This is a genomic window from Nocardia sp. GCM10030253 (assembly GCF_042675075.1).
In the GTDB taxonomy this organism is placed as follows: Bacteria; Actinomycetota; Actinomycetes; order Mycobacteriales; family Mycobacteriaceae; genus Nocardia.
The window spans coordinates 1-57,140 of the sequence record NZ_JBHTDL010000004.1; the positions used below are offsets into that span (position 1 = coordinate 1).

The 57,140-nt window shown below is 65.5% G+C and carries 53 protein-coding genes and 1 pseudogene; 23 read left to right on the plus strand and 31 right to left on the minus strand.

Features of this window, described 5'->3' with window-relative positions:
• Positions 1-1,224: 1,224 nt before the first annotated feature.
• Both ACFQZZ_RS04030 and ACFQZZ_RS04035 read right to left on the minus strand, forming a co-directional pair.
• Complete coding sequence (locus ACFQZZ_RS04030; RefSeq protein ID WP_378674102.1) at positions 1,225-1,608, minus strand: PPOX class F420-dependent oxidoreductase; 384 nt, start codon at positions 1,606-1,608, stop codon at positions 1,225-1,227.
• Positions 1,609-1,641: 33 nt separating this feature from the next.
• On the minus strand, positions 1,642-2,235 hold the full coding sequence (locus ACFQZZ_RS04035; RefSeq protein ID WP_378674105.1) for a DUF2867 domain-containing protein: 594 nt from the start codon (positions 2,233-2,235) through the stop codon (positions 1,642-1,644).
• A gap of 68 nt (positions 2,236-2,303) precedes the next feature.
• Here ACFQZZ_RS04035 and ACFQZZ_RS04040 point away from each other — a divergent pair, with 68 nt between their 5' ends.
• A complete protein-coding gene (locus ACFQZZ_RS04040; protein WP_378674108.1) occupies positions 2,304-3,044 on the plus strand; it encodes a helix-turn-helix domain-containing protein in 741 nt (246 codons plus the stop codon).
• Positions 3,045-3,109: 65 nt separating this feature from the next.
• Here the strand turns inward: ACFQZZ_RS04040 and ACFQZZ_RS04045 are convergent, their stop codons facing one another.
• The gene (locus ACFQZZ_RS04045; RefSeq protein ID WP_378674112.1) at positions 3,110-4,537 is read right to left on the minus strand and encodes an acyl-CoA synthetase; all 1,428 of its coding nucleotides are present in this window, start codon (positions 4,535-4,537) and stop codon (positions 3,110-3,112) included.
• Positions 4,538-4,680: 143 nt separating this feature from the next.
• Between ACFQZZ_RS04045 and ACFQZZ_RS04050 the strand changes: the two genes are divergently transcribed.
• A complete protein-coding gene (locus ACFQZZ_RS04050; RefSeq protein WP_378674115.1) occupies positions 4,681-5,538 on the plus strand; it encodes an oxygenase MpaB family protein in 858 nt (285 codons plus the stop codon).
• Between the two features lie 3 nt (positions 5,539-5,541).
• Here ACFQZZ_RS04050 and ACFQZZ_RS04055 read toward each other — a convergent pair whose 3' ends face one another.
• On the minus strand, positions 5,542-6,174 hold the full coding sequence (locus tag ACFQZZ_RS04055; protein ID WP_378674118.1) for a TetR/AcrR family transcriptional regulator: 633 nt from the start codon (positions 6,172-6,174) through the stop codon (positions 5,542-5,544).
• A 204-nt stretch (positions 6,175-6,378) separates the two neighbouring features.
• Between ACFQZZ_RS04055 and ACFQZZ_RS04060 the strand changes: the two genes are divergently transcribed.
• A complete protein-coding gene (locus tag ACFQZZ_RS04060) occupies positions 6,379-7,260 on the plus strand; it encodes an oxygenase MpaB family protein (protein WP_378674120.1) in 882 nt (293 codons plus the stop codon).
• Positions 7,261-7,322: 62 nt separating this feature from the next.
• The gene (locus ACFQZZ_RS04065; protein WP_378674123.1) at positions 7,323-8,192 is read left to right on the plus strand and encodes an oxygenase MpaB family protein; all 870 of its coding nucleotides are present in this window, start codon (positions 7,323-7,325) and stop codon (positions 8,190-8,192) included.
• Between the two features lie 21 nt (positions 8,193-8,213).
• Here the strand turns inward: ACFQZZ_RS04065 and ACFQZZ_RS04070 are convergent, their stop codons facing one another.
• The 6 genes from ACFQZZ_RS04070 to ACFQZZ_RS04095 all read right to left on the minus strand — a co-directional run bounded on the left by ACFQZZ_RS04070 (position 8,214) and on the right by ACFQZZ_RS04095 (position 16,871).
• Positions 8,214-9,167, minus strand: a complete 954-nt coding sequence (locus ACFQZZ_RS04070) for a proline dehydrogenase family protein (RefSeq protein ID WP_378674126.1) — start codon at positions 9,165-9,167, stop codon at positions 8,214-8,216.
• Positions 9,168-9,171: 4 nt separating this feature from the next.
• On the minus strand, positions 9,172-10,809 hold the full coding sequence (gene pruA / locus ACFQZZ_RS04075; protein ID WP_378674129.1) for an L-glutamate gamma-semialdehyde dehydrogenase: 1,638 nt from the start codon (positions 10,807-10,809) through the stop codon (positions 9,172-9,174).
• Between the two features lie 70 nt (positions 10,810-10,879).
• Positions 10,880-12,547 (minus strand): protein kinase, encoded by a 1,668-nt coding sequence (locus tag ACFQZZ_RS04080; protein WP_378674132.1) that lies wholly within the window; start codon positions 12,545-12,547, stop codon positions 10,880-10,882.
• 116 nt (positions 12,548-12,663) lie between these two features.
• Positions 12,664-13,773, minus strand: coding sequence for a succinyldiaminopimelate transaminase (dapC, locus tag ACFQZZ_RS04085; RefSeq protein ID WP_378676339.1), 1,110 nt, complete (start codon positions 13,771-13,773; stop codon positions 12,664-12,666).
• 8 nt (positions 13,774-13,781) lie between these two features.
• Positions 13,782-14,105: a ferredoxin gene (gene fdxA / locus ACFQZZ_RS04090; RefSeq protein ID WP_378674135.1), complete on the minus strand. Its 324-nt coding sequence runs from the start codon at positions 14,103-14,105 to the stop codon at positions 13,782-13,784.
• 165 nt (positions 14,106-14,270) lie between these two features.
• Positions 14,271-16,871: a bifunctional FO biosynthesis protein CofGH gene (locus tag ACFQZZ_RS04095; protein ID WP_378674138.1), complete on the minus strand. Its 2,601-nt coding sequence runs from the start codon at positions 16,869-16,871 to the stop codon at positions 14,271-14,273.
• Between the two features lie 146 nt (positions 16,872-17,017).
• Here ACFQZZ_RS04095 and ACFQZZ_RS04100 point away from each other — a divergent pair, with 146 nt between their 5' ends.
• The 3 genes from ACFQZZ_RS04100 (at position 17,018) to ACFQZZ_RS04110 (ending at position 21,029) form a co-directional block, all read left to right on the plus strand.
• Complete coding sequence (locus tag ACFQZZ_RS04100; RefSeq protein ID WP_378674141.1) at positions 17,018-17,515, plus strand: PH domain-containing protein; 498 nt, start codon at positions 17,018-17,020, stop codon at positions 17,513-17,515.
• Positions 17,512-19,119 carry a PH domain-containing protein gene (locus tag ACFQZZ_RS04105; RefSeq protein WP_378674144.1) on the plus strand — a complete coding sequence of 536 codons (1,608 nt, stop codon included), beginning with the start codon at positions 17,512-17,514 and terminating at the stop codon, positions 19,117-19,119. Before ACFQZZ_RS04100 ends, ACFQZZ_RS04105 begins: the two co-directional genes overlap by 4 nt.
• 71 nt (positions 19,120-19,190) lie before the next feature.
• A complete protein-coding gene (locus ACFQZZ_RS04110) occupies positions 19,191-21,029 on the plus strand; it encodes an APC family permease (protein WP_378674147.1) in 1,839 nt (612 codons plus the stop codon).
• Positions 21,030-21,091: 62 nt separating this feature from the next.
• Here the strand turns inward: ACFQZZ_RS04110 and ACFQZZ_RS04115 are convergent, their stop codons facing one another.
• The 6 genes from ACFQZZ_RS04115 to typA form a co-directional block, all read right to left on the minus strand.
• Positions 21,092-21,523: a hypothetical protein gene (locus ACFQZZ_RS04115; RefSeq protein ID WP_378674150.1), complete on the minus strand. Its 432-nt coding sequence runs from the start codon at positions 21,521-21,523 to the stop codon at positions 21,092-21,094.
• Positions 21,520-21,678, minus strand: coding sequence for a hypothetical protein (locus ACFQZZ_RS04120; RefSeq protein ID WP_378674153.1), 159 nt, complete (start codon positions 21,676-21,678; stop codon positions 21,520-21,522). The genes ACFQZZ_RS04115 and ACFQZZ_RS04120 overlap by 4 nt, the downstream gene beginning before the upstream one ends.
• A gap of 30 nt (positions 21,679-21,708) precedes the next feature.
• Entirely contained in the window at positions 21,709-23,175 is a 1,467-nt protein-coding gene (locus tag ACFQZZ_RS04125) for an amino acid permease (RefSeq protein ID WP_378674156.1), read from the minus strand.
• Between the two features lie 78 nt (positions 23,176-23,253).
• Complete coding sequence (gene mshB, locus ACFQZZ_RS04130) at positions 23,254-24,129, minus strand: N-acetyl-1-D-myo-inositol-2-amino-2-deoxy-alpha-D-glucopyranoside deacetylase (protein ID WP_378674159.1); 876 nt, start codon at positions 24,127-24,129, stop codon at positions 23,254-23,256.
• A complete protein-coding gene (locus ACFQZZ_RS04135; protein WP_378676342.1) occupies positions 24,126-25,859 on the minus strand; it encodes an ABC transporter family substrate-binding protein in 1,734 nt (577 codons plus the stop codon). Before ACFQZZ_RS04135 ends, mshB begins: the two co-directional genes overlap by 4 nt.
• Before the next feature lie 283 nt (positions 25,860-26,142).
• Positions 26,143-28,041, minus strand: coding sequence for a translational GTPase TypA (gene typA / locus ACFQZZ_RS04140; protein ID WP_378674162.1), 1,899 nt, complete (start codon positions 28,039-28,041; stop codon positions 26,143-26,145).
• 151 nt (positions 28,042-28,192) lie between these two features.
• Between typA and ACFQZZ_RS04145 the strand changes: the two genes are divergently transcribed.
• A complete protein-coding gene (locus ACFQZZ_RS04145; protein ID WP_085998628.1) occupies positions 28,193-28,369 on the plus strand; it encodes a hypothetical protein in 177 nt (58 codons plus the stop codon).
• A 20-nt stretch (positions 28,370-28,389) separates the two neighbouring features.
• The gene (locus ACFQZZ_RS04150; RefSeq protein WP_378674165.1) at positions 28,390-28,680 is read left to right on the plus strand and encodes a 4a-hydroxytetrahydrobiopterin dehydratase; all 291 of its coding nucleotides are present in this window, start codon (positions 28,390-28,392) and stop codon (positions 28,678-28,680) included.
• A 9-nt stretch (positions 28,681-28,689) separates the two neighbouring features.
• Here ACFQZZ_RS04150 and ACFQZZ_RS04155 read toward each other — a convergent pair whose 3' ends face one another.
• The gene (locus ACFQZZ_RS04155; RefSeq protein ID WP_378674168.1) at positions 28,690-29,970 is read right to left on the minus strand and encodes a mannosyltransferase; all 1,281 of its coding nucleotides are present in this window, start codon (positions 29,968-29,970) and stop codon (positions 28,690-28,692) included.
• 325 nt (positions 29,971-30,295) lie between these two features.
• On the opposite strand from ACFQZZ_RS04155, the gene ACFQZZ_RS04160 reads away from it, so the two are divergent.
• Entirely contained in the window at positions 30,296-31,099 is an 804-nt protein-coding gene (locus ACFQZZ_RS04160; protein WP_378674171.1) for a hypothetical protein, read from the plus strand.
• Positions 31,100-31,240: 141 nt separating this feature from the next.
• Entirely contained in the window at positions 31,241-31,636 is a 396-nt protein-coding gene (locus tag ACFQZZ_RS04165) for a hypothetical protein (protein ID WP_378674175.1), read from the plus strand.
• Positions 31,637-31,697: 61 nt separating this feature from the next.
• Here the strand turns inward: ACFQZZ_RS04165 and ACFQZZ_RS04170 are convergent, their stop codons facing one another.
• From ACFQZZ_RS04170 to ACFQZZ_RS04180, 3 genes are all read right to left on the minus strand, one after another.
• Positions 31,698-32,411, minus strand: a complete 714-nt coding sequence (locus ACFQZZ_RS04170; protein WP_378674177.1) for a DUF1906 domain-containing protein — start codon at positions 32,409-32,411, stop codon at positions 31,698-31,700.
• A 198-nt stretch (positions 32,412-32,609) separates the two neighbouring features.
• Entirely contained in the window at positions 32,610-33,737 is a 1,128-nt protein-coding gene (locus tag ACFQZZ_RS04175; RefSeq protein WP_378674179.1) for a hypothetical protein, read from the minus strand.
• Between the two features lie 204 nt (positions 33,738-33,941).
• Entirely contained in the window at positions 33,942-34,553 is a 612-nt protein-coding gene (locus tag ACFQZZ_RS04180) for a CHAP domain-containing protein (protein ID WP_378674182.1), read from the minus strand.
• Positions 34,554-34,792: 239 nt separating this feature from the next.
• Between ACFQZZ_RS04180 and ACFQZZ_RS04185 the strand changes: the two genes are divergently transcribed.
• Genes ACFQZZ_RS04185 through ACFQZZ_RS04200 form a run of 4 tightly spaced genes read left to right on the plus strand, consistent with a single transcriptional unit; the run spans position 34,793 to position 38,436 of the window.
• A complete protein-coding gene (locus ACFQZZ_RS04185) occupies positions 34,793-35,458 on the plus strand; it encodes an ABC transporter permease (protein ID WP_378674185.1) in 666 nt (221 codons plus the stop codon).
• Complete coding sequence (locus ACFQZZ_RS04190; RefSeq protein WP_378674188.1) at positions 35,451-36,644, plus strand: ABC transporter ATP-binding protein; 1,194 nt, start codon at positions 35,451-35,453, stop codon at positions 36,642-36,644. Before ACFQZZ_RS04185 ends, ACFQZZ_RS04190 begins: the two co-directional genes overlap by 8 nt.
• On the plus strand, positions 36,641-37,444 hold the full coding sequence (locus ACFQZZ_RS04195; RefSeq protein ID WP_378674191.1) for an ABC transporter permease: 804 nt from the start codon (positions 36,641-36,643) through the stop codon (positions 37,442-37,444). The genes ACFQZZ_RS04190 and ACFQZZ_RS04195 overlap by 4 nt, the downstream gene beginning before the upstream one ends.
• Complete coding sequence (locus ACFQZZ_RS04200; protein WP_378674194.1) at positions 37,441-38,436, plus strand: glycine betaine ABC transporter substrate-binding protein; 996 nt, start codon at positions 37,441-37,443, stop codon at positions 38,434-38,436. The genes ACFQZZ_RS04195 and ACFQZZ_RS04200 overlap by 4 nt, the downstream gene beginning before the upstream one ends.
• Before the next feature lie 118 nt (positions 38,437-38,554).
• Here the strand turns inward: ACFQZZ_RS04200 and ACFQZZ_RS04205 are convergent, their stop codons facing one another.
• Positions 38,555-39,208 carry a TIGR03086 family metal-binding protein gene (locus tag ACFQZZ_RS04205; protein ID WP_378674197.1) on the minus strand — a complete coding sequence of 218 codons (654 nt, stop codon included), beginning with the start codon at positions 39,206-39,208 and terminating at the stop codon, positions 38,555-38,557.
• Between the two features lie 88 nt (positions 39,209-39,296).
• On the opposite strand from ACFQZZ_RS04205, the gene ACFQZZ_RS04210 reads away from it, so the two are divergent.
• Positions 39,297-40,265 (plus strand): helix-turn-helix transcriptional regulator, encoded by a 969-nt coding sequence (locus ACFQZZ_RS04210; protein WP_378676345.1) that lies wholly within the window; start codon positions 39,297-39,299, stop codon positions 40,263-40,265.
• Between the two features lie 136 nt (positions 40,266-40,401).
• Here the strand turns inward: ACFQZZ_RS04210 and ACFQZZ_RS04215 are convergent, their stop codons facing one another.
• Positions 40,402-41,859 carry an MFS transporter gene (locus tag ACFQZZ_RS04215; protein ID WP_378674200.1) on the minus strand — a complete coding sequence of 486 codons (1,458 nt, stop codon included), beginning with the start codon at positions 41,857-41,859 and terminating at the stop codon, positions 40,402-40,404.
• Positions 41,860-41,935: 76 nt separating this feature from the next.
• Between ACFQZZ_RS04215 and ACFQZZ_RS04220 the strand changes: the two genes are divergently transcribed.
• The gene (locus ACFQZZ_RS04220; RefSeq protein WP_378674203.1) at positions 41,936-42,418 is read left to right on the plus strand and encodes a MarR family winged helix-turn-helix transcriptional regulator; all 483 of its coding nucleotides are present in this window, start codon (positions 41,936-41,938) and stop codon (positions 42,416-42,418) included.
• Between the two features lie 165 nt (positions 42,419-42,583).
• Here ACFQZZ_RS04220 and ACFQZZ_RS04225 read toward each other — a convergent pair whose 3' ends face one another.
• Complete coding sequence (locus ACFQZZ_RS04225; RefSeq protein ID WP_378674206.1) at positions 42,584-43,396, minus strand: AraC family ligand binding domain-containing protein; 813 nt, start codon at positions 43,394-43,396, stop codon at positions 42,584-42,586.
• Positions 43,397-43,422: 26 nt separating this feature from the next.
• On the opposite strand from ACFQZZ_RS04225, the pseudogene ACFQZZ_RS04230 reads away from it, so the two are divergent.
• Positions 43,423-44,316: pseudogene (locus ACFQZZ_RS04230) on the plus strand (DMT family transporter); the annotation flags it as partial.
• A 192-nt stretch (positions 44,317-44,508) separates the two neighbouring features.
• Here the strand turns inward: ACFQZZ_RS04230 and ACFQZZ_RS04235 are convergent.
• Positions 44,509-45,132, minus strand: coding sequence for a YdcF family protein (locus tag ACFQZZ_RS04235; protein WP_378676348.1), 624 nt, complete (start codon positions 45,130-45,132; stop codon positions 44,509-44,511).
• Positions 45,133-45,206: 74 nt separating this feature from the next.
• Here ACFQZZ_RS04235 and ACFQZZ_RS04240 point away from each other — a divergent pair, with 74 nt between their 5' ends.
• Positions 45,207-45,575: a hypothetical protein gene (locus ACFQZZ_RS04240; RefSeq protein ID WP_378674209.1), complete on the plus strand. Its 369-nt coding sequence runs from the start codon at positions 45,207-45,209 to the stop codon at positions 45,573-45,575.
• Positions 45,576-45,754: 179 nt separating this feature from the next.
• Here ACFQZZ_RS04240 and ACFQZZ_RS04245 read toward each other — a convergent pair whose 3' ends face one another.
• On the minus strand, positions 45,755-46,402 hold the full coding sequence (locus ACFQZZ_RS04245; protein WP_378674212.1) for a YdcF family protein: 648 nt from the start codon (positions 46,400-46,402) through the stop codon (positions 45,755-45,757).
• Between the two features lie 727 nt (positions 46,403-47,129).
• On the opposite strand from ACFQZZ_RS04245, the gene ACFQZZ_RS04250 reads away from it, so the two are divergent.
• Both ACFQZZ_RS04250 and ACFQZZ_RS04255 read left to right on the plus strand, forming a co-directional pair.
• Positions 47,130-48,767, plus strand: a complete 1,638-nt coding sequence (locus ACFQZZ_RS04250; RefSeq protein ID WP_378674215.1) for a serine/threonine-protein kinase — start codon at positions 47,130-47,132, stop codon at positions 48,765-48,767.
• Positions 48,768-48,818: 51 nt separating this feature from the next.
• On the plus strand, positions 48,819-49,661 hold the full coding sequence (locus ACFQZZ_RS04255) for a VOC family protein (RefSeq protein ID WP_378674218.1): 843 nt from the start codon (positions 48,819-48,821) through the stop codon (positions 49,659-49,661).
• 116 nt (positions 49,662-49,777) lie between these two features.
• On the opposite strand, the gene ACFQZZ_RS04260 is transcribed toward ACFQZZ_RS04255, so the two are convergent.
• The 3 genes from ACFQZZ_RS04260 to ACFQZZ_RS04270 all read right to left on the minus strand — a co-directional run bounded on the left by ACFQZZ_RS04260 (position 49,778) and on the right by ACFQZZ_RS04270 (position 51,679).
• Entirely contained in the window at positions 49,778-50,026 is a 249-nt protein-coding gene (locus ACFQZZ_RS04260) for a hypothetical protein (RefSeq protein ID WP_378674221.1), read from the minus strand.
• Between the two features lie 114 nt (positions 50,027-50,140).
• Positions 50,141-50,611 carry a hypothetical protein gene (locus ACFQZZ_RS04265; protein WP_378674224.1) on the minus strand — a complete coding sequence of 157 codons (471 nt, stop codon included), beginning with the start codon at positions 50,609-50,611 and terminating at the stop codon, positions 50,141-50,143.
• Positions 50,612-50,890: 279 nt separating this feature from the next.
• On the minus strand, positions 50,891-51,679 hold the full coding sequence (locus tag ACFQZZ_RS04270) for a hypothetical protein (protein WP_378674226.1): 789 nt from the start codon (positions 51,677-51,679) through the stop codon (positions 50,891-50,893).
• Positions 51,680-52,194: 515 nt separating this feature from the next.
• Here ACFQZZ_RS04270 and ACFQZZ_RS04275 point away from each other — a divergent pair.
• On the plus strand, positions 52,195-52,884 hold the full coding sequence (locus ACFQZZ_RS04275; protein WP_378676350.1) for an HAD family hydrolase: 690 nt from the start codon (positions 52,195-52,197) through the stop codon (positions 52,882-52,884).
• Here ACFQZZ_RS04275 and ACFQZZ_RS04280 read toward each other — a convergent pair.
• Entirely contained in the window at positions 52,881-53,765 is an 885-nt protein-coding gene (locus ACFQZZ_RS04280) for an aminoglycoside phosphotransferase family protein (protein ID WP_378674229.1), read from the minus strand. The two genes, ACFQZZ_RS04275 and ACFQZZ_RS04280, sit on opposite strands and share 4 nt — an antisense overlap.
• Positions 53,766-53,863: 98 nt before the next feature.
• A complete protein-coding gene (locus ACFQZZ_RS04285; protein WP_378674232.1) occupies positions 53,864-54,253 on the minus strand; it encodes a hypothetical protein in 390 nt (129 codons plus the stop codon).
• Positions 54,254-54,865: 612 nt separating this feature from the next.
• On the opposite strand from ACFQZZ_RS04285, the gene ACFQZZ_RS04290 reads away from it, so the two are divergent.
• A complete protein-coding gene (locus ACFQZZ_RS04290; protein WP_378674235.1) occupies positions 54,866-55,897 on the plus strand; it encodes a serine hydrolase domain-containing protein in 1,032 nt (343 codons plus the stop codon).
• A gap of 158 nt (positions 55,898-56,055) precedes the next feature.
• Here the strand turns inward: ACFQZZ_RS04290 and ACFQZZ_RS04295 are convergent, their stop codons facing one another.
• On the minus strand, positions 56,056-56,493 hold the full coding sequence (locus tag ACFQZZ_RS04295) for a GtrA family protein (protein ID WP_378676353.1): 438 nt from the start codon (positions 56,491-56,493) through the stop codon (positions 56,056-56,058).
• Positions 56,494-57,140: the final 647 nt, after the last annotated feature.

Genomic DNA, 57,140 nt, shown 5'->3' on the forward strand with positions numbered 1-57,140 from the left:
ACAGCCAGTCCGCACGCTGGAAGCCGTGTGCGTGCCTCCAAGAGCTGTGAAAGGCCAAACTGTCGTCCGAACACCCCGCGTCACAGCCGAACACCCCGTATACGGGGTGTGTAGTCACAACACGGGGTGTCAGGACGCTGTACGGGGATGTGTGCAGCTACGACACGGGGTGTGAGGACGCTGTACGGGGGGTGTGCAGCTACGACACGGGGTGTGAGGACGGGTTTCTTTACCGCTCGAGGACGCAACCACAGCCAGTCCTCACGCTGGAAGCTGTGTGCCTGCCTCGAAATGCTGCGGAAGACCAGGTCGGGTACGGCATCCGACGTGCCCAGCACTGCCCCCGGTAAAACCACGGGGTGCAGCCAAAACTGGGGAGCGCGCCCGGGGTTCAGTAAACCGAGCTGACCGCCCTGACGTGCCCCGCTGGAACTCACCGGGGTAAGCCGGAGCGTTTGGGAGCGTGCCCTGGATTGGTGGACCGAGCTCGCCTGCCTGAGGTGGCCTTGCTGGAACTCACCGGAGTAAGCCAGAGCTGTGGGTAGCGTGCCCCGGTTTGGTAGACCGAGCTCACCTTCCAGCGGTGTTCCGGGCAGTGCTGGGCACGTCGTGTGCCGTACCCGACTTGGTCTTCCGCAGCTTTGGGTAGGCAGGCACACAGCTTCCAGCGTGAGGACTGGCTGTGGTTGCGTTTCACGCGCTTTAGGTGGTGAGGGCAGCCGGTGTTGGGGAGTGTGTCCTGGGGTGTGGGCCGAGCTCACTTCCCTGAGGTGCCCCGTTGGAACTCACCGGAGTAGGCCAGAGCTGTGGGGAGCGTGCCCGGTTTGGTAGACCGAGGTCACGTCCCAGCGGTGTTCCGGGCAGTGCTGGGCACGTCGTGTGCCGTACCCGACCTGGTCTTCCGCAACCTGGGTAAACAGGCTACGGCTTCCAGCGTGAAGACTGGTTGTGGTTGCGTTTCAGGCGTTTTAGGTGGTGAGGGCAGCCGGTGTTGGGGAGCGTGTCCTGGGTTGGGCCGGTCGAGCTCACTTCCCGGTGGTGTTCGGGGCGTGCTGGGTGCGTCGTGTGCGGTACACGGCTTCCAGCGTGAGAACTGGCTGTGGTTGCGTTTCGGGCGCTTTCGGCGACGACGGTCGTGGAAACGTGGTTTCGAAGTGCCTTGGCGGGCCGTCGTTTCACTGCCGTCGATCACGATTTCACTGCCCTCGGGTCGCCACTTCTTGTTCAGGATTCCGATTCGGCCAGTCCGAAGGCGATGATGCGGTCCGGGTGGATACGGATCAGTTCGCCGATCTCACCGGTGATATAGGACTTCACACCGGTCAATTGTTCCGCGGTGCCGCGGATTTCGAGGCAGCGCACCCGCCATGGCTGGACCGAGGCGATATCGTCGACCACGAACGCCACCCGATCGTTGTCGGCGAGGTTGCGAAACTTCTTCGAGGCGCCCATATTCCAGCCCGCGATGTCGATCGTGCCGAGTTCGGCGTTGTAGCGGAACCCGACGGGGCTGTTCTGTGGCGAGCCGTCCGGACGGACGGTCGCCAGACGACCGAGCCGCTGCGTGTGCAGGTATTCGAGATGTTCGGGCGTCAAGGTTGCGGTCATACCCCGACAGTAAGACCTCAACCTAGGTAGAGGTCAATGCCGAAGTGGCCGCATTTCCGCCTGCCATCTCCGCCCGATGTCCCGGAGCAGCGGTGGGTATACGAGCAGATGCCGCAGCGGCGAGATGCCCAGCATGTAGACCTTTCCGAGCAGTCCATTCGGCTTGACGAGCGCCGTCATCTGAGCGTAGTAGCCACCGGTGCCATCAGGGACCCAGCCAAGGTGCATCAGCACGTGGACAGTCTTGTTGGCGCTCTCCGCCACCCACTCGTCGTGGGTCTGATACACGGATTTGAATGGCACCGCGCGCATATCCTGTCCACGAACCGCGCGCAGATCCTCCGGTAACCGGTCGCGCAGCGACACCACCCGCGTGCCGACACCCGCATCGGGTTTGTCCCAGCCGAGCAGCGCCCCAAGCTTCCAGCGGACGGCAAACAGAAAGCCGATCACGTCTTTGCCGTTCACCGCCGATCCATCACCGTCGGTCATTTGCCGAACCAGCCGCTCGAGATCATCCGGCCCGCCCGGTGTAGGCAATGCCCACACATCCTCGATCTCGAAATCCTTCGTGAAATCGTGCACCCGCCAGGGCCTGGACGTGTATTCGGAATTCTGCAGCAGCATGGGATCGACCTCTCTCGCTATGTCAGCCCGGATGGCTCGACATCCGGTGGTACCCGGATACTGAAAACATGATCGAGCAGGGGCGTTCGTGGCGTCTTGAACGGAACGGCAACGTCGTGTTCGCCGCCGTCAGCGCCGAGTTCGCCTGCTACGCCGAGTCCTCGGGGCCGGTGGGCGGCGGGCATCGCCATCCGGCCTGGCAGCTCATGCTGTCATGGGATGGCGAGGTGACGGCCACCGACGAAACAGGTCGGATCACCACCGGGCCAGGAGTACTCGTACCGCCCGGGATGCGTTGCGCGGTAACACATCCAGATGGATTCACCGGGCTATGGATAGATCCGTACGGTCTCGCGATTGCCGGTCGGCCCGGAATTCAGGCGCTCGACCGCGCCCAGGTCCGGCGACTGCTCGCCTGCACCGGCGGCGACCTCGATCCGATACAGCTGCGCCGGATCGTGCGCCGGACATTGGGCGACGCACCCGCGATAGATCCGCGGTTCAGCCGGGCGCTGAGCCTGCTCGACAGCAACACCGATATCGAAGACCTGGCCGTAAGGGTCGGGCTGTCGGCCAGACGACTGCGGCAGCTGTCGGTCGAGACGATCGGCGGACCACTGACGACACTGCGCCGATGGCATCGGCTGCGCGAGGCCGGACTACAACTCCCCTTCCACTCGGCCGCCGAGGTGGCCGCGCAGACCGGCTTCGCCGATCAGCCGCACCTGATCCGCACCATGGTCGCGCTGTGCGGGCGCACCCCCGGCTCCTCGGACGCCCGAATGACCCTGAGCGCCCCAGCGAGATAAGGGCCGACATCAGCCCGAACAGCGAGGCCTCGACCTGAGCAGAGGTCGACCCCGATCGAGGACGCTCAGCCGAGCAGCTTTTTCTGCACCTTGCCCATGGCGTTGCGTGGCAGCGCGTCCACGACCCGGACCTCACGCGGCCGCTTGTGCACCGACAGTTGCTCAGCCACGTGCTCGATGAGGGCCTTCTCGATGGAATCCGTTGCCGTACTACGCAGTACGACATAGGCGACGATGCGCTGGCCGAGGTCGGCATCGGGAAGTCCGACCACCGCGACCTCCGCGACGTCGGGGTGCCCGAGCAGTACAGTCTCCACTTCGCCCGCGCCGACACGATAGCCGCCGGACTTGATGAGGTCGACCGATTCTCGGCCGACGATGCGATGGAAGTCGTCGGCGTCGATGGCCGCGACGTCGCCGGTCTTGAACCAGCCGTCTTCCGTCCAGCATTCGGCCGTCGCCTCGGAGCGGTTGAGGTAGCCGTCGAACACCATCGGTCCCTGGACCTGGAGGCCACCGATGCTTTCGCCGTCGTGCGCGACGGGCGCACCCGTTTCGTCGCGAATCCGGGTCCGCACGCCCGCGACCGGAGTGCCGACCCAACCGGGCCGCCGCTCGCCATCCGCACGGGTAGACAGCGTAATCATGGTTTCACTCATGCCGTAGCGCTCGATCGGCGCGTGGCCGGTGAGCTCGCGCAGCCGCTCGAACACCGGCACCGGCAGCGGCGCGCTGCCGGAAACAAGCAGGCGAGCCTTCGCCAATTGCCTTGCGGCATCGGGATCCTCGGCGACGCGCGACCACACCGTAGGCACACCGAAGTACAGCGTGCCCGGCGCGTCGGCATAGGCCTTGGGGGTCGGCTTTCCGGTGTGGATCAGCGGGCTGCCCACCCGCAGCGGGCCGAGCACACCGAGGATGAGGCCGTGCACATGGAACAGCGGAAGACCGTGCACCAAAACGTCGTTCGCAGTCCAAGCCCAGGCGTCGGCGAGTGCGTCGAGCCCGGCGGCAATGGCGGCGCGGCTGAGGACCACGCCCTTGGGAAGACCGGTGGTCCCCGAGGTGTAGAGCACGAATGCCGCCGCGGCGGAATCGGGTTCGGGATAGGTGTGCCAAGAACGAGCATGGATGCGGACCGGCACCACCGGCAGTCCCGTCCCGGCAGGCGCCTCCCCCAGCCAGGCTTGGGCTCCCGAGTCGTTCAGGATGTGCTCGAGCTCGGCGCTTCCCGAGTCCGGCGGCACCGGAACGACGGTGACCCCGGCGATGAGGCAGCCGACCACCGCGAGCACGGTGCCGACGGTCGGCCGAGCCAGCACGGCGACCCGCTCCGCTCGAGCGATACGTTCGGCCACCGAGGTCGCCGCGCCTAGCAGATCGCTGCGCGACAGCGTTACCCCGTCGATGGTGACCGCATCGGGGATGTCCTCCCCCGCGGCGACCGCGAGCGGGTTCAGGGAGCGAAGCAGCAGGGGCGCACCGATCGACATTCGCTCACGCTACTTCGGCGGCGTGTGAGTCTGTCACGCTGCCCGCCGATCACAGCTCGATGAACCCGCGCATGGTGGTTGACACGCCCATGAGGCAGTGAAACTGTTGAAGTGTATCTTTCTCAACGACGAGAACGAGGTCGATGATGACCAGCCCGCTTCGCGGATCCACCGCCGCGCCGACGCCGCCCGAAGAGTTCGATGTCGGGCAGTACCTCGACGGGTCCGCCGCGTTCTTCGGCGCTGCGGCGAACGTCATCATGCAGCTCAGCACGCGACCGGTCGGATACGGCGTGCTGGAGAGCACTGTCGACAGCGGCAAGGTCATGCTGCACCCGATCAAGCGGACCAGGACCACCCTCACCTACCTCGCCGTCGCCATGCTCGGCAGCGATGAGGAGCGCGCGGCCTATCGCGACGCGATCAATCACTCACACAAGCCGGTTCGATCGACCGCGAGCAGCCCGGTGAAATACAACGCCTTCGACCCGAACCTTCAGCTGTGGGTAGCGGCCTGTCTGTACTGGGGTGCACGCGACCTCTACGAGCGCATGCACGGCCCGATGGACGACACCGCCGCCGACGGATTCTATCGGCACGCGGAACGACTGGGCAGTACCTTGCAGATGCCTCCGGAAATGTGGCCTGCCGACCGGACCGCGTTCGACGCCTACTGGACCGAGAACCTGGCGAAGACGACCATCGATCCACCGATCCGTGAATACTTCTGGGAGATCGTCGATCTGAAGATGTTCCCGCGTCCGGTGCGGGTGGCCTTCGGCCGACCGCACCGCTGGGTCACCGCCGGACTGCTGCCCCCGCATTTGCGCGACGAAATGGGCATTGCCTGGAGCGAGCGTGACGACCGAGCGCTGTCCGGGTTACTGCGTGCGGTCGGCGCCGTGGAAGGCCGAATGCCGAAACAGGTCAAGACATTTCCGGTCAACGTGTTCCTATGGGATATGCGCATCCGACGACGCCTCGGCCTACGCCTGGTCTGAAACCTAGCCGACCCGGAAAGAGACGACGACGTGGTCGCGCGCGAACTTCCGTGCCGCCACATCGTCGCCGAGCGGAATGACCGTCTGCGGCGTCAGGGCCAGCGAAACCGCGGTCCGCGCAATCATTTCGGCGAGCGGCTCGGGGTCGTAGGCGGGCAGCTTGCCCTCACCCTGTAGCCGGGTGATGAACTCGGCAAGATAATCGCGGCCGAGCTCGATGACCGGAGCACCCTTCACGGTGAGGTACGGCAGCACGATCTCCGGTTCGGTCTTCAGCAGCCGGTCCAGTAGCTTGTTGCCACGCAACCCGTTCAGGAAGGCGACGAACAGCTCGACGATCTGATCCTCGGCATCGGCGTCGCGATCGACCTGCCGCTGCAGGGTGGCGTCCACCTCGTCGATGAACTGGCGCGCTTGGCGCAGCCCCACCGCTTGGATCAGATCGGACTTGCTGGCGAAGCGGCGATAGAGGGTCGCGAGCGAGAGTCCGCACCGCCGGGCCACCTCGACCATGCTGGTGCGCTTGATGCCGAAATCCAGGAACGCCAGCAGGGCGGCATCCAGCACCCGCGCCTGATTGCGATCCTCGGGACCGGTGCTGCGCACCAGCGCCAACAGTCTGGTCAGCCTCGCCATGTCCCCACCCTATCCGCATCGGTGAAACGATGACATCAATAGCATTGCATGCCATCATCGGCGAGGGGTGCAAATCGCTATCGCGCTGGGTAGTCCGCTCGGGTAGTGATTGACACCATCCCGAGGCAATGAGAAGGTTAGTGACAAATCTTCTCGCCGTGTGCTCGACTAGGAGCACACGGACACAGAAAGACGAGGTCAACGTTGACCGCCCCGCAGCCAAGCGCCGACTACGAGTCGGATCCGGACCGTGCCAGATCGTCCGTTCACCCATTCACCCCGGAAACCGTCGGGGCACACCTAGACGGGATTTCCGCCTTCCTCGGCGGCACCGCCAACGTGATCATGCAGCTGAGCCTGCGCCCCGTCGGGCGCGGCGTGCTGGAAAGCACCGTCGACAGCGGCAAGATCACGCTGCACCCGATCAAACGACTGCGCACCACCCTGAGTTATCTCGCGGTCGCCCTCATGGGCACCGACGAGGAACGCGCGCGCTACCGGGACGCGATCAATCAGTCGCATCGGCCGGTCCGGTCGACCGCGACGAGCCCGGTCGAATACAACGCATTCGACCCGGAGCTGCAACTGTGGGTGGCCGCCAGCTTGTACTGGGGCATCGACGATCTCTACGTCCGCATGCGCGGGCCGATGGACCCCGACACCGCCGAAGCCTTCTATCAATACAGCGCCCGCCTGGGCACCACCCTGCAGATGCGGCCGGATACGTGGCCCGCGAACCGCGCGGAATTCCGGAAGTACTGGGACGAGAACCTGGCCGAGCGCGCGATCGAGCCCGCGCTGCGCGACTACTTCAACGATCTGATCGATCTGAAAATGATGCCGCGTCCGGTCCAGCTGACCTTCGCCGGGCTGCAGCGGTTTTTCGTCGCGGGCCTACTGCCGCAGCACCTGCGCAACGAGATGCACATGACCTGGTCCGACCGCGATCAGCGCCGGTTCGACCGACTGCTGCGGAGGATCTCGGCGGTGCAGACCCGACTACCGAAGCAGGTGCGGCTGTTCCCGCTGAACATCTACCTATACGACGTGCGCCGGCGCATACGCCGAGGCAAACCGCTGGTTTAGGCGGTGGCCTCGCCCACGCCGGACAGCCGACTGACACACCACAGAGAAAGACGAGGCCAACGATGACCGCGCCCCTTCGCGCAACGACGCACGAACCGGCACTCACCTGCCGCTACGGCACGGCCGACGACTTCGCCATCGAGGAGTTCTGGAGCGGTGTCGCGGCCTTCCTCGGCGGCACGGCCAACGTCATCATGCAGCTGAGCCTGAAGCCCGTCGCTTACGGCGTCATGGAGAGCACGGTCGAGACCGGCCGGGTCGATCTGCACCCATGGAAGCGGCTGCGCACCACGCTCACCTATTTGGCGGTCGCGATGATGGGCACCGACGAGGACCGCGCGGTCTATCGGGAGGCCGTCAACCAGTCGCACCGCCCGATCCACTCCGAGCCGGGCGCGGCGGTCAAATACAACGCCTTCGACCCGAAGCTGCAGCTGTGGGTTGCCGCCTGCCTGTACTGGGGCGTCATCGACCTGGAGGAACGACTGCACGGCCCGCTGGATGAGGACACCGCGGAGGTGTTCTACCAGTACGCCGCCCGGTTCGGCACCACATTGCAGATGCGCGAGGAGATGTGGCCCGCCGATCGGAAGGCGTTCGAGGAGTACTGGAACACCAACCTGGCGACCAAGACCATCGACGCGCGTACCCGCGCCTACTTCGACCATCTCATCGACCTGAAGATGTTCGCCCGGCCGCTGCGCGTATTCGGCCCGGTGCAGCGGTTCGTGGTCACCGCCCTGCTCCCTCCGCATCTGCGCGACCAGATGCACATGACCTGGACCGACCGGCACGACCGGTTCGCAGTCCGGCTGCTGCGCGCCATCGGCGCCGTGCACGGCCGGCTTCCGAAGCAGGCCAGGCTCTTTCCGATGAACGCCTTCCTGTACGACATGCGAAGGCGCCATCGGCTCGGCAAGCCGCTGCTCTGACCGATCCACCCGCTCGTGGCTTCAGGAATCGCCGACCAGAGCGCGCAGGAAGAAAGCCAGGTTCGCCGGACGTTCGGCAAGGCGGCGAGTGAGATAGCCGTACCACTGGTTGCCGTAGGGCACGTACACCCGCATCGCGTTGCCCGCGGCGGCCAACCGCAGCTGCTCGACATCACGGATGCCGTACAGCATCTGATGCTCGAATCCGACTGCGTCCCGACCGGTTTCGATGGCGAGCCGTTCGGCGGCGGTGATGAGCACCGGATCGTGTGAGGCCACCATCGGATAGCCGTGCCCGCGCATCAGGATGGCGAGGCAGCGCAGATAGGAGTCGGTCACCTCGGACGCGCGCTGGAAGGCGACGGCGTGCGGCTCACGATAGGCCCCCTTGCACAACCGGATTCGCGATTCGGCACCGGACAGCTCCCAGCAGTCCGCCTCGGTGCGATGCAGATACGCCTGCAATACCGCACCGAGCCAGGGAAATTCGGCACGCACCGTACGCACCGTCCCCAAAGTGGCGTCGGTGGTGGTGTGGTCTTCGGCGTCGACGGTGACCCACACTCCCGCCTGCGCGGCCTTGACGCACAGGATGCGCAGGTTTTCGGTGGCGGTCGCGTGGCCGCCGTCCGGCAATGCCTGTCCCAGCGCGGACAGCTTCACCGAAACCTCCACCCGCGCGGCCGCACCACCCTCGAGGCCGCCGCCCAACGCCGCCAGGTCGTTGATCAGCGCAAGATATTCCGCGAGCGTGGCATCAGCCTGAGCGCGATCGGTGGTGTTCTCGCCCAGAAAGTCGACACTGATCATCCGGCCACTGTCGAGCAACTCCCGCACCACCGGGATGAGTTCGTCGCGGGTCTCCCCCGCAACGAACCGCCGCACGATATTCGCCGTGACGGGAGTCCCGGTGAGCATTCGCTTCATCCGCGGCGACCCCGCCGCGGCGAGAATGGCAGGCCGCAGCGGATTCATCTCGCTATGCCTCCCCCATATGCGGATACCGATAGTCCGTCGGCGGCACGAAGGTCTCCTTGATCGTGCGCGCTGACACCCAGCGCAGCAGATTCAGCGGCGACCCGGCCTTGTCGTCGGTGCCGGAGGCTCTTGCGCCGCCGAAGGGCTGCTGGCCCACCACCGCACCGGTCGGCTTGTCATTGACATAGAAATTGCCCGCCGTGAATCGCAGTGCGGCGGAGGCCTGTTCGACGGCGTGCCGGTCCTGGGCGAACACCGCGCCGGTCAACGCGTAGGGCGACGCCGAATCCACCTCGGCGAGGATGGCCGCATACGCTCCGGGTTCGGCGTCGTCGTAGATATGCACCGACAGGATCGGCCCGAAGTACTCGGTGGCGAACGACTCGTCACGCGGATCGTCCACCAGCAGCACCGTCGGCCGCACGAACCACCCTTCGCTGTCGTCGTATTCACCACCCGCCGAGATGGCGATGCCCGCCGCCCTTGCCCGTTCGATAGCGGCCACATTCTTGTCGTAGGCGCGGCGATCAATGAGCGCGCCACCGAAATTCGACAGATCGGTCACATCGCCGTAGGTCAGTTGCCTGGTCTGATTCAAGAAGTCGTCGCCCATCGTGCGCCACACCGACCGGGCGATATAGGCACGCGAAGCCGCCGAGCACTTCTGTCCCTGGTACTCGAAAGCTCCGCGAATAAGCGCGGTGCGCAACGCATCCGGGTCGGCGGAGGGGTGCGCGACGATGAAGTCCTTGCCCCCCGTCTCGCCGACCAATCTCGGATACCCGTGGTAGCGGCCGATATTGGCACCCACCTGACCCCACAGGAACTGGAATGTCTTGGTGGACCCGGTGAAATGGATACCTGCCAGCCGAGGGTCGGTCAGCGCCACCTCCGAGAGCTCGACTCCGTTGCCGGTCACCATATTGATCACGCCGGGCGGCAGGCCCGCCGCCTCCAGCAGCCGCATCGTGTAGAACGCCGACAGCGTCTGCGCCGACGACGGCTTCCACACCACCGTATTGCCCATCAGCGCAGGGGCAGTCGGAAGATTCCCGGCGATCGCGGTGAAATTGAACGGGGTAATGGCGTAGACGAAACCCTCCAGCGGCCGATAGTCGAGCCGGTTCCACACCCCCGCACTCGACACCGGTTGCTGCTCCAGAATCCCACGCGCGAACGCCACATTGAACCGCCAGAAATCGATGAGTTCGCACGGCGCGTCTATCTCGGCCTGCTGGGCCGTCTTCGACTGGCCGAGCATGGTCGCGGCCGCGATGGTTTCCCGCCACGGCCCGGCCAGCAGATCGGCGGCCCGCAGGAAGATGGCCGCGCGCTCATCGAACGGCAACGTCCGCCAGCCGGGCGCCGCCGCCATTGCCGCCTCGATCGCGCCCTTGGCTTCCGAGTGAGTGGTATCGGTGAAGGTCCCCAGCACCTGCCGGTGTCGATGCGGGGCGACGATCGCGTGCCGCTCCCCGATGCCGGGCCGATGTTTACCCCCGATCACCAGCGGGACATCCACGGATTCCGCGGACAACTCGGCGAGCTCGGCAACCAGCAACTCCCGCTCACGACTACCCGGCGCGTAGGAATGCACCGGCTCATTGCCGGGGGTGGGGACAACCGTGACAGCGTCCATATCCCAGGTTAACGCCGTCCGCCGATGATCGCGTGCGACGGCTAGCCGTGTCGGCGAGCCGAACCGGCCGTCAGAACGGAGCCTGCTCCCACCACTGCTCGCGGGCCTGCTCGAAGCTGTGGTTCGGCCAGGAAATCTCCATCAACATGGTGTCGGGGTATCCGCTGCCCAACGCCCGCGCGGTCAGCGTGGACGGACCCGCGGCATTGCGCGGCTGGAATACCGCCACGCTGCCATCGTTCCCGATCGGCCGGTCACCGACCTGCGTGGTTTTGGTGGCGAGGTAGGTACCGACATCGCCGCTTGCGGCGTATTCCGAGAACCACACGGTGAGGGCGTCCCGGTCGGTGCAGGTGATCTGCCGCAGCGGAACCGGATCACCGGGTTCGGCAGTGGGCGCTGCCACCGCGGAACAGTGCGCGCCGCGCCAAGCCGTTCCGTTCGGGCCAGGCGGAATCAACTGCGGGAACGCCCGCACGATGGACTGCTCGGCACCCCATGACGGCGGCGGAGGCAACCGGTTCGGTCGCACGTACTTCCAGTAGACCGCCGCAGCGCCGACCACACCGACGACGACGACAACGGCCAGCACCAGCAGCGCCACGGCCAGCGCACGCCAACGCGAGGACACCGTCCGCGGCTGCCCGACCGGATTGTGCGTCGCGTGCGGCGGCAAGTGTGTCTTGACCTCGGTCGGCGACTGGACAACAGGGGGCGACCGGAATGCAGACCGCGCGTGCGGCTCAGGATGCCGCTGCGGCTGCGGCGCCGTAGCTACCCGAATAGTCGGGACGGCCTGAGGTGCGGCCCGCGGCGGAGTCTGCTGCGTCGTCGCGGAGGCGACCGGTCTCGGCGGTGGTGTTATCTCGGCACCACCTGATCCGGTCGACGGATGCGCCCCGGTCACCGCCTCGTAGGCCACCCTGGCGAATTCGGTGCAGTCACCGAAACGCGCCCGGGGATCCTTGGCCATCGCGCGGGCGATCACCGCATCGATCGCGCCGGGAAGATGCGGTGCCACTCGGCTTGCCTGCGGCACCGGACTGGTCAGGTGCGCGGCCACGACGGCACCGGGATTGGTTGCGGCAAAAGGTGCTTCGCCGGTCAACAACGCGAACAGGGTGCAGCCGAGCGCGTATTGATCCGCCCGATGATCGACCGAGTGCCCCGAAAGCTGTTCCGGGGCGGCATAAGCCAGCGTCGCGAGAAACTCCCCGGTCCGTGTCAGCTGATGCGCGTCGTCGCGGAGCCGAGCAATGCCGAAGTCCGTCAACAACACCCGGTCGCCACCGGTTCGCGCGGCAGTCAACAAGATGTTGGCGGGCTTCACATCTCGATGCAGGACGCCGGATTCGTGCGCGTGATCGAGGGCGTCGGCCGTCTGCCCGAGGATGTGCAACGCCCGCCGCGGATCCAGCGGTGTGCCACGGAATGCCGCCGCATCGCTGCCATCCACATACTGCATCGAGATCCACAGCTGATGGTCTTCGGCGCCGCGGTCGAATACCGACACGACATTCGGATGATCGAGCCGCGCGGCCACATCGGCTTCCCGCTCGAACCGGGCCCTGACCTCCTCGTCGGCATACAGCTCCCGGCTGAGCAGTTTGAGCGCGATCTGGCGCGGCAGCCGTGGGTGCGCAGCCAGATACACCGTTCCCATACCGCCACGGCCGAGCACACGTTCGATTCGGTACCCGGCGAACAGCTCACCGGTGACGAGCCCCGCCCCCTGCATCGATGACCTTTCCGACCCCGATCGAACTACCAGCCAACGGAGCGTATCGAATTCGACCCGACTACGCCCGCACCGAGGTCACGGACAACCCGGAACCCCGTGCGCCAGAAGCTGATTCAGGCGGCGGTCAGTCGCTGCGCCGCGGCGGCGATCCGCTCGTCGGTCGCGGTGAGCGCGATTCGCACGTGCTCGGCGCCGGACGGTCCGTAGAAGTCGCCGGGCGCGGCGAGGATGCCGCGGTCGGCCAGCCAGTCCAGGGTGGTGCGGCACGATTCGCCGCGGGTGGACCAGAGGTACAGGCCCGCCTCCGAATGATCGATCCGGAAACCCGCCGCCAGCAGGGCGTTTCGCAGCACCTCACGCCGCGCGCGGTAGCGCTCGCGCTGCTGCGCCTCGTGCGTGTCGTCGCCGAGCGCGGCGGTCATCGCCGCCTGGATCGGGAACGGGACCATCATCCCGGCATGCTTGCGCACCTCGAGCAGCTCGGCGACCAGCTCGGGATCTCCCGTCACGAAACCGGCGCGGTAGCTGGCCAGATTCGAGGTCTTCGACAGTGAGTGGATCGCGAGCAGGCCGGTGTGGTCGCCGTCGCACACCTCGTGATCGAGGATGGAGATCGCGCGACCTTCCCAGGCAAGGCCGAGGTAGCACTCGTCGGAGGCGACGATCGCCCCACGCTCGCGGGCATAGGCCACGACCTTGCGCAGGTGATCGACGCCGAGCACCCGACCCGTCGGATTCGACGGGGAGTTCACGTAAATCAGCGCGGGAGATCGCGGGCCGAGTTGCGTCAGTCCGTCCGCCCTGGCGATCTGCGCACCGGCCAGCAGCGCGCCCGCCTCATAGGTCGGGTAGGCGACCTCAGGAATCACGACCAGATCGCCGCCGCCGAGGCCGAGCAGCCGCGGCAGTCCCGCGATCAATTCCTTGGTGCCGATCGCGGGCAGCACGGCCGCCGGATCGATGCCGGTGATCCCGAAACGTCGCTTGAGCGCGTCGACAGCGGCGGTGCGCAGCTCCGACGTGCCGTGAGTGGTCGGGTACCCGGACACCTCGGCCACCGAACTCAGCGCGGCCCGGATCAGCGGGTCGACCGGATCGACCGGGGTTCCGACCGAAAGGTCGACGATCCCGCCGGGATGTGCCGCCGCCTTCGTTTTCACGGAAGCAATGGTGTCCCAAGGGAAATCGGGCAGCAGACTGCTGACCCGGCCACGCAGTGACACGTCAGAACTCACTCACTCGCCATGGGGGGTAGTTCTTTGATGAACGTCGGGTCGTAATCCACCTTGCCGACCTTCGTCGCGCCGCCGGGCGAGCCCAGCTCGTCGAAGAAGTCGACGTTGGCGTTCACGTAGCCGACCCACTGCTCCGGAGTGTCGTCTTCGTAGAAGATCGCCTCCACCGGACACACCGGCTCACATGCACCACAGTCCACGCACTCGTCGGGATGGATGTACAGCATGCGACCACCCTCGTAGATGCAATCCACGGGGCATTCCTCTATGCATGCCTTGTCCTTCACGTCAACGCACGGTTCAGCGATGATGTACGGCACTGCCGCTCTCCTAGTCTGTCCTACCTGCGGGGATAGTCCGCCCAGCGTCACACTATCCCGGCAGCCCAGGTTACTCCGGGTCAGTCTGCCCTAACTAACTCTGTTCCGCACACCACGGAGCGATGTGTGAACCCCCTTGCGTCCGCGTCTTTGCGGCTCCTCGGGCTACCCCACCGACAGCGGTAGGACCGACATCTTGTGCTGCGGGACACCATAGGTGGTGGTGCGCTCGCGGACCGGGCGGCCGATACCTTCGGCGATCTCGGTGAGTTCCGCGACCGTTTTCGCCGAGCCGTGCTGGGAGCCGGCCATCCGGGAGATTGTCTCCTCCATCAACGTACCCCCCAAATCGTTCGCGCCGCCGTTGAGCATCAATCGGGTGCCCGCTGTGCCGAGTTTCACCCAGCTGGTCTGGATATTATCGATCCGGCCGTGCAGCATGATCCGCGCCAGCGCGTGGGCCGCGCGGTTGTCCCGGATGGTCGGACCTGGACGGGCCGCACCCGCCAGATACAGCGGTGAGCTCTGATGCACGAAGGGCAACAGCACGAATTCGGTGAAACCACCTGTCTCGTCCTGGATTCCGCGCAGCACCCGTAGATGCCCGACCCAGTGCTTCGGGTTGTCGACATGGCCGTACATCATCGTGGAGCTGGAGCGCAGGCCGACCCGATGCGCGGTCGTGATCACCTCGACCCACGCCGACGTGGGCAGTTTGCCCTTGGTGAGCACCCAGCGCACCTCGTCGTCGAGGATTTCCGCAGCCGTGCCGGGAATGGTGTCGAGCCCGGCTTCCTTCAGCGCGACGAGCCAGTCGCGGATGCTCTGCCCGCCACGGGAGGCGCCGTTGACGATTTCCATCGGGCTGAAGGCGTGCACATGCATCGACGGCACCCGCTGCTTGATCGCCCGCACCAGATCGGCGTAGCCGGTGACCGGCAGCTCGGGGTCGATGCCGCCCTGCATACAGATCTCGGTGGCGCCGTCGACATGCGCCTCCCATGCCCGGTCGGCAACCTCGTCCATGCTCAGGGTGAACGCGTCGGCGTCGCCCTTACGCTGGGCGAACGCGCAGAAGCGGCAGCCCGTGTAGCAGATATTGGTGAAGTTGATGTTCCGGTTCACCACGTAGGTGACGTCGTCGCCCTTGACATCGCGGCGCAGCTGATCGGCCAGCGCCGCCACCGCCTCCAGCGCGGGTCCCTCCGCGGTCGCCAACGCCAGATACTCGGCGTCGGTGAGCCCCGCGGGGTCGTTCTCGGCGGTACGCAGCGCCGCGAGCACCTCGGAATCGAGTCGCTCGGGTGCCGTGACGGCAAGATCGCGCGCCTGCTCGCGAATGGTGTCCCAATCGCCGAAAGCGCCGACGACATCCTGGCCGAGGGCGGAATCGCTGCGACTCTCGGTAATACGGCCGTCGGTGTCGATCGAGGTGTTCAGATCCACCCGTCCGGCCGACTCCCATGACTCGTCCGGCTCCTGCCAGGGCAGGCCGACCGGCATTGCGTCCGGGTTCGCCAGGCCGGTGGCCGGATCGGTGAGCGCGGCGACGTGCGCGCCGATACGCGGGTCGACCCACGGGTTGCCCGCCCGCACGTACTTCGGGTGCGCCGAGGTGCGTTCGACGAGCTGGTAGCCGGCTGCCTCGGTGATCTCGCGCAGGGTGTCCAGGTTCGGCCACGGCCGCTCCGGGTTCACGTGATCCGGGGTCACCGGCGACACGCCACCCCAGTCGTCGATGCCCGCGTCGATCAGCGCCTGGCACTCCTCGTGCGACACCAGATTCGGCGGCGCCTGCACCGGGACGTCGGGTCCGAGCAGTAGCCGCGTCACCGCGATAGTGGCACGGAACTCCTCCAGGCCTGCGTCGGGGACGTCGCGCATGGCGGTGTCGTCCTTGGCACGGAAGTTCTGGATGATCACTTCCTGGATGTGCCCGAAAGCCTTGTGCTGCTTACGGATCGCCATGATCGACTCGGCCCGCTCGTGCAGCGTCTCGCCGATGCCGACCAGGATGCCGGTGGTGTAGGGCACCGAAAGTCGACCCGCGTCGGTGATGGCGCGCAGCCGAACCGCGGGGTCCTTGTCCGGACTTCCGTAGTGGCACTGGCCCTTTTCGGTGAACAGCCGAGTGGAGGTGGTCTCCAGCATCATGCCCATCGACTGTGCGACCGGCTTGAGCCTGGAGATTTCCTCCCACGACATGACACCGGGGTTCAGATGCGGCAGCAGCCCGGTCTCCTCGAGCACCATGATCGACACGGCGCGCAGATAGTCCAGGGTGGAATCGTAGCCGCGTTCGTCGAGCCACTGCGCGGCCTCGGGCCAGCGGTCCTCCGGACGGTCACCGAGGGTGAACAACGCCTCTTTGCAACCGAGCGCGGCGCCCTGACGAGCGATGTCGAGGACCTCGTCGGGCTCGAGGAACATGCCCTTGCCCTCGGCACGCAGCTTGCCCGGCACCGTCACGAAGGTGCAGTAGTGACACTTGTCCCGGCACAGCCGGGTCAGCGGAATGAACACATTGCGCGAATAGCTGATGGTCTTCGGCCGACCGGCCGATTCCAGCCCGGCGTCACGAACCCGGGCGGCACTGCGACTCAGATCGACCAGGTCCTCGCCGCGTGCGTGCAACAGCACAGCGGCCTCATCGACATTGAGCGTCACGCCATCGCGCGCCCGCCGCAGCGCCCGGCGCATGGCCGGCGGTGTTGGCGGTGCGGGCGGGACACGCGGGGTCGCTAGCTCGGTCACGCCCTCGATCATGCGCTAATCATCCCGGACTGTCTCCCTCCAGTGCTTGTGACCGTTGCCAACTGCATGATGGGGCGCACTATTCCAATGCACCGCCTCGGGTTCATTCCCGCGCAGGCCGACGCGCTTTCGGGTGAGTTCGTGCAACCATGTCAGGCATGTCGCAGCCGCGCACGATCATGGCCGATCCGGCCTGGCGCCCGAGCCCAAAAGCGAAACTGCTGTGGACCCTCCAGGCCGCGTTGGCCTGGCTCATTCCGCTGGTAGCTCTGATTGTCTGGGTGTTCGTCGACTCCGCACACCGCGCGGCGCAGCTGACGGTCTTCGCCGTGGCGGCGGTGCTCGCGGCATTCAGTATCGCCGTGGTGCCGCTGTGGCGGTATGCCGTGCATCGGTGGCAAGTCACCGACGAGGCCGTGTATACCCGGGTCGGCTGGTTGACGCAGGAGAGCCGAGTCGCGCCGATCTCCCGGGTGCAGACGGTGGATACCGAGCGTGGGCCGCTGGAGCGGCTGCTGGGACTGGCCACGGTGACCGTGACAACCGCCTCGTCGGCGGGGGCGGTACAGATCTCCGCACTCGATCTGGCGGTGGCCGAGCAAACCGTCACCCGGCTTGCCGAGATAGCGGCACTGCACCGCGGCGACGCGACATGACCGAGCCCCTACCGCCCGCGGCGGCTGGCAACGCCGCGGAGACAGACCAACCGTGGCTGCGCCTCGACAAGCGAATGCTGCTCGTATATCCCGTCACCGAGGTGATCAAGTTCATTCCGGTGCTGATCGGCTCGGTAATCCTCGGCACAAGCAGCGGCAATCACGGGTGGAGCATCATCACGCTGGCGCTCATCGTCGGGTTCGCGCTCACCAGGTGGTTCACCACCACATACCGGGTCGGCCCGACGCATGTCGAGTTGCGCACCGGATTGATTCAACGTAAGAAGCTCTCGGTGCCGCGTTCGCGGATCCGGTCGGTCGATATCGAGGCCGACCTGTTGCACCGGGCCCTCGGGTTGGCGGTACTCGCGATCGGTACCGGCCAGCATGCCGAGTCGGGTGAGAAGTTCAAGCTCGACGCCTTGGACGCGCGGGTGGTGCCCGAACTGCGGACCGCCCTGCTCGCACACACCGCGGGCGCACCACATGCCGTTGCCGGACAGTCGGTTCCACGCTCGGCCGACGCGACGGATCCGCTCCGAAAAGGGCTGCCGGAGTATGAATCCGGCGATCTGCCGACGACCACATCGGACCGCGCCAGGGAGATCGGGCATTGGCGGCCGAGTTGGGTGCGCTACGCGCCACTCTCACTGACCGGGTTCGCGATCATCGCACCCGTCGTGGGTCTGGCGTTCCAGTACGGGCTCGGGCAGACGCTGTTCAACTCGGATACGGTGCACAACATCGAGGACGGCAGCTCCGTCTTCCTCGCGATAGCCGGTGTGCTGCTGTTCCTCGCGATCGTGATCGTGGTCAGCCTCACTTCCTGCGCCCGTTATCTCACCACGTATTTCGGCCTGCGCGTGCTCGATAACGGCCACACCCTGCACCTGCGCCACGGCCTCTTCACCACCCACCAGACCACCCTGGACCGAGCCCGATTCCGCGGCGCTACCGTCAACGAGCCACTGCTGCTGCGCCTGGCGGGTGCCGCGGAGCTCGAAGCCATCATGGTCGGCGAAAATCCACGTCAGCGGATTCTCCCGCAGGCCCCACGCGCCGCCGTCGAGCACACGCTCGCGCAACTGCTCGCACCCGGCGCTGCCACCGCCCGAGCCTGGTCGAGCGAGTTGGGCTCCGCACCGCTGACCGCACACGGACCGGTCGCCCGTCGCCGCAGACACTCCCGAGCGTTGACGCCGGTCCTGCTCATCGTGGTCACCATGCTCGTCGCTTCCCTTGCGGGAGTGGAGTATTCGGCGTGGTGGTGGCTGCTGCCCGCAGTCCTGGCGGGCGTCGCCGTCGCCGTGGCCGAGGACCGGTACCGCGGCCTCGGCCACACCGTCCTCCCGGCAACCGAGAGCAGCCCCACCTGGCTGATCACCCGCGCAGGCTCGCTCGACCGCGACCGCGACTGCCTGGAGGCCCCCGGTGTCATCGGCTGGACTGTCCGCCAATCCTTCTGGCAAAGGCGCGCGGGCGTCGCCACCGTCGTTGCCGCCTCCGCTGCGGGCAAGAAGCACTACCTCGTGATCGACATCCCCCTCGACCGAGCCTGGTCCCTCATCGAAGCGGTCACCCCTGGTCGTCTCGGCGCCCGTTGAGTCGGTCGAAACGCGGTACTCGGCGGTGTCGCTGAGCGGTTGCCGAGCCCGCGCCGCGTTCAATGGTGTGCGTGGTCGAGACGCTGGAGTCGGATTCGCAGGAGCCGCGGATAGTCGATCGCCGGCAGCGGCGACACCAGCGTGGCGATAAATATCGACTGACGGCTCTCGGCGGGCTGGCGGCATTGTCGCTGGATGCACTGTCCAGCGTGGCCTACGGGCCGGAAGCGATCGTGCTGGTGCTCGTCGCGGCGGGCGCGGCCGCGGTCTCGTGGACACTGCCGGTGTCGCTGGCGATCGCGACCTTGTTGCTGGTACTGGTGCTGTCCTACCGGCAAGTGATCGCCGTGCATCCGGACGGCGGCGGTTCCTACGCGGTGGCGAAGAAGGATCTCGGTCGTGGCGCCAGCCTGCTCGCGGCGGCGAGCCTGGTTGTCGACTATGTGCTCACCGTCGCGGTGAGCCTTGCCGCCGGCGCGGCCAGCCTGGCAAGTGCGTTCCCCGTGCTTGCGGATAATCTGCTGCTCGTCACATTGATCGGACTCGCGGCACTGACCGTGATCAACCTGGTCGGGGTGGCCGAATCGGCGAAAGTACTGATGGGGCCGACGCTGCTGTTCATCGTCGCGATCTTCGCGGTGATCGTGGTCGGGCTGTCACGCGCGGAGCCGGTCGCCGTGATCGGCGTCGACCGCGGACCGATCGTGCCGATCGACGCCATCGGGATTCTGCTGCTGCTCAAGGCATTCGCCGCCGGATGCTCGGCGCTGACCGGGGTCGAGGCGATCGCCAACGCGGTGCCGTCGTTCCGGACGCCCGCGGTGCGACGGGCCCAGCACACCGAGATCGGCTTGGGTGTGCTGTTGTGCGGGATGCTGCTGGGTCTGGCCGTGTTGATCCGCCACCACCACACGGTTCCGCGCGACGACGTCACCCTGCTCGCCCAACTCTCGGCGGCGGCGTTCGGCACCGGCTGGCCGTTCTACCTCACCAGCCTTGCGGTCACCCTCGCGTTGTGCCTGGCCGCGAACACCAGCTTCGGTGGTCTGCCGGTGCTGCTGTCGCTGCTGGCGAAGGACCATCGGGTCGCGCATCTGTTCGCGTTGCGCTCCGAACGTCCGGTGTTCCGTTACGGCGTTGCGGCACTTGCGGTTCTGGCCGGGACGGTGCTGATCGTCGTGGATGCCGAAACCCACCGACTGCTCCCGGTGTACGCGGTCGGTGTATTCATCGGGTTCACCATCAGCCAGACCGGCCTGGTCCGGCATTGGAGCGCACAGCGCGGTCCCGGCTGGATATCCCGCGCCGCACTCAATGGCTTCGGGGCCATCCTTACAGCGGTAGCGGCCGTGGTGCTGCTCGCCGAAAAATTCACCGAAGGCGCGTGGCTGCTGCTGATCATCGTGCCCGCCTTGATCATCCTGTTCGCCCGCACCGAAAACTATTACCGCAGCGTCGCAGAGCAGCTCAGTCTCGGCCGAATCCCGGCGCTCCCACCACAATCCCCAGACCCGGAGCCGATGCTTATCGTGGTCCCGGTGGTCGCGGTCAGCGAGGTCACCGCACGCGCCCTCCGCACCGCCCAGGCAATGAACGGCGAAATCGTCGCCGTCGCAGCGGAAATCGACCCCGCATCCACCCGCCGCCTCAGCCACCAATGGAAGGAATGGAATCCCGGCGTCCCCCTCACCGTGCTGCCCTGCCCCCACCGCAGCCTTGTCGCTACTCTCGTCGGCTATGTCCGCAACCGAAACCGCTACGGCCGCCAGGTCACAGTCCTGCTGGCCCAGGTAGAGGCCCACCATTGGTGGCACCGCCCGCTCCACAATCCCCGCGGCCCAGTCCTCGCCGCAGCTCTACGCGCCCGCACCGACGCCATCATCGCCACTCTCGCAGTGCGGCTGGATTGACCGATCCGACAGGCCGAAGACGGATTCACCCAACCGGGTCGACCGGAAAATCAGCGCTCGGCTCAGCGACCGCCGAACAGTCCCGAGTTGAGTCGGAAATAGAGATAACCGAGCGGTGGCACCAGCCCACAGAACAGGAGAAGTGCGGTGCGCCAATCGCTTCCGAGCATGATATCGCCGCCGGGGCCGGTCACCGAGCACACCAGGAAGCCGAAAGTCCATGCGGCGATGGGCAGGATCGCGAAACCGACGCGAGTGGTCACCGAGCGGACGCCCATGACGAGCAGGACGTTGATCACGCCGGCCAGCACGGCGGAGAGCGGGAACGCGACCGTGCCGAGGTAGGTCGGCAGATAGAGCACCTCGACGGCCAGAGTGATCAACCCGTCGAGCACAAGGAGGGTAATGATCACCGGCGCCAGGGATTCCAGATCCGGCTGCGGCTTGCCATAGCTCGACTGCGCCGCGGCACTGTTGTCGACGGCGGACCTCACGCGACCGGGGGAAAGCCGAGGAGGGTCAGCAGATGGCTCTGCATATCGACGAACGCGTACAGCACCGACATATAGAGGTCGTGCTGCTGCTGTCCGCCGGGGCGCAGGCTGTCCACGAAGCCCACGATCGCGTTCTGCAGGTCCCAGTTGTACATAGATATCGAGTCTATTCCGGCGGCTGAGGTTCAGTCACCGTCGATCGGGATGTTGGCCACCACCGGATACTCGCCGGTGTAACCCTGGCGTTCCTCGGCGATCGCGAGCACCCGCTTGCGCGCGGCGAACCAGCCGACGATCAGCGCCGGAATGATCAACGCCAGCGAGGCAACGGTCCACGTGCCTACCGGATAGTCGAAGCCGGTCAGTACCACCACGAAGAATAGGAAAGCGAGCGTGGCCAGGCCGGTATAGGGCGCACCGAACATCTGGAACGACGGCCTGCTGAGCTTGCCCTGCTTGGACCAGCGCCACAATTGCAGCTGGGCGAGCACGATGGTGGCCCAGGAGGCGACGATGCCGAGCGAGGCCATGTTCAGCACGATCTCGAAGGCCTGATCCGGCACGAACCCGTTCAACGCGATGCCGCACAGCGCGATCAGGCTGGTGAGCAGGATGCCGCCGTAGGGAACGCCGTTGCGTCCCATCACACCGGTGAACTTCGGCGCGCTGCCGTTCATCGACATCGACCGCAGGATGCGACCGGTCGAATACAGACCCGCGTTCAGGCTGGAGAAAGCCGCGGTCAGCACAACGAGATTCATCACGCTGCCGATGCCGGGCACCCCGAGCATCGTGAAGAAGGTGACGAACGGGCTCTCCTTGGCCGTGTAGGAGGTGTAGGGCAACAGCAGCGCGAGCAGGACCAGCGAACCGACGTAGAAGACCGCGATGCGCGCGATCACCGAGTTGATGGCGCGCGGCATGATCTTGCCGGGGTTCTCCGTCTCCCCCGCCGCAGTGCCGACCAGCTCGACGGCGGCGTAGGCGAACACGACGCCGGAGGTCACCACGACCAGCGGCAGGATCCCGGTCGGGAACATGCCACCGCCTTCGGTGATGACGCTCGGTCCGGTCGGGTGGCCCTGCACCGTGAATCGGCCGAGCAGGAAGATCGTGCCGATGATCAGGAAGGCACTCAGCGCGAACACCTTGACCAACGCGGCCCAGAACTCCATCTCGCCGAACCACTTGACCGACATCAGGTTGACGCCGAGCACGAGCACCAGCGCGATGAGCGCCAGCAGCCACTGCGGGATATGTGAGAATCCCGCCCAGTAGTGGAAATATTGAGCAATCGCTGTGGTGTCGGCGATCCCGGTCATCGACCAGTTCAGGAAGTACATCCAGCCCGCGACAAACGCGGCCTTCTCACCGAAGAACTCGCGCGCGTAGGACACGAACGACCCTGACGATGGCCGGTGCAGCACCAGCTCACCGAGCGCGCGCAGAATGAAGAATACGAAGACTCCGCACACCGCGTAGACCAGGAACAGCCCTGGTCCAGCGCTCGCGAGCCGCCCGCCGGCACCCAGGAAGAGGCCGGTGCCGATGGCACCGCCGATGGCGATCATCTGGAGCTGACGCGGCTTGAGGCTCTTGTGATAGCCGTCGTCTTCGATGTTGAGGTGGGCCCTGTCGTCGACCGCTGTCATGAACCGCTGAATCCTCCACGTCGATGTCCGAGATCACGAAGACGGTACCCGGAGCCCGAAATCGGTATTCAGCAACCCTCAGGCAATACCGCTGAACAGGTCGTGTTCCCGACCATCCGAGCCGACGACGCCACGCTGCCCGCGCACGAGCACATAGTGCTCCTCGGGCAGCACCGGCTGCGCGACGTTGTTGGACAGCGCGAATTCTCGGCCCGTCGGCGCCACCATCACCTGCGTTGCGTGTGCCCGCAGCGCACTCCGCTTGGCCGCGAGCGAATCGGACACATCGATCGTCGTTGTCACCGTGTGGCTCGGCACGCTGGCGAGTTCCCCAACCGAGGGAAGCCGCCAGCCGGGCGGCAACGCGCCAGGCAACCCTTCGACGGTGCGTCGCGCGAGCACTTCGGTGTGCAGGCGCAGCATCTCGCCATCGGTGACCGTCCAATAGAACTTCGGGGTATCCCAGCCCTGGTCGGCAGCCGCGTGCACCGCGGCCGTGGTGATCTGATGGGCCCGAATGTGGTCGGGGTGGCCGTAGCCGCCCCTCGGGTCGTAACCGATCACTACCCGGGGCCGCAGCTCGAGCAGCACCTCGGTCAGCGCGTCCACCGCCGCCGCGCCGGAATGCACGAAGGCTCGCGGATTCTCCGCCGCGGGTGTGCCCGCCATACCGGAGTCGCGCCAGTGGCCCGCACCACCCAGGAAACGCGGTGGGCCCGCATCCAGCGCGGCAAGCGCCTTGGTCAGTTCCAGCACCCGATAGCCGCCGAGTTGGTCGGCCTCATCGGCGGTCAGCTGCGCCCACTCGTCGCCGATCACCTCGCCCTCTTCACCGAGGGTGCAGGTCACCACCGTGACCGGCACGCCGCGGCGGCGATAGTGCGCGATCGTGCCCCCGGTGGTGATGGACTCGTCGTCCGGGTGGGCGTGGACAAGCAGCAACCCACCGGTCATGGGATCCTGCGCCACATCGCCGCGTCACCGAAGATGCCCACCTGAATGGCGCCACTGAGCGAGGCGCCGTCGACTCGGGGACCGGACGCGGCGACGACGTTGTCCTGCACGATCGGCAGCACCGTCGCCAAATTCCACAGCTTCGGCTCGGCGTCGGCCAGTGCCCGGCCCACTTCGATTCCGCGCAGCGCCTCTTCGATCGCAGGCTGCAGTGTGGGATCGCAGATGCCGGACACATTGCTCGGCGCCTTCTTGGCCGCTTCGGCGTTGGCCTGCGAATTCCCGTTGCTCGCACCGGTATCCACGGGCGGGCAGCCGTAACGCGAGGCGAGCACGGTGGCCGGGTCCGAGCCCGCGACCTCCCAGCCGACGATCGCGTCGACCGCACTCTCGGTCAGATCTTTGCCGTAGAGGGTATCGGAGGAAACGCTGCGCACGCTGGCATCGATTCCGGCACTGCGCAATTGGTCTGCCGCTGTATTCGCCACCGCGATCGCGGTGGCATCGCCGGTGGCCGCGCCGATTCGAATCGCCAGCGCCTTACCGTTTTTCGCGAGGGGGCGCGGTCGTGGCGCCGGTGAGGTCGGCGAGGTGACCGGTGGCGGTTCCGGCGCACGGCCATAGCCTGCCTCGGCAAGTAGCCCGAAGGCTTCGTCGGTGGTCGGCCGTGGCGGCGCGGTCGGCGCATAGCCGGGGTCCGAGGGGGTCAGGATCTGTGCGCGCACCGGCTCGACCCAGCCGCCGGTCTGCGCGCCGACAGTAGCGAGCAGCGCCGGATCCAGCAGTGCGAGCACGCTGTGGCGGACCCGGGGATCGCCGAGATCGCCACTGCGACCGTTCAATACGAACTGCAGCTCGCGCGATTGGGGCATGATCGCGGTGCGCACCGACGGAATCGCCGCCAGCTGAGCCTGGGTTGCGACACCGCCGTGCACCAGCGTCATCTGGGCATCGCCGGTGCGCAGCGAATCGGCCAGCTGCGCGGGCGTTCCGCCACGGCGCAACAGGATCTGGTCCGGAGCCGCAGGCGTGCCCCAGTACCTGTCATTGCGTTCGAGCAAGATCTCGTCCCGGCCCCGATCGACCGATTTGATGTCGAAGTTGCCGCCCGACACCGGGATTCGCTCGACCAGACCATTGGCGAAACCGCCGGGCACGTCCTTGACCAGATGCGAGGGCAGCAGATTCGAGAACAGTTCACGCCAGGCCGGATAGGGCGCGGTCAGGGTGACGGTGACGGTTTTGCCGCCACCGGAGGAACTCACATCGGAGATGAGCCGATAACCTGCCGGATCGACGACACCGGGCTGAGTGATCATCTGCTGCCACAGGAACCGGAAGTCTTCCGCGGCGATCGGCGCACCATCCGACCAGTTCGCCTGATTGCGCAGCTGATAGGTGATGGTGAACGGATCCTGGGCGGTGACATCTGCCGACACCACCAGCGCCGTGTCCGGCACCCACTCGGTGGCGCCGGGCACCGCCGGACTCGGCACCGGACGGAACGGGCTCGGCAGCACCATCGAACTCACCGCCGCGGTGGCAGGCGACTGGTCGGAGCGCAGGTGCGGATTGAACCCGATTCCGATGTCGTCGATGGCCACCACGACGGTGTTCTTGCCTGGTTTGGCGGGCGTCGTCTTGGGACTGTCGGTGCTTTCGATCGGCGGTGGCGGATTCGCGGTGCAGCCGGCGAGCACCGTTATCGAGGCCGCCGCGATCACCAGCATTCCGCGCACCGTCGCGCGTCGTCTTGCCCCCGAGCTCACGTTCGGCACTCTACTTCGCCTCGCTGACGCTCGGCTACGCAGACCGCCGAAGGCGCTGTGTTTCCGATTCGCTCGCTACGCTCCCTCATGACTTCGCCTCGCTGACGCTCGGCTACGCAGACCGCCGAAGGCGCTGTGTTTCCGATTCGCTCGCTACGCTCCCTCATGACTTCGCCTCGCTGACGCTCGGCTACACAGACCGCCGAAGGCGCTGTGTCTCCGATTCGCTCGCTCATGACCGGGGCTACAACGCGGCCCGGTCCCGAGCCTTCCGTCGCGACAGCTCGCGTCCACGCTCGGTGGCGCCGAGGATGACCTTGCGCACCCGGACCACCTCCGGCGTGACCTCGACACACTCGTCGTCGGAACAGAACTCCATCGCGGCCTCGAGATCGAGCTGCAACGGCTTGGCGAGCGTCTCGAACACATCCGCGGTCGAGCTGCGCATGTTGGTCAGCTTCTTCTCGCGGGTGACGTTGATATCGAGATCCTCGGCACGCGGGTTGATGCCGACGACCATGCCCTCGTAGGTGTCCGCGCCGGGTTCGACGAAGAACTGGCCACGATCGGCGAGCTGGATCATGGCGAACGGGGTCACCGAACCTGCCCGGTCGGACACCAGTGCACCGGTGTGCCTGGCCCGGATCTCGCCTGCCCACGGCGCGTAGCCGTGTGAGACGGCGTTGGCGATGCCGGTGCCGCGGGTCTCGGTCAGGAAGTCGGTACGGAATCCGATCAGGCCGCGCGACGGGACGATGAACTCCATCCGCACCCAGCCCGCGCTGTGGTTGGCCATCTGGACCATCTTGCCCTTGCGGGCAGCGAGCAGCTGCGTGATGGCGCCGAGGTATTCGTCCGGGCTGTCGACGGTCAGCTCTTCGTACGGCTCGTGCACCTTGCCGTCGACCAGCCTGGTGACCACCTGCGGCTTGCCGACGGTCAGTTCGAAGCCCTCGCGGCGCATCTGCTCGACCAGGATGGCCAGCGCCAGCTCACCACGGCCCTGCACCTCCCAGGCGTCCGGACGGCCGATGTCGAGGACCCGCAGCGACACGTTGCCGACCAGTTCCTGATCCAGGCGCGACTTCACCATGCGTGCGGTCAGCTTGTGGCCCTGCACCCGACCGACAAGCGGCGAGGTGTTGGTGCCGATTGTGACCGAGATCGCAGGCTCGTCGACGGTGATGCGCGGCAGCGCGACCGGATTGTCCGGATCGGCGAGCGTATCGCCGATCATGATCTCCGGGATGCCCGCGATGGCGACGATGTCACCGGCCTCGGCGACCTCGCCGGGCTGACGCTCGACACCGATGGTCTGTAGCAGTTCGGTGATCTTGACGGTCTTGACGCCGTCGGCGTGCATCCAGGCAACGTTCTGCCCCTTGCGCAGCTCACCGGCGTAGATGCGCACCAGCGCGAGACGACCGAGGAAGGCCGAAGCGTCGAGGTTGGTGACATGCGCCTGCAGCGGCGCGGCCGCATTGCTCTTGGGCGCCGGGATGTACTCCAGCAGCACGTCGAACAGTGCGTCGAGGTTCTCGGCGTCCGGCGCGTTCCCGTTCTCGGGACGCTCCTTGGACGCCTTGCCCTCACGACCCGACGCGTACAGAACCGGCAGGTCCAGCGCGAGTTCGGCGGCCTCGGCGGCGGCGTCGTCGAGATCGGAGGCCAGATCGAGCAACAGATCGTGGCTCTCCTCGACGACCTCGGCGATGCGGGCATCCGGACGGTCGGTCTTGTTGACCACCAGGATCACCGGCAGCGACGCGGCGAGTGCCTTACGCAGCACGAACCGGGTCTGCGGCAGCGGCCCCTCGGACGCGTCGACGAGCAGCACGACACCGTCGACCATGGAGAGGCCGCGTTCGACCTCACCACCGAAGTCGGCGTGGCCGGGTGTGTCGATGACGTTGATCACGGTCACCGAGCCATCCGGGTGGTGCCGGTGGACAGCGGTGTTCTTGGCGAGAATGGTGATGCCCTTCTCGCGCTCCAGGTCGCCGGAGTCCATCACCCTGTCGACGAGCTCAGCTCGCTCGGCAAAGGCTCCTGACTGGCGCAGCATGGCGTCGACCAGCGTCGTCTTACCGTGGTCGACGTGGGCCACGATGGCGACGTTGCGAAAATCGCGTGCAGACGACACGCCTAATCCTCCTGCTGTTGGTGTTGGTGCGGGCCGACCCCTGCAAACAGGTGGAGAATCGATACTCACCGGGCATTGCGGCCAGTAACAGACTACCGGTATCCCGGTGCGCCGCAGACCACGCGTCCCGCTAAGGGTATGCTAACCAACTATGGGCAAGGTCAAGGCAAAGAAGGTTTCGAGTCTGAAACCCAAGAAGAAGTGCTGTCGCAAGAAGACGCGCTGCCTGAAATGCCCGGTTGTCATCATGCGGATGAAACGCCTGGAAGCCGCTGGTTGCTGCGGAAAAGAGCTGAAGAAGGGCCTCAAGAAAGCCCGCGCCGCCTGATCTGTGCGGATACTTGGGCTATGGCTACCGAACTGTTGTCCGACGCCGATATCAACGACGCACTGAAGGACCTGCCCGACTGGCAACGGTCCGGCAACACCATCACCCGCACGATCGAGGCACCGACCTTTCCCGCCGGAATCGAGTTGGTACGGCGGGTCGCCGAGGCGGCAGAGGCCGCAGACCACCACCCGGATATCGATATCCGCTGGCGCCGGGTCACTTTCGCGCTGTCGACCCACTCGGCGGGCGGGCTCACCGGCCGCGACATGATGCTCGCCCATCAGATCAACCAGTTGGCAAAATACTGAGATCGACCGCTACTCGGCGGCGGCCAGACCCAGCGCCCGATCGCCGACGGCGTTTCGGTCGGTCGACCGCGTCGTCGGGAGTCCGCGCAGCCGCCGCCCGGCGGACGCGAGATCCGAGCGCAGCACCGCGCGTCCGTGCCAGATCAACCAGCCGAACAGGACCACTACCCCGAGCGCATCGACCGCGCCGAGCCAAGACAACACGCCCGGCCGGGAAATCGTCCAGATCGACGGCTGGGCAAACGACAGCACCCACGGCACCCCGATCAACATCGTCACCAGCCAGTAGCCCGCGATGATCCTGGCGCCCGCGACCTGCCGCATCGGACCGTAGACCAGCCACAGCACCGTCGGCAGCAACCACACCCAGTGGTGCGACCAGGAGATGGGCGACACCATCAGCCCGAACAGCTGCACCATGATCAAGGTGCCCATCCGGTCGTCGGAACCCAGTGTGCGCCAAGCGAGGAACGCCAGCGCGGCCACGACGAGCATGGCCGCGATCCACCACGGCCCGGACTCGACGTCGTAGCCGAGGATGCGGCTGAGGGTGCCCCGCAACGATTGGTTCCATACCGAGCCGACCGGTCCGATCCGGCTCGCGTCGCCGAGCAACGTGCCGAAGTAGCGCTGCGCCTCGGTGTGCGCGATCAGAAAGCTGAGCCCGACCGTCGCGCCGAATACCACCGCCGAGCAGATCACGGTGGCCCAGCGACGGCGGGCCACGAAGTACAGCCCGGTGATCGCCGGGGTCAGCTTGATGCCCGCGACGACGCCGACGAGCAGGCCCGACAACCACCACCGCGAACTGCGCACCGCGACCATCGCGCCGAGTACCAGGAACACGTTGACCTGCCCGTAGTCGAGCGTGGTGCGCACCGGCTCCAGCCACACGCCGACCGCGGTCCAGCCGACCGCCGCGGCCCGCCAGCCCGGTTCGCGCACCCGCTGCGCGCCCAGAATCAGCTCGAGGCTGATCCACACCACGCCGTAGAGCGCCGCGACCGTGGCAAGCAGCCACAGCACCGCGATCACCGTGAACGGCAGAAAGTGCAGCGGGAAGAACACCAGCGCCGCGAAGGGCGGATAGGTGAACGGCAGCGGAAAGTCCGGCGTCTTCTCGGCGTAGGTGAAGTCGTAGAGCCGATCGGTCAGCAATGCGGCCGACCCGTCGACATAGACGTGCAGATCGACGAGATTCATCCCGTTCTTCGACAGCAGCATCCACAACAGCCTGGCCAGCACGGACAGACCCAGCACTGACACAGCCAGCTGTAGGCGTCGGTTCAATTCGCAGGCTTTCGAGTCGGGGCGGCAGTCGTCGGCCTGCGACCCGCGGACGTTCGGGCGTTCGGCGACAAGATCGGAAGGCTCCGATTAGATTAACCGCAGCCAGGAGCGGCCCTGTCGGGCCCTCGAACCACTGATAACATTTGCATCACCATTCACTCCTGTAACACCATTTCGGCGCTACCGTCTGATAACACTGTTCGTCCAAAGCGCCTTCGGGATACTGCGGCTGTACAACACGGCAACCGTGTCCCTAGAGTGACCCCGAAACGATGGCTTTTCAGCATCGACTCCAGATGTACCCGAGGTAAGGACGGCTAGACCAGTGCTTCGCACCCGAGGATCGCGGATCGCGTTGTCCGTACTCGCCATCACGGCGAGCGCTTCGCTCGCCGCGCCGATGACAGCAGTCGCGGCTCCGGCGCCCGCACCCGCGCCCGCAGCGGTTCCGAACAATGTCCCGATGGTGCCCGAGGGCGTCCCGATCGATGCGCTCGCCGCGCTGGCTCCGGCCATCGTGGGCGCGATCGCGGGCCCCGCCGACGCGCGCCCGATCGCAGGCGGCCCGCAGGGCATGCTGCTCGATCAGGCCCGCAGGCTCCTTGCCGTCATCAACCTGCCGCCGCAGATCAAGTCCACCCTGGAACGGATCATCACCTTCCTGGACGGCAGCGGCGGTGGCGGCCCGGAGATTCCGAAGGGCGACGGACCGGTCATCGCACAGTTCCTTTACCCGAGCATCGGCAAGGGCTGCATCAGCCCGACCGCCGATTCCATCGGCACCGCACTCGCCGTGCCCGGCCCGGCCGAGCTGCCGCCGCCGGGACCGCAGGCCGGTCAGGCCGGGTTCGTGTTCACCGCTCTCGGCACCAAGTCGCCGACGCCGGTGCAGAACCCGCCGATGACCGTCCAGTGGCTGAACCTGGACACCCGCAAGTCGGGCATCCAGCCGCTGACCGACGAGGCGAAGATCAACCCCGACGGTCCGGCCACCCTGTCCGCGATCGCCGACACCGGCTTCGGCCGCGTCGTCGCGGTGGTCTCCGGCTCGCTGACCACCAAGGCCGAAGACGCCGATCCGCGCACCTGCTCGTTCTTGCCGATGCTCGGATTCTTCACCGTCGCTTGATGACATGAAGCCCGGCGCGTCCATGCGGACCGCCGGGCTTTGTCATGTCCGCAGCCGAGTCATCTCGTGCCCGGTCGACACATGCGTACAAATCCTCAGCGATAGTGCATAACCGCACCGCACCTGTGGTAGACCGAAGTCATGGCTACCGTCGAAGTGTCGTTGCGGCGCAATAATTCGATCGAGAGCACGAATTCGGTTCAGCGCAGGCATTCGATCCGAAGCAAGCGCTCGCGGCGATCAATCCTGTCTTTCCGCTCCGAGGGCTCGATCCTGTCCATCGGCTCCGCATATTCGATCCTGTCGATCGGCAGCGTCGGCTCGGTGCTGTCGATCGGCTCGGTCGGGTCGTTCGGGTCGGTGATTTCCTCGGGCTCGTTCGCCAGCGTCGGCTCGGCCTTCTCCGGCCTGTCCCGCTGGTCGCTGTTCTCCTGGCTGGGCGATCACCAGGCGCCGGAGACCCGGCCGACACTGCGCGTCGTCCCGGACGACGAACCAGAGCTGCGCCTGGCGCCCACCTGCCACTGCCAGACCTGAGTGGGCAGCATCCAGCACCGCTCGCCATCCCTGCGCAGGCCGGGCATCGGCAGCGGTCAGTTCACCACTGCCCGTGCTGCGGCTGCAGCACATTGTTGACGTCGACGCCGACGCCATCGATGGAGCGCTTGTCGATCTCGATCTGATGCAGGTGCGCGGCCGGGTGCACGAAACCCTTCGGGGTGCCCCAATTGTGTTGCCAAAACCAGGAACCGAGGCCCGCGGCGCGGGCCAATTCGATGGTCGGCGCGTTCGCGTAGATCCCGGTGTTCCCCTTGCCGACCACGGACTCCCAGCCGAGCAGATACGGCGCGATCATGGTGGCGAAGTCGACCGGCGTCGGGTTGTCGTCGATCGAGGCGTAGATCGGCCGGTTCTCCGGGCCGCCCGCGGCGAGGTGCAGCTCCAACCCGCGCGCGGCATGCTTCTTGCCCGCCTCCAGCCCGCCGCGCCAATCCGCGGTCTGTGCCTTGCCGAACTGGTAGTTCGAGACGATCGTCAGGCCCGCGGCGTGCAGCTGGTCGACCTCCCGCGCGAGCAGCGGCTTGCCCTCCATCCATTCGGCGCCGGGGCGGCGATCCGACACGTACCTGATCACACCGATATGGCCGGCATCCCGAATCGCCGCTGCCGACGGCACGCCACCCGCATAGTCGACCATGGTGCCGATAACCCCACTGGCCGCGGCTTTCGGCGCGCCGACGGTCGCCCCGAGGGCGGCGGTGGCAGCGGCGTATGCGAACAACTCGCGGCGGGACACATGAATGGAACGCATCGCAGGACTCCTTCGCGCAAACCCGAATTGGTAGCAGCGTGCCCGGCGCACCTTCCCCAGAAGTCACTCACGCGCCGGGAGCCTCGAACGTCCACTAATTTCACCATATTCACATGGGAACCGCTAGACCCATCGGAAACATGAACCACATTCGCCACAGGAGTTCCAGCTGTGCGGTTCAGGTCCGTTCGGGCGGGTTCAGGCCACGCCGTCGATGCGCGCGGCGACGTCGATCGTCCGGCCGGAGCTGTCGGCCAGCTCTTTGCGCACAACCCCGGCTACCTGGGCAACGACCTGCTTCTTGATGCCCGCGAGCGCACCGAGGGTGGCCGCCCGCATGCCACGAGCCTTGAATTCCAGCCGGATGTCCGCCGAATCCGGCGGCGGGACATCGATGACCACCAGCAGCGGATCGGCCGCTCGCGCCGTGAGCACCAGCGGAACTTCGACGTCGGCGCGATAGTGATTCGCCTTGAGCACATCGACGGTGATGTCGAGGCTCACCGGCACCGTCAAATCGAAGGACACCTCATCGTCCGATCGATCGGCCAGCTGCGGTAACCGGACAGACCCACGCACCGTGACGGTGGCCGAGTTGCGCGGTCCGGTCCGCAGCGGTCCGATCTCGATCGGGCGGCCCGCCAACCGCTCCACCACATCGAAGACCCGATCCTTGGTCACGATGCGGGAGAAAAACTGGTGGCCGAACTCGTCGTAGCCGATCCAGTCGAATTCCGCCTGCGTCGCATGCTCGGAGCGAACTCCATCGATCAACGCCTCGATATCGAAAACCCGGGCGCGCCGCGCCTGGGGGTCGGCCAGCATCGCGTTCACCCGATTGGCGACCTCGCGCTGCACCACCCCCGCAATCGGATCGAGCAGCCATTCCCAGGCCGACTCGATGGCCCTTGCCCGCAGCACGAAGCTGACGTCGCGGGCCGTGATCGGCGGGATTTCGATGACGATGAGCACCGGATCGGCGGTACGCGCGTGCAGCGTCAGATCGATCTCGACGACCGCCTCCAGCCGCAACTTCCTGCCACCGAGCAATACCTGCACCGATAGTGACATGGGCACCGTGACCTCGAAAGTCACCTGCGGGCCGCTGCGCAGCACCACCGGTTGGCCGACCTTGCCTTCGGCCACGAATCCGGCAAGACCGGCGGGACCGAGCGAGAACGGCCCGATCGTCATACCGCGCCCCGCCATACCGGACACCGCGGCCACGATCCGGTCTGCCGTCACCGCGTGGGTGACGAATCGTTCCCCGAAATCGGCGTAGTCGATCCAGGCGGGATCGTCGCTCATTTGGTCGGTCGGCTGCATCAGATGTTCCGAAACCCTCACCTTTTCGACGGACACCCGACACGGTACGCGACGCCCCCGAACGACGGGCTCGCCCGTTAGGTGGTCCCTGTCCTGCTGATGAGGGGGTAGCAGGACAGGGGCCGGACGGCGCTGCCGGGCGCCGCCGGATCTATTTTAGGTCCTACCTGGGGACCCGCCGACCACCCACCCGCTCCCGGCAGGTCACAGCCTGCCGAATCCGACGACGTCGGGCACCTCGGCCAGCGTGAAACGGTGAATGCGTATGTCGCCGAACTCGTTTCCGCCCATCGTGGTCACCTTTCCGCCGCCTGCCGCGAGCACGATGTTGGTGTGCTGGGAGAACGGGCTGGACTCGCCGTAAAGCAGCACATCACCGGTGCGCGGCTGGTATCCGGCGGCGATCGGCGTGAAGCGGTCCGCGCCCTGGTAGTACTCCCGCAGCGTGTACACCCCTGGAATCCGCCACGATCCCGAGTTCGGGTTGGCAAGTGGCACACCCGATTCGCGCATCACCCAGCTGACGAAGTCGGCGCACCAGGCCTCACTGACTCCCTCGGCGTACTTCGGTCCATCGCCGGGAGCGCCGAACTCTCGCTCCAGCACCGCGATCAGCCTGGCCTGGGTCGGGTCGAGCGCGGACTTGTCGAGCGCGGGGAACGTCGTCAAACGATCACCGACAACGGCTTCGCCGTCGACCCGGTCCTGCCAGCGGCCGACTCCCACGACACCCGCCGCGACCAGCGCCGATACCACCAGGCCGAGCATCAGCCAGCGGTACCGCAGCCGACCCGGCCCCGTTCGTTGTTCCGCCATCTCCCCCGCCCTCCCGTCGATCGCGACCGACTCCCGGTCCTGATCAGTTAGACGAACAGCCCAGGCGATCGGTTCCCGAAATACCTGGTCGCACCGGCCGGATGGTTTCGGTCGGCGCGATGCGGGGCACTCCCTGCGAGGATCCGTCGGCTCCCAGCAACACCGGGCGGACACACTGCGCCGCACGGAATCCTATCCAGCCGAGCGACTATCGAGATAGTCTCCCAGGACACCGGGCGATGGGGAGGTGCGACCTGGACACGTTGTGGACGTTCGTGGTGAACCGACGGGCGCAGTTGCTCACCGATTCCTATCTGCATGTTTCGGCGGTTGTCCAGTCGGTGCTGCTTGCCACGGTCGTGGCGGTGGTGATCGGCGCGCTGGTCTATCGCAGCCCGCTGGGTTCTTCGGTGGCGACCGCGACGGCGAGCGCCATCCTGACCGTTCCGTCGTTCGCGCTGCTCGGCTTGCTGATTCCGTTCCTCGGCCTCGGCGTCGGACCGACGATCACCGCGCTGGTGCTCTACGCGCTGCTGCCCATTCTCCGGAACACCATCATCGGCCTGGCCTCGGTGGATCCCGCGATCGTCGATGCCGCGCGCGGTGTCGGGATGAATCGGCTGCGGGTACTCGCACGCATCGAACTCCCACTGGCCTGGCCGTCGATCCTGACCGGCATCCGGGTCAGCACCCAGATGATCATGGGCATTCTCGCGATCGCCGCCTATGCGAAGGGTCCTGGACTCGGCAATCTGATCTTCTCCGGCCTGGCCAGGCTCGGCAGTCCGAATGCCGTGCCGCAGGCCTTGGTCGGCACGATCCTCATCGTCGTATTGGCGTTGATTCTCGATGGGATCTTCGTCATCATCGGCCGTCTCACCACCTCTAGGGGAATTCGTGACTGACACCGAAACCCGAAGCGACACCGCGGAGTCAGCGGTATCCGGCGTCGAGATCGTGCTCGACTCGGTCACCAAACGCTATTCCGGACAACACGATCCGTCCGTCGAGCAGGTCTCGTTGACCATCCCCGCCGGCGAGATCGTCGTCCTGGTCGGGCCTTCCGGCTGCGGCAAGACGACCACCATGCGCATGATCAACCGTCTCATCGAGCCGACCTCCGGCACGATCACCATCGGCGGGCGTGACGTTTCGGCCGTCGATCCCGACCGGCTGCGGCGCGGTATCGGCTACTCGATTCAGCAGGCCGGACTGTTTCCGCACATGACGGTGGCGAAGAACATCGCGACCGTCCCCGGCCTGATCGGCTGGGATCGCAAGAAGATCGCCGCCCGCACCGACGAAATGCTCGACCTGGTCGGCCTGGCGCCCGACACCTACCGCCACCGCTACCCCAGGCAGCTCTCGGGCGGCCAGCAGCAGCGCGTCGGCGTGGCCCGCGCGCTGGCGGCCGATCCGCCGGTGCTGCTGATGGACGAGCCGTTCGGCGCTGTCGATCCGATCACCCGCGGCCTGCTACAGGACGAGCTGCTGCGGCTGCAGGCCGAGCTCGGCAAGACCATCGTCTTCGTCACCCACGATTTCAACGAAGCGGTCAAGCTCGGCGACCGAATCGCGGTGCTGGGCAACAGATCCCGAATTCTGCAATACGACACGCCTGCGGCGATCCTGGCCGATCCCGCGGACGAGACCGTCGCCGGTTTCGTCGGCGCGGATGCCTCGCTCAAGCAGCTCACCCTCACCCGGGTCCGAGATGTTTCCCTGGGACAGTGCCCGACCGCGGCCGAGAACGATTCGGTCGATGCCTTGCGCACCGCGCTCGCGGGCCGGGAGTGGCCGTGGGCGCTGGTTCTGGACAACCATCAGCGTCCGCTGCGTTGGGTGTCGGCCGAGCACCTTGCGCACGCTACGGCGTTGCGCGACACCGGATCTCCGGTCGGTGCGCCGCTGTCGCTGCAGTCGACATTGCAAGAGGCGCTGGAATCACTGCTGGCCGAGCAGACGGCGACCGCGGTCGTCACCGGACGTCGCGGTGAGTACGCCGGACTGATCACGATCGACACACTCGTCGAGCATCTGTCGGCGTTGCGCGCTACGCACAGCACCGCCGATACGGACGAGGTGACATGACCCCGGCCACGCAGTCCGCAGCGGCCTCGGCAACGGTCGTGAAGGCAGGACACTCGCCGGCAACAGAGCGTCGCGCGGAACGCATTCGACTGCTCGTCCAACCGGTGCTCGTCCTCGCACTCACCGCCGGGGTGCTGGTGTGGGCATTTCGACGCGACCTCACCGCCACCCAGCAGGCAAGCATCAGCGTAAGCAATATCGCGACCCTCACCTGGCAGCACGTACTCATCACCGCGACGGTCGTGGTGATCGTCGTCGTGGTGGCGGTGCCGCTCGGCACACTGCTCACCCGACCCGGATATCGGCGCCTGGCACCGATTTTCGTCGGCATCGCCAATATCGGCGCTGCCGCACCGGCGATCGGGCTGATCGTGCTGTGCTACCTCGCCACCCGCACCACCGGATTCTGGATCGGCGTCGCGCCGATCGCCTTCTATTCGCTGCTTCCGGTGCTGCGTAATACGATCCTCGGCTACCAGCAGGTGGATCGAACCCTCCTGGACGCGGGCCGCGGGCAGGGTATGTCGGCGCTGACGGTATTGCGGCGCATCGAGTTTCCACTCGCGGTGCCCTACATTCTCGCCGGGCTGCGCACCTCGCTGGTATTGGCCGTGGGCACCGCGACACTGTCGTTCCTGGTGAGCGCCGGCGGTCTCGGGATCCTGATCGACACCGGCTACAAACTGCGCGACAACGTGACGCTGGTCGTCGGAGCCTTCCTCGCCGTCGCGCTCGCGCTGCTGGTCGACTGGCTCGGCGCGCTGGCCGAACAGTTCCTCGGACCAAGGGGTTTGAAGTGACCAGGCGGTTCGAAGGGTGGCGCCGGCGCGCCGCGGCATCGGCCGCCGCGGCGGTACTCACGCTGATCGCCGCCTGCGGCCTGCAATCCGGCGGCGCGGTGCCGCTCCAGGTCGGTCCAGGCAGTATTCGTCCGGTGCCCGAACTCGACGGGGTGTCGATCACCGTCGGATCCAAGGACTTCACCGAACAGAACATCCTCGGTTACCTCATCGAGTTCGCCTTGTCCGCGGCCGGGGCGCGGGTGCGGGATCTGACGAATATCCAGGGCTCCAACAGTGTTCGCGATGCCCAACTGCACGGGCAGATCGATCTCTCCTACGAATACACCGGCACCGGCTGGATCAACTACCTCGGCAACGAGACCCCGATCCCGGACGAGATCGGACAGTTCGAGGCGGTCCGCGACGCCGACCTGGCCGCGCACAACATCGTGTGGACGGCGATGGCGCCGATGAACAACACCTACGCGCTGGTGATGAGCACCCAGACCGCCCAGCAGACCGGCGTGACGACACTGTCGGACTACGCCAGGCTCATCAACACCGATCCCGCCGCCGCGGCCACCTGTGTGGGCACCGAATTCAATGTGCGCCAGGACGGATTCCCCGGATTGGCCCGCAAGTACGGCATCGACACCGGCAAGGTCCACAAACAGATCGTGCAGGACGCCCTGGTGTATCAGGCCACCGCCGACAGCAAGCAGTGCCGGTTCGGCTCCGTCGCCGCCACCGACGGCCGCATCCCCGCCCTCGACCTCGTGCTGCTGAAGGACGACCTCGGCTTCTTCCCGAAATACAATGCGGCACTGGTGATGCGTAAGTCCTTCGCCGACGCACACCCGCAGGTCGCCGAAATCATGGCGCCCATCTCGAAACTACTGACCAACGATGCCATCACCGAACTGAACCGCCAGGTCGATGTGAACGGGCGCGAGCCCGCAGAGGTCGCAAGGGACTGGATGGTCGCCCAGGGATTCGTCACCGCCCGCTGATCCGGAACCGAACCAAGGCGAGCTGAGTGACGGACGATGCCTGCAGTCGTACTGCTGAATCGGAGCGTAGCTTCCGCCGAGGTGCGGGTGCGTCGAAACGCACCCGCCGACACCCGATTCAGGCGCGCGGGTCGCGGCCGAGGTAGCGCAGCAGCGCGGCGACCGTGGTATCGCCCGACTCAGCGTCGACCACCGCGGCATACGCACCCCACTGACGCAGCGGCTCAACGATTTCCGCCTCAACGCCGCTGCCCGGCGCGGGGTGCGCGGTACGTGCCGCGGTGAGCAGGTAGCCCGCCAGTTCGTCGGTGAGCGGCGACGGCTGACCGGTCGCGATCGCGATGTCCCAGGCATGCACGGCGGCATCCAGCGCGCACATGACCGCGGCGACCGGGGTCGCCAGCGCGCCGTGCGGCAGCGGGGTCGGGACGGACTCGGTGTCATCGGTGACGGTCGCCCACGCGGCGGCGGTCTGCTCGATCGCGTCGCGCACCAGCGCGGTGGCCGAGCCGTCGATGGCGCCGGAGGGATCGAAGGGGTTGTATGCGGGTCCGACGCCGACACCGAGCGCCTCGGCGAAGGCGAGCTGGTCACCCGCGGCGTGCTGGATCACCTGCGTGACATCCCATTCCGAGCACGGGGTCGGCAGCTTCCACTGCTCGTCGCCGATGCCGGCGACGGCATTTTCCAGCGCCGAGTAGGAGGTCGAGAGCACGTCGCGCCACACGGGGCGAAGGGTCGCGGTGGCGTCGGCGGCGGTGGTGAGGTTCATGATGGGCCTTTCGTAGCGCTTCTCGGTTGTGACCTAAGCCTATGGGGCCATTAGGCTGGATTCGTTCCTAATAATTTCGGAGGTGAATGTGGCGCCCACCACAACCCGCGTCCTGCGTTTGCTCTCGCTGTTGCAGGATCGCGCGCACACCGGCCGGGAGCTGGCCGAACGGCTCGACATCACCGACCGCACCCTGCGCAACGACATCCAGCGACTGCGCGAACTCGGCTATCCCGTGCACGCCGAACGCGGCGCCATCGGCGGCTACCGACTCGGCCGCGGTTCGACGATGCCGCCACTGCTGCTCGATGACGACGAGGCGGTGGCGGTCGCCGTCGCGATCGGCCTCGCCGAGGACGGCTCCACCGGCATCGCCGACATCACCGACCATGTCTCGCGCGCTTTGGCGAAGCTGGAACAGATCCTCCCGAAGCGGTTGCAGCGCAAAGTAATAGCGTTGCGCAACGCCACCGCAATCGGACCGGCGACCACCGGCTCGCGCGAGCCGGACGCCCCGGTGCCCGCCGCGGTGCTGACCTCCCTCGCGGGCGCGATTCGGGACACCATCACAGTGTCGATCGAGGTCGACGGCGGCACAACAGAAGTCGAGCCGTACCGGCTGATCAACTGGCAGCGGCGCTGGTACCTGGTCGCCTATGACCTCGAAACCCATTCCTGGCGTGCGATTCCCGTCGCACAGGTACACGAGGCGACCGCGGGCACCCGCCGCTTCGGTCCGCGCGCACTGCCCGACGCGGACCTGATCGCGTTCGTCATGCGCCATATCGCCAGCACCGGCTGGAAGGTGCACGCCCGCGTCACGGTGCTCGCGCCCGCCGAGACGGTGATCGCCCGCATCAATCCCGCCGTCGGCGTGGTGGAGGCCGTCGACGCGGACACCTGCACGCTGCTGACCGGCGCGGACGCGCTGGAAACCATCGCCATCTACCTCAGCATGTTGATGATGGACTTCCGCGTCGACAGCCCACCGGAGCTGGTCGCGCATCTGCGCACGCTGGCCCGCCGCTACACCGCCTCGGTGGAATCGGCACCGTAGCGCTATCGGACGCCCTGGCAGGCCCACGGCCCGGAATATAGGCCGCACCACACGTGCCACTCGACCAACGACAACGGGGCCGATCCTCGCCGTTGAGGATCGGCCCCGTGGCCGTTCGAGCGCGATGGCCCGATGATCAGGCGTGCCCGGCCTTGTCCGCGGCATCCGGCGCTTTGCGCATCGGAATGCAGACCGTCAGCACGATCGCGACGAGCGCTGCCGCCGTGGCGATGAGGAAGGTGGTGTGGAAGCCGTCGCGCGAGGGCAGCACGTGTGGGCCCAGCTGCATCGTCATGTGCGCGAGCACCACGCTCATCACTGCCGATGAGGTGGACGTGCCGATCGAGCGCATCAGCGAGTTGAGGCCGTTGGCCGCGGCGGTCTCGGTGATCGGGACCGCACCCATGATCAGCGCGGGCATTGCGGCGTAGGCCAGGCCGACACCGGCGGCGACGATCATCGCCGCGACCATGATCTCCCAGACGCTGTTCATCAGCACCACGGCGCACAGGTAGCCCGCCGCGATCACCGCGGAACCGAGCGCGAGCGTGATCTTCGGCCCACGGGCCGCCGACAGCCGCGCCGACACCGGCGAAAGCAGGATCATCACGAATCCGGTTGGGGCGAGCGCCAATCCGGCATTGACCATGGACAAGCCGAACCCGTAGCCGGTCTGCTCGGGCGCCATCAGCAGCTGCGGGAAGGTCAGCGACATGCCGTAGAGGGCGAAGCCGACCGCGATTGAGGCGAAGTTGGTGAACAGCACCCGTGGCCGTGCCGAGACCCGCAGATCGACCAGCGGCGAACGCTGCCGCAGCTCGAAGGCGCCCCAGCCGAGGAACACCACGAGCGCGATCGCGAACAGGGTGAGGATGCTCGCGCTGGCCCAGCCCCAGTCCGCACCCTTGGTGATCGCGATCAGCAAGGCAAGCAGGGCGATCGAAAGACCTACCGCACCACCGAAATCGAAGCGCGCCGGGGTGCGCACCGGCGACTCGGGAACGAAGGCGAAAACCAGTGCGGCACAGACGAGACCGAGACCTGCCGCGGTCCAGAACAGCATGTGCCAGTCGGCGTTCTGCGCTATCGCCGCCGCCAGCGGCAGCCCGAGGGCACCGCCGACGCCGAGCGTGGCGCTCATGATCGCCATCGCCGAACCCACCTTCTCGGCGGGCAGTTCGTCACGCATGATGCTGATGCCGAGCGGGATCGCACCAACGGCGGCGCCCTGCAGCGAGCGGCCGATAATCTCGGGAACGAGCGAGGAGAACAGCGCGCAGACCACCGAACCGGCCACCAGCAACAGGATGTTGGCGAACAACACCCGGCGCTTGCCGAACATATCGCCGAGCCTGCCGCTGATCGGGGTCGCCACGGCGCCCGCGAGCAGAGTCGCGGTGATCACCCAGGACGCATTGGACGCCGAGGTGTTCAGCAGCGTGGGCAGGGTGGGAATGATCGGGATAACCAGCGTCTGCATGAGCGAGACGACGACACCGACCGTGCCGAGGGTCGCGATGAGTAGGGCCGGCGCGGGTCTGCGTCGGTCGTCGGTACCAGAGTCGGACGTAGACGCGTCGGCAGCAACAGTCACAAATGTGCACGCTACACATCATGTGTATCGTGCACAATTTGCTATGACGGTGATTCAGACGACATAGTGTGGTCCCATGCCAGCATCAGGTCCCGAGGAAAGCGCCGCGCTCTCGCGCCTCGTCTTCGAGCTGACCCTGCTCTCCCGGCACTTCCCCGCATCCCTATTGCGCCGCCCCGGATTCCAGCTCGACCGCTCGGCCTATCTCATCCTGAGCAGGCTGGAGATCGACTCCCCGCTCAGCCTGCGCGAGCTGTCGGAGGCATTCCAACTGGACATCTCCACGATCAACCGACAGGTCGGCGCCATGCTCAAGCAGGATCTGGTGGAACGGGTGCCCGATCCGGACGGCGGGATCGCGCGCAAGATCCAGGCCAGCGCCAAGGGCATGGAACTGGTCGCGGCCGATCGGGCCCACAGCCACGAGGGCATCGGCTCCGTGGTGGCCGACTGGACCGACGCCGATGTCGAGCAGCTCGGCACCCTGATCGCCCGCTTCAACGAGTCCATCGAACACGTCGAAGACAATCCTTGGCCGCGGCCGCCTAGCGCCAGGTAGGTGGTGGACTCGCCTGCGCCCGTCCCAGCGCAGGACTGCGGACGGACGGTGTCCACCCGCGCCCGATGAGCGGCGGCCTCGCCTTCGCTCTGGCCAAGCGCAGCACTGTCGGCAGTGTCCATCCGGCGGTGGCCTCGCCTTCGCGCGAGCCGATCGTGGGACTGACTACGCGGCGTTGAGGTAGACCCCGGGGGTGATGCCGTAGCAGCGGCGGAACCAGCGGGTCAAGTGTGCTTGATCGGCGAACCCAGCCTCGACGGCGGCCGTGCCGACCGGGCGACCCGCGGCGATGAGTCTGCGTGCGGCACGTAACCGCAACAGCCGCTGATAGTCGCTCGGCGCCAGGCCGTAGGCCGATCGGAAAGCGCGATAGAGCACGAACCTGCCACTTCCGGTTGCCTCCACCAGATCGTCCATCGACAGCGACTCGAGGTAGCGATCGTCGAGCACCAGCCGCACCTGCCGGGCGATCTCGGCCGTGACGCCGCCCTGTGGCGTCGAAAGTCGCTGCGGCACAGCGCGTGTGCCGCGCTGCACCAAGGCCGCGACCGTAGCGGCCAGCGCCTCGTCCGCCGCCAGTTCCGTGGCCGGGCCGGTCAGGCTCAGGCAGAGCCGCTGTAGTGCGGCCGAGAGCACCGGATCGGCGAACAGCGGCAGACCGCTCGGGCGACCTGCCCGATCCGACAGCAGGTCGGTGATCAGTTCCGATCCGATGTGCGCGATCCAGTAGGTAAAACCCAGCTCGTCGTGACTGTGGCCGTCATGCGGCTCATCGGGATTGAAGGCCATCACCATGCCCGCCGCGCTGGTGCGGGTAGCGCCGCGACAGGCAAAGGTCTGCGCACCGAACTCGGTGAGCCCGAACGAATACGTTTCGTGGGCGTGCGGGTGGTAGACATGCCGGTCGAAGTGCGCGTGCATCACTTCCACCGGCCGATCCGGCATCCGGTGGTAGTCGACCCATTCGCGCTCGCTCACGGATCCATTGTCCTCGCACCGGCGGCATGCCGGTGGGCCCGGTGTCCGCACCAGCGTTCAATACAACGGGTGTGGCGCGGACCGAGTATGGGTCGGTGCGTATCCGACTGTTGTTAGTGCTGGTCATGGCGTTGTGGGGCAGCGCATTCGCCTCATCGAAACTTGCTGTGCAGGAGGTGCCGCACGAGGTGGCCGGGTTCCTCCGGTTCCTGATCGGCACGGTGGCGCTGCTCGTTGTGCTGCGGTTGCCCCGGCTACCCGCCGCCGACACCACACGCGCCGCCGGCGTCGGCCTGGTCGGCGTCTTCGGCTACAACTTCCTGTTCTTCCTCGGTCTCTCGCTCGCGCCCGCCGCCGACGGCAGCGTGATCGTGCCCATGGCCGCACCGATTTTCACGGTCGTGGTGACGGCAGTGCGCGGCCGCATTCGGCCGTCCGGTCCGCGCATCATCGGCCTCACCACCGCCGTCGCCGGTGCGATTGTCTTCTTCCTCGGCATCCCGGCCACCGGCAGCAACCGGCTGCTCGGCGACCTGGTCTTCCTCGCCGCGGCCGCATGCTGGGCGAGCTACACCATGCTCGGCGCACCGCTGCTGTCCCGGATCGCAGCGCCGACCGTCACCGTCTACGCCACCGCCGCGGGCACCGTGGCCCTCGGCCTGATCGCCACACCCGACCTGGCAGCGGTGCACTGGTCCGAGCTGAAGCTCGAATTCTGGCTCAACCAGGCCTATCTCGGCGTCCTACCCACGGCCCTTGCCTACGTCCTCTACTACCGCGCCGTCAGCCAAGTCGGCCCCACCACCGCGGCCACCGCCATGTTCCTGGTCCCTGCCTTCGGCCTCTCCTGCGCATGGCTGTTCCTCGGCGAATCCATCACCGCGGTCCAAGCAGTCGGCGCCACCTTGATGTTCGTCGGCGCTTGGCTCAACACGCGACGTGAAACACCCGGGCGAAGTAGCGCAGGCGTCGAAAGAACCTGTAAGCCTGAATTCCTGAGTGTGGCTATCGAATTCGATAGCAATGTCGATAGCGGGCCACCGGCTCATAGACGAACCATGCTGGGCGGCAATCTATCCCGCCCAGTACGGCCACTTCCGAATCAACTTCACCTATGCATCGCGCATCCGCATGTCCTTACGTGTTCGAGCCAAGTCCAACAGGCCGTATACGGCGAAAAATGGTTTTATCCACGACTTCTCGCCGAACCGATAGTCGGCGGCACGCCTGACCCTGCGCGCCAGATCCGGACGCTGACGTCTCAGGTACAGGCGACCACGCAACGCGTGCAAGGGATTCGACACGATTTTGATCGAATCCGCGTCCTCCATGAACGGGATCGAGTACTGGATGTTCTCCCACGTCGTCCGAGACCTGTCCTCCAGCTGAATCCGATCGCTCGACACCCCACGTTCCCGTGCATATCGCGCCATGAGCTCGGCCTCCGAAACAGACCCACCAGGCCTCGTCGTTCCCGAAAAGACCAGCCGATTGTCGCGCACCCGGTCGTCCAGCGACCGAAGCGCGGCACGGACCCGCCACCGATTGAGCGCATTTGCCCGATCCTCGCTGCGATTGGCAAACCCGAGCACAACGAGCACTTCCGATTCCGGCACCCCCGAACGACGCTCCCCAAGCACGGCCCGCGACGCCCACCAATGTTCGACCTCACCCCACACCAGCACCGCACCGACAGCACCACCCACAGCACCCGCCCACAGCCGTCGCAGCACCACGCCCTCCTCCGCATCTGCCCCCGCCCCGCCGAGGCTAGTCCGCTTCCACCCCCGACCCCCGATACCATCCGGAAATGAGCATCAGCCTCACCTCGGCCAACGGCAGCCTGAATGTCAACGCCTGGACCTGGGGCCCACTGCACGCCCTCGTCGCCGAGGCCGGGATATTCGCCGATGACGACTGGGAACCGACACGCTACAACGGCGGCACCGAGCTCGACCACCACCAGGTCGAGGCACTCGCAAACTTCCTCCAGCAGGAAATTCTCCCGCGCCTGGCCGACGGCGAACGCCTACGCACCGACGGCACCGTGACCGCCGAACCCGACGACGGCACCTTCCACCGCGACGACCTGTCGCTGAACTACAGCATCCACCGTGAAATGCTGGTGCAGATCATCGAATTCCTTTGCGCTGCATCAGGACCGGTGTCATTCGACTGAACACCTCTACTCGACCGGCCCGTGTCGCGACATTGTCGACTCGCCAGGGTCGAAGCGGCCCCACTCGGTCGACGCCTTCGGCGAAACCTCTCCTCCAACGAAACCAGAAAACACTGTGGTCGACGACCAAGAGTCTCGTAGCGAAGTCCGGCGCGCCGAACACGGTGATCTAAACCGCGTCAGAACCTGCGCTCGGCGGGGCGGAACGTCTCGCTCAGTCTGTCGTAGGCGTTGCGCACATCGCTTGGGATGTCTTCTTGGACGATGTGGCCTTCGCGGGGGTATTCGTCCAGGCGTTTGATCTCGCCCATGGCGATGGCGACGATCGACTTCGGGTGCGGTGCTGTTGTGGCATCGGGGCGGTTCCCGTATTTCATGTAGTTCTCGAGTGAGACGTCGGCGGCGGGTATGGAGACGTGCTCGACGCCTGGGCATTGTTTCATGAGCGTGCCCCACACGCGCCGTGAGTGGAAGGGAGCGCACACTCCGATCATGGAGCCGACGTCGCGGCCATGCTGCTTGAGCATCTGGACCGAGTAGACCGCGTTCTGGCCGGTGTTCTGGGCGAAGGGTTCCTCGATGATCTGGTTCGGATTGAGGTTCAGCTTCTCTGCTGCCAGTCGGAACTTGGCTGCCTCGCCCCGGTATCCGGAGAACACTACGGGCACATCGCCAAGGCCACGGTCGCGGACCAGGTTCGCGATCACCGACGACCCGCCGATGTCACGGCTACCGAAGAAGATGATGCCCCCGTAATTTCGTTCGGGATCGAACGTCCACTTGGGGTCGTGACGCAGATAGTCCCATACGGTTCCCAGATCCGACATCGCTCGGTCGGTGTCGACACCCCGGTCCTGCAGTTCCTGCAGCCACGTTGTATACGCGGCTTCGGTGCGTCCCCCAACGACCTGATCATCGCGAATCAGAGCATGACCGGCAGCATTGATAGGTATCGCGTTCCTGTGGTTGGCGTGGACCAAAACCCCGGCAGACTCCCGGGTCCCGTTCGCCAGGTCATGCCAGCGTCTGCTGGTGCCGGATGCACCGGCGGTCAGCGCTCGCGTCGTCCGCCCGGCGATCTCTCGCGCAGCGGCAGCCGCTGCCCCGCCGGCGCCTGGCCCGAAGGGCTCGGTCATCTTTCCTTCCGCAGACCCACGAGCACAACCGAAGCTCGATGCTAGATGAGATGAAAGCACGGAAATGCGTGGGCGAGAACGGATTTGCGGATAGCTCTTGCCGTCGATGTCCGACCGGCGTGAAAACCCAGAGGAAACACACGTCCGCTGGCTCGTGCCATGGGAAACGCGAGTAGCACGTAGATCCCCAGTGCGGCAACGGAGCTGAGGCGACAACGAATGATGTTGGGACCGGGGCGGGCGGCAGCGCCAACTACAGCGAACGTTCCGGTGAATGCCGACGACGACGGCCAAGACTGACCGGCGATAAGCGTCGTGGCGGTGCGACCCGAGCGACGGGCTGATCGAGCCTGGGTTCGAGGTGCGGCCGCGCGAGGTGCGCCTCGCGCAAGCGCGACGATACCCATAGGCTTGCGCCGTGATTTCCGAGCGGACAGTGGTCGACGGGCGTTTCGAGTTGCTCGAACCGCTCGGCAGCGGCGGGATGGGGACGGTGTGGCGTGCCTACGATCTCGCCCTGCATCGCGAGGTGGCGTTGAAGGAGGTGCGGGCGGCCGAGCCGGACGGTGGCGCGAGCTTGCCCGACGTGCAGCGTGAGCGTGTGCTGCGAGAGGCCAGGGCACTGGCCAGGATCGCTCATCCGAATGTGGTGACTGTCCATCACATCGTCGATTCCGATGCCGCCGCTCATCCGTGGATCGTCATGGAACTGATTCGTGGCCGTACGCTCGCCGAGCACCTCGCCGATGGCCCGATGCATCCGGCGCGAGCGGCGCAGATCGGTCGCGGCATACTTGCCGCGCTGCGTGCAGCACATGTGGTCGGCGTGCTGCATCGGGACATCAAGCCCGCGAACGTGATCCTGCGCGAAGATGGCACACCGGTGCTGACCGACTTCGGTATCGCGGCGATCACCGGGTTGAACGGGCTCACATCCACCGGCAGTGTGGTCGGCTCGCTGGATTACGTTGCGCCGGAACGGCTCGGCGGCCAAGAGGGCAACCCGGCCTCCGACCTGTGGTCGCTGGGGCTGGTGCTGTACGTGGCGGTGGAGGGCTATCACCCGATGCGCCGCGACACCACTGTCGCCACGCTTGCGGCCGTGCTGAAGGGCGAAGTCCCGCCGCCGCAACGCTCCGGGCCGCTGACCCCCGCTCTGCAAGCGCTGCTGGTGCCCGACCCGAACCACCGGCCGCCGCCGGAGCAGGTCGATTGGATGCTCGCGCAGGCGACCGCGCCGATCGGCGCCGGTGCCGCGCCGTTGGCGCACACTCACTTACCGTCGGTCAATGCGCACACACCGGCGGCGCAAACCCACCCGCCTGTGGTCCACACGCACGCGCCGTCCGGGCAGACCCACCTTCCGTCAGATCGGTTCCACGTCGGATCAGGCCACCATCCGGAGGCGTCCCGACATCGGCAACGGTGGATCGTGACAGGAATCGTGGCCGCCGCCATCGCCGCCGCCATAATCGTGGCGGTGGCCGTGCGGCCGGATTCGACCACGACACAAACCATCCCGAGCCAAACCCCCGGCACCAGCGAACGCCCCGGTACCAGCCGACTCCCCGGCGCTACGCCATCCGCGGCGCCCGTGACCGAAGAGACCGCGGACCTACTCACCCCCGATGGCATCCGGCAGGCGATCACCGCCCTGGAAAAGGTCACCGGCGGAAAAGAATTCACCGAGGCAACGTTCTACCCGAGCTACGCCAATGTCGGCGCGCCGGTCACCGGCCAGCCCAAAATCTATGACGTATTCACCTACCGAGACGGCGTAGGCAGCCGTCAGCGCGCCGGTGGCCAACTCTCGGGCAAGACCACGGTGAATCTGGGCTCGATCAACTGGGACATCCTTCCGACCCTGATGCGCGCGGCGGAGGACCAACTCAACATCCCCGCTCCGACCCTCCGTTACGTCATCGTCGACCCCGGGTGGACTTTCAATGACGATCGCCCGACCATCATGGTGTACCTGACCGACGACTACGGCGGCGCGTACCTGGCCGCGGACGTCGACGGCACGGTCGTGAAGGTTTACGCCCGAGAGCGGTGACATGTCGGTGCCTGCGACTATCTTCGTGTCACCGAGCGAAGGGAGCGGCTGATGGCCGTAGTGCGGACCTACCCCGCGGGCGTGACGTCCTGGATCGACGTGGAACAGCACGACGTCGCGGCGGCGCAGGCATTCTATGCGGGTCTGTTCGGCTGGCGCTTCGTAGCGGCGACGCCGCCGGGCGCACCGTTCCGATACGTCATCGCGCAACTCGACGGGAAGGATGTCGCCGGAATCGGCGGCCCCGCAGACGCGACAACGGCGGAACCGGCCGCCTCCGCATGGAATACCTACGTGGCGGTCGACGACGCGCAGGCCACGGCCGATCTCGTCGCGAACTCGGGCGGGCGCATCCTCGCGCCGCCCACCGCCGCGGGCGAAGGTGGGATCTCCGTGGCCTGCGCCGACCCATCCGGTGTGGAGTTCCGGCTGTGGCAGGCCAAGCGACGCCAAGGAGCCCAGATCACCAACGCACCCGGCGCGTGGAACTTCAGCGACCTGCACTCCACCGACCCCGCCGCGTCGAGTTCCTTCTACGCCAAGGTATTCGGTTGGGCCATCGCTGACCTCGGCTTCGCGACAATGATTCGGCGCCCCGGCTACGGCGACCACCTCGCCGCCACCGTCGACCCGGACATCCACGAACGCCAATCCGCCGATATGGTGCCCCCCGGATTCGCCGACGCCATCGGCTGGCTGGCTCCGACCCAGGAATCCGAAACACCCCATTGGCACGTCACGTTCACCGTCGCCGACCGCGACGAAACAGTCGCCGCCGCAGCCCGGCTCGGCGCGACCGTCCTCGCGACCACCGACTCCGAATGGACCAGGGACGCACTGATCCGCGACCCGCAGGGTGCGGAGTTCTCAACAAGTCAGTTCACGCCGACGTAGCCTCTCGGCCGCGTCACGTCCGTAACAAGACGTGGGCCGAGTGGCGTACTTGCCTCGCGGAATCAGCGCAGCGAGTGGCTACGCACATCGAGGGGTGCGTGCTCGTGATCGCCGCGTCACATATTCGTGCCGGGGAGAACGCAGCGACCATCCCGGCCGATGGTTCCGATGATCATGCCGTCCGACAGCGTGCAGAAGCTGCCGATGGTGACGCAGTCGTAGCGGGTGTTGATGACCATGTTGGTGCCGCAGGGGGTGCCTGGGGCATCGAAATCACCGGGGGCGGCCTGCGCAGTGAGTGGGACGACCAGTGCCGCGGCGAGGCCAGTGACGACAGTTGCGAAGAAAAGAGCGAAGCGGAACATATCGGTCCTCCGAGAATTGTCTTCTCAATGAATAGTTGCTGTTCACCGTCCGATCATCGATGGCGTCGCCGTGCCGGAGACATCGCATCGAACGCAGGCCTGACCTGCAATATCTTACTCGCCGTTCCGCGATTCCGATCGCACTCGGACAATGAGCTCACTATGGCTGTATACGTGGCATCGGAGGATTTGGGAAAGGACTTGCTGTTGCCGATCAGTCAATTCGTTGTGGAAGACAACGACATTGGCGCGATTGTCGGCGCAAGCATCGGATATTTCACGAATCTTGCCCCAGCTCATCAATGTTCGTGACGAATAAGGCTGATCCATCAGCGCTTTGCCGCCCGGCGCCTTCCTTTTCGGGCTGCCGGAGATCCCTCGACGCTGGATGAAGCATCCGACAACCCGGCCGCCTAGCCCGGCTACGACGGCGGCCACCTCGTCCATCACCTCGGGATAGTCTGTGCGTTTGGCTGAAAACAGCCCCGCCACAATCACATCGGTGCCATCAATAACCTCGGACGGCAGCGGCCGAACGGGCGCCTTTCCTGATTTACCCTGACCCGCGCGACTTCGCTCCGGCATACCTTCCCACTCACTCTGCGATCATTGCGAGCCTACCGATTACGAATCCGGAGTCGACGCGGTTACGGCACATCGGCGATGGCGAGATTCACGAGCCCCTCCGGCCATTACGCGAAGAATGGACTGCTCGGTTGGACGCCCTCGGTTTCGCCAACCCGTCGGCGAGGCCAGGCTCCCGAGCGACGACTGACTCCGGAACCTCGCGCACTCCCCTTGCGTGGCGGTGTCCGCACCGAGTCTGCATCGTCAGTGGCAGCGCGGGCGATCACCAACAGGTTATTAACGCGCAGTACGTATTCCGAGGTAGTTGATGATGCTCGGTACGGGGTCTTCCAGATCGTCCACTCGCAGGTATCGCAATGCTGCTGCTCGGTGGACATGTTCTGTGGCATCCGTCAACGGCGGATTGGGTTGTCCGTCGATGACGCGGATCCCGGTACCGGTCACGTGCTCGATGTTGAATACGTGTGAATCGCCAAGGTCGACGCGCGACCCCGGAGGCCAGTCCACGATGACGATTCCCCGCGAACCGGGTTGCCGAAACGCGTCACGCAGATGGCTCCGCTCGAGCACCGTCGTGAACCGTCGCCCCCAGGCAATCTCGGTGATGCTGTGCGGGAACCCAGCCTCGAACGGGAACGGCACCTGCTCTGCCTCGACGTCGTATCCTCGCCGACGCAACTCGTACGCGGTCGCCACGGCCACACAGTTGTTGCTCCGTCGCGGATCATCCGGGTCGAAATGCGGACTCACCCTCGCCAGGCAGTCGTCGATCTCTCGGTTGATCCGATCGGACCGCGCCGGTGGCGGCTGGAACCACACGAAGTCGCCACCCTCTCGCCGGGATGGGTTGCCATTCGTTTGCACGGGTTCTACGTCATGCCCCGCGTATGCAGCCAACTCTTTTGCTGCGCGGCGGTTCATGTCACTCAACTCGTCCACCGCCCGCAGCAGCTGTCGACCCGACTGCTGCATCACCCCAGCGAGAGCCGGCGTCTCGAGGTCGACCAATGCACGGGCAATGTCGTCGGCAGCGCGCCGAAAAGCCATGGCTAGCCCGACGTTCACCTGAATATCCACCGGACCTGCCCATACTCAAAGAACCAACCAGTCTCTTCTATTTCGAAGAAGACGCGCCGGGCGTTAACAGCGATGCCACCTTGCTCAGATGTGAGCTCCGTCCAACCAGGGCGTTAGCTGGCGGCTCTTCGCTGCGGGCAAATGCGGCAGCACTGTCAGGGTTGAGCCTGTGGTCCGCGCGGTGGGAGATCCGACCCTGGTGCAGGATGTGCCGAAGTCATTGCCCGCCTCATCCGCGTAGGCGCGGGTGGCTGCGGCTTGCTCCGCACCCCAGCTCAGCCGACCCCCGTCGAGGCGGCCACGGTGTCAGCAACAACTCGCCGACCGAACCTCCGCCATAAACCGCCCACACTCGGTCATCGAATCATTTTGCAGCACTCAACATTTCGGCGTAGACGGACCTATCGGTGCCGTATCTTCCGGTGGCCAGTACCTTTCGGTGTTGTCGATGACCTCGATGGTGGACCCCTTCGTTGATGAACTCCAGCGCATCCCCGGTATTGATGTGGTGTGATGTCGAAGTGATTAATAATAGGTACTCACTACCATCGATCCTCGAAACATTGGTCGCTTCGGCGTCCACGTTGGTGTGGGATTTCGACGGAGTCGTGGCAGATACGGAGCCAGTTCAGAAGCAGGCGTTCACAGAAATCCTCAAACGCCGAGGGATCACTCCCGCACCTGACTATTTCAAGCAGTTTATCGGAAAGTCTGAACGCGATATCTGGAACGTACTTGCGGAACGGTTCAATATATCGAACTCCATCGATGAGCTGATAAGAGAGCGGTCCAGTTATTATCTGCAGAGGGCGCAAAGACTGCGACCCGCACCCTTTGTGAAGCCAATGCTCGACGCGGCGCGCGAAAATGGTGGAACTTCAATTATAGTAAGCTCCGGAAGCTACAGACACATAGGCGCACTTCTCGAAGCTTGGGCGCTCCGCGACAGGTTCGCCTCGGTCTTGTGCTCAGGTTCGCCAGACGTCGAAAGCCCATCACCGAAAAGAGAGCTGCTACAGGGAGTGCTCGCGCGGTCATCACCGCCAGTGCTACTTATCGAGGACAATGAGGAGTACCTCACTATCGGCTCGAGGGCAGGCGCAACGACAGTAGCTGTCGGACACAGCCTCAACCTTATAGACGCTAGCCAAAAATGGGACTTCGTGCTCATGCAACCCACCGATATCGGCTAGGAACTTTGCTCGAGAAAAATTTCATACCTGGGGATGCAGTACGTGTTGAAATACTCGGCGTGCCGCGTTCCCAACCTGGATACTTGCGACTTGCTCGCTTCTATCAATGAAATCTCAGCATCTACGAGAAAGAAAATACTGGCCGCAACTCGGGTCATGGCCTTCAATTGTTGCTGGAAGTTTTCCGAATAGTCGCCTTCCCCACCGTAGCCGTGAATGAATGCCGAAACATTGCCCGGTTTATTATCGGGGTCCGTCGTAATATGAAACAACGCCAAGCCCAAGTCGAACAGGACGGGTGCCCACGTTGCCTTCTCCCAGTCCAACACGAAAATTCCGTCAGGATTGAGCACTAAATTGTCGAACTTGAAGTCGGTGTGGACCAGCCCGCACTTCCATGATGTAGGGTCGAGCTGCGCAAGGGCCACCTCCAAGGTAGCGACAGCCTTTTGAATCAGCGCGTCGCCGGGGAGCTTCATGCTACGAAAGTTCGCTAGTGGCGTCGCGTAAAACCACGGTCGCCGCAGCTTCGAGGGAAGTGCCGCGCTATGGATATTTCGCAGCTGCAAACCGCACAGTTCGAAGGTACCTTCATCCAACTGCGATGCAGCGGATAGGACACGGCCGTGAGCATACTCTCGCACGGACACGGAGGCACCCTCCATGTTGCCCACCCACATCGCGTAAGCCGGCGCATTAACTCCGTACCCTTTGCTTAATTCCGCAATCTCGAAGTCGGTTTTAACTTCGCCTTCATTCCGAAATAAATCCAATCTGACTACATACTCACCAGAATCATTTCGCGCCAGATAGTTCAAGGACGATACTCCCGATTTCATCGGTTTGATATCGACATCTTCGGAGAACAGTTTCGTGGACACGGATTGAACTATCTGACCGACGCGGCTCTCGTCCGCCAAATTACTTACACGAGTTCTTACACTATTCATTGTGCAGCAACCGCACCTCTCCAAGCGAACTACAGCCCGGTGGTGGAAACTATGACAATCCACGCGAGCGAAAATAGCATCGGCAATACTCGCGCCATGATCGCCGTGTTCGAGAAACGCCAAACAGGATGTTCTCTATCGGCTCGCGTCTGCGCATAATCGGGCAATTCTGCCGCGCACCGTTTTTTAAGGCCATCGAGAAGAAATTTCTGCTTGGATTGGACATACAACCAGATTCCGGAGAGCGCCAGGGCTAATATTCCGACAATCAGCCGATGGTAACCAACTTCTATTTGGTTAGATGTCGCCACAATCAACAAGAACGACTGGGCGAGTAGGAAGTAGTTGGATATGCTATTAAAATCCGAGTTAACGCTTTGGCGATGCTCCCAAAGGCGCGCCTTTTCGATATCTTCCACCTCAATGCATCCGTTCGCGTTCTAGGTGCTGCCATTAGGACTGCTCGACTGTGATCAGCCTGCTCCGTTACCAGTCGGAGTGCTTCCGCTCAATGTTCGCAGACAGACCCAGTCGCTGCCGCCCATTCGGCGCAGACGCCCTGGATCCGACGTGAAACTCGCGATGCCGGCCGCTGGCGTACGCCAGCGAAGTATCTGCGCGGTTCAGCGGCCTCGCACCGACCTTCGCTCGATGCTGCCGCCGAGTCCCGATAGCTCGAGTCGAGTGTCCGCTCATACCCCAAATCGCGCGGACAACAGACGAGATGCACTGCGGCGAAAGATATCCCGTAATGTCGATGTGCGGTCGATCGTCGACTTGGTTACCAACGGAAGGACGTATCGCGCGGCGTCGCTCGGTCCACAGATGTGCGCGAAGATGGGATCGACCAGCCGCTGGTCGATACAGTGAAGATCTTGGGGAGTATCAGGCGAATTCGGGGAGGGACCTTGCGGCAGTTGGTTTTTGATCGCAAAAAGTGGCTGGTCGGGTTTGCCATCGTTACCGTGGTGGGGTGTGGTCCCGGCATTTCCGAAGACCACGCAGCAGGCTCGACAACAACTCTTGGGACTATGCCGTTCGAGATGTCCGAGGTCGAACGAGCCGCCGACGCGATGATCACGGGTGGGGCGGTGGCGGTGACGGTGGATGTCCGCGCCGGCGGTACCCATGTCACGATCGCGCGCGGACTGCGCGATCTCGACTCTCGGCTTCCGGCGGTCTCGGACTCGCCGACTCGGATCGCCTCGGTTAGCAAGATGATGGTGTCGGCGGTGGTGTTGAAGCTTGTCGAGCAGCGCAAGTTCATGCTGGATGCCCCTGCGGTGGAGTCGCTGCCCGAGCAAGCAGAGGTGTTGGGCTCGGCGACAATTCGTCAGCTACTCGATCACACCGGTGGCGTGCCCAATCCCTTGCGTCAGCTCCTCGCAGGTAAATCTGCGCCTGAGCAGATCGCTCTCGCGCAGAAGCCCTACACCGACGAAGATTGGCTGGCACTGACCAGAGCCATGCCCAGGTCCGAGGGCTTCGATTACTCGAATACCAACTACCTGCTGCTCGCGATGATCGCGCAGCGGGTGACAGATACCGCACTACCGGAACTGCTCCGGCAGTATGTTTTCGCGCCGGTCGGGATGACCTCCACCTCGGTGCCTACCGAGGATCGTCTGTCACCGGAGTCGTTGATGCCTTATGTCTTCGACGGCGACAACCCGGTTCCAGCACCAGTGCAAAGCCCCTCGTATTGGGGGCCGGGAGGTTGGGTCGTGTCGACTCCAGCCGACCTGAGCGCCTTCGCCCGAGCGTTGTTCAGCGGCCAACTGTTCACCGAGTCCCTGCTCACCGAGATGATGACACCCGGGCCCTCCGGATCCTACGGCCTCGGCATATTCGCCAGAGCCGACGTATGCGGGAAACCTGAACCGATCTGGGGAAACCGAGGAAACGGTCTCGGCGCCAAGTCGTATTTGTTCGCGAGCCCCGACGGGAACCGAGTCGTGGCCCTGACGTGGACCGGCGCCGATATCGACATCCCCAACGACCGGCTCAACACTGAAGTGAATGACCTACTCAACGCCGGGCTGGCCGCCACCTGCCCACATTGACCGGTGACAAGCCTGGCAGCCCATCGGGTTCCCCGGCTCAGCTCGGTAGCAGAACCGCATGCCGCGGCCCTGCCACCCGCGATTGCTGGTGAATTGTCCAGGCGCGAGCCCCGGGGAGATTGACGCTGGGGCTGATTCGAGGTGTCTTAGAGATCTCTTCAGAAGACGAAGCCGCGCAGTGCCAGGAAGCGCATACCGCCGACCACCGCCATGATGGCGATCACCGCGCCCGCCTGTGCGACCTCGCCGAGGCCGGGTGCCCAGAACTCGAGACCGGCCAGCGCCGCCGTGCTGATCAGCAGGCCGATCAGCGCCAGCCCGCCGCCTTCCCACTGCGCGGTGAACCAGCCGACCCGTCCCGCCGCGCGGAAGGTGAGCTGCCGGTGCAGTTCGTTCGCGATCACCGTGCTGACGATCGAGCCGGAGATATTAGCGACCAGCGGGCCGCTCCCGCTCATGACCATGAACAGCAGAACATAGGCAATATTGCTGGAGCCGCCGACCAGGGCGAAGCGGATCAGCTGGGCGAAGGCGTGATCACCGCGCAGATACCGCACCACACGGGCGAGTCCGTCGAGCCATTCTGTGCGCAGCATCAGGTAGGGCCCGGCACCGATAGTCAGATCGATGCCATCGAAGATCGTCTTGTCCCCGTACGCCTTCCGCAGCCCGGAAGCGGCAATTGCTGTGCTGTTCACATGAATACTGTCGCCAGCCCGGCTGACATCGACCTGTCGCCGACCTGACACGTCCACGGACACGGGTGCTCGGCCTGGTCACAGTGGACAAGGGGTGACGAACAGGCACCGGTCTGTGTAATTACACGAGATCATCGGCAGCGGTCAGGCTCGACACGACGCCCCCCCGCCAACGAAGACACCTCATCGCAGAGGGATCCAACCCTATTCCGAGCACGTTCAACGCACGACAATGCCGCATACCGCGCGGCCGATTCAACCGCGCTGGGCTCACCTGGCGGCACTTGATCCGCGGTCGATGTCGCCCGGACATCTACACCGTAGAGCCACTTGAACGCACCGCGATCAGGCGTTACTTGTTGTTCGACGGTGAGGGTACTCAGACATTGAATCTGAACTCGACACCATTAACACGCAACCGCAGAGCTGCGCTGGTCGATCGAATGAAGACGAGCATCCCAAGCCCGAACCCTCTGCCGCGCAACCGCGCGATCCGAGTAGGCCAGCAGCGCCCCCGGCTGGACGTGGCCACGTGGAGTTCCGAA

Bases quoted from the DNA above. Each gene is read 5' to 3' on its own strand.
- ACFQZZ_RS04030 (WP_378674102.1), bottom strand. From the start codon at position 1,608: ATGACCGCAACCTTGACGCCCGAACATCTCGAATACCTGCACACGCAG.
- ACFQZZ_RS04035 (WP_378674105.1), bottom strand. From the start codon at position 2,235: ATGCTGCTGCAGAATTCCGAATACACGTCCAGGCCCTGGCGGGTGCAC.
- ACFQZZ_RS04040 (WP_378674108.1), top strand. From the start codon at position 2,304: ATGATCGAGCAGGGGCGTTCGTGGCGTCTTGAACGGAACGGCAACGTC.
- ACFQZZ_RS04045 (WP_378674112.1), bottom strand. From the start codon at position 4,537: ATGTCGATCGGTGCGCCCCTGCTGCTTCGCTCCCTGAACCCGCTCGCG.
- ACFQZZ_RS04050 (WP_378674115.1), top strand. From the start codon at position 4,681: ATGATGACCAGCCCGCTTCGCGGATCCACCGCCGCGCCGACGCCGCCC.
- ACFQZZ_RS04055 (WP_378674118.1), bottom strand. From the start codon at position 6,174: ATGGCGAGGCTGACCAGACTGTTGGCGCTGGTGCGCAGCACCGGTCCC.
- ACFQZZ_RS04065 (WP_378674123.1), top strand. From the start codon at position 7,323: ATGACCGCGCCCCTTCGCGCAACGACGCACGAACCGGCACTCACCTGC.
- ACFQZZ_RS04070 (WP_378674126.1), bottom strand. From the start codon at position 9,167: ATGAATCCGCTGCGGCCTGCCATTCTCGCCGCGGCGGGGTCGCCGCGG.
- pruA (WP_378674129.1), bottom strand. From the start codon at position 10,809: ATGGACGCTGTCACGGTTGTCCCCACCCCCGGCAATGAGCCGGTGCAT.
- ACFQZZ_RS04080 (WP_378674132.1), bottom strand. From the start codon at position 12,547: ATGCAGGGGGCGGGGCTCGTCACCGGTGAGCTGTTCGCCGGGTACCGA.
- ACFQZZ_RS04095 (WP_378674138.1), bottom strand. From the start codon at position 16,871: ATGATCGAGGGCGTGACCGAGCTAGCGACCCCGCGTGTCCCGCCCGCA.
- ACFQZZ_RS04100 (WP_378674141.1), top strand. From the start codon at position 17,018: ATGTCGCAGCCGCGCACGATCATGGCCGATCCGGCCTGGCGCCCGAGC.
- ACFQZZ_RS04105 (WP_378674144.1), top strand. From the start codon at position 17,512: ATGACCGAGCCCCTACCGCCCGCGGCGGCTGGCAACGCCGCGGAGACA.
- ACFQZZ_RS04120 (WP_378674153.1), bottom strand. From the start codon at position 21,678: ATGTACAACTGGGACCTGCAGAACGCGATCGTGGGCTTCGTGGACAGC.
- ACFQZZ_RS04125 (WP_378674156.1), bottom strand. From the start codon at position 23,175: ATGACAGCGGTCGACGACAGGGCCCACCTCAACATCGAAGACGACGGC.
- mshB (WP_378674159.1), bottom strand. From the start codon at position 24,129: ATGACCGGTGGGTTGCTGCTTGTCCACGCCCACCCGGACGACGAGTCC.
- ACFQZZ_RS04135 (WP_378676342.1), bottom strand. From the start codon at position 25,859: ATGCTGGTGATCGCGGCGGCCTCGATAACGGTGCTCGCCGGCTGCACC.
- ACFQZZ_RS04145 (WP_085998628.1), top strand. From the start codon at position 28,193: ATGGGCAAGGTCAAGGCAAAGAAGGTTTCGAGTCTGAAACCCAAGAAG.
- ACFQZZ_RS04150 (WP_378674165.1), top strand. From the start codon at position 28,390: ATGGCTACCGAACTGTTGTCCGACGCCGATATCAACGACGCACTGAAG.
- ACFQZZ_RS04165 (WP_378674175.1), top strand. From the start codon at position 31,241: ATGGCTACCGTCGAAGTGTCGTTGCGGCGCAATAATTCGATCGAGAGC.
- ACFQZZ_RS04170 (WP_378674177.1), bottom strand. From the start codon at position 32,411: ATGCGTTCCATTCATGTGTCCCGCCGCGAGTTGTTCGCATACGCCGCT.
- ACFQZZ_RS04175 (WP_378674179.1), bottom strand. From the start codon at position 33,737: ATGCAGCCGACCGACCAAATGAGCGACGATCCCGCCTGGATCGACTAC.
- ACFQZZ_RS04180 (WP_378674182.1), bottom strand. From the start codon at position 34,553: ATGGCGGAACAACGAACGGGGCCGGGTCGGCTGCGGTACCGCTGGCTG.
- ACFQZZ_RS04185 (WP_378674185.1), top strand. From the start codon at position 34,793: ATGGGGAGGTGCGACCTGGACACGTTGTGGACGTTCGTGGTGAACCGA.
- ACFQZZ_RS04195 (WP_378674191.1), top strand. From the start codon at position 36,641: ATGACCCCGGCCACGCAGTCCGCAGCGGCCTCGGCAACGGTCGTGAAG.
- ACFQZZ_RS04205 (WP_378674197.1), bottom strand. From the start codon at position 39,208: ATGAACCTCACCACCGCCGCCGACGCCACCGCGACCCTTCGCCCCGTG.
- ACFQZZ_RS04220 (WP_378674203.1), top strand. From the start codon at position 41,936: ATGCCAGCATCAGGTCCCGAGGAAAGCGCCGCGCTCTCGCGCCTCGTC.
- ACFQZZ_RS04240 (WP_378674209.1), top strand. From the start codon at position 45,207: ATGAGCATCAGCCTCACCTCGGCCAACGGCAGCCTGAATGTCAACGCC.
- ACFQZZ_RS04245 (WP_378674212.1), bottom strand. From the start codon at position 46,402: ATGTCGGATCTGGGAACCGTATGGGACTATCTGCGTCACGACCCCAAG.
- ACFQZZ_RS04255 (WP_378674218.1), top strand. From the start codon at position 48,819: ATGGCCGTAGTGCGGACCTACCCCGCGGGCGTGACGTCCTGGATCGAC.
- ACFQZZ_RS04260 (WP_378674221.1), bottom strand. From the start codon at position 50,026: ATGTTCCGCTTCGCTCTTTTCTTCGCAACTGTCGTCACTGGCCTCGCC.
- ACFQZZ_RS04265 (WP_378674224.1), bottom strand. From the start codon at position 50,611: ATGCCGGAGCGAAGTCGCGCGGGTCAGGGTAAATCAGGAAAGGCGCCC.
- ACFQZZ_RS04275 (WP_378676350.1), top strand. From the start codon at position 52,195: ATGTGGTGTGATGTCGAAGTGATTAATAATAGGTACTCACTACCATCG.
- ACFQZZ_RS04290 (WP_378674235.1), top strand. From the start codon at position 54,866: ATGCCGTTCGAGATGTCCGAGGTCGAACGAGCCGCCGACGCGATGATC.
- ACFQZZ_RS04295 (WP_378676353.1), bottom strand. From the start codon at position 56,493: ATGCTGCGCACAGAATGGCTCGACGGACTCGCCCGTGTGGTGCGGTAT.